Raw genomic sequence first — 57,671 nt, 5'->3', positions numbered from 1 at the left:
AGATCGTGATCGACCTGCTGCACCGCATCGCGCGCCGCCACAACACCATGGTGCTGTGCGTGAGCCACGACCCGCGCCTGATCCGCCACGCCGACCGCGTGCTGTCGATGGAGGACGGCCGCATCCTCGACGACCGCCGCGTGAATGCGCCGCCCTCGCCCCTGCCCTCACGGAATCCCGCACCATGAAAGCGTTCGCCGCCGCGCCCCTGCTGAGCCTGCTGCTGGCCGCATGCGCGCCATCGGACCGCACGCCGGCCCCGGCGCCGGCCGCCACCCCGGCCTACCTGGCGGTGGCGCGCGGCCGCATCGACGTGGAGGGCGGCGTGCTCAAGCTCGGCCTGCCGGTCGCCGCGACCCTGCGTGAGGTACCGGTGCACGAGGGCGACGCGGTGCAGAAAGGCGCCTTGCTGATCGCCGGCGACGACCGCGCCGCCGCGGTCGACCTGGACATCGCCCGCACCCGCGCGCAGGCCGCCGCCACCCACCTGAAACAACTGCAGCAGCGCCTGCAAAGCGCCCAGCAGAAGCAACGGCGGCTGGCCGAGGCCGCACGCCTGGGCGCCGGCGACGGGCAGAGCGCCGACGACGCCAGCGACGCGGTGCAGAGCCTGGTCGACGCGCTGGACACCGCGCGCAGCGATGCAGCCTTGGCCGAGGCGCAGGTGCGCGCGGCCGACCTGCAGCGTGCGCAGTACCGGCTGCAGGCGCCAGTCGCTGGCCGCGTGCTGCAGCTGTCGGCCGCGGTCGGCGCGCGCAGCGAGGCCAACGCGCCGCTGCTGACCCTGCTGCCGGACGCACCGCGCCTTGTCCGCGCCGAATTGAACGAAAGCTATGCCGGCAGCGTGACCCCGGGCATGGCTGCCGAGGTGATCAGCGACGATGGCCGCCAGACCGTGCTCGGCGAAGCGGTGGTGCGCTGGCTGGCGCCCGCCTACGGCCCCACCCAGTTGCACGATGACGCCACGCCGGCCGGCAACGACCGCAGCGTGGCCTGCGTGCTGGCCTTCACCCAGCCCTCGACCCTGCGCCTGGGCCAGCGCGTGCTGGTGCGCTTCCGCAACCCGGCCGCGGCCAAGCATTGACCTTGCACGCCGCCGCGGCGGCGAAAGGCTGCTGAAACGCGCGGCGGCGACCCTGCACGGATTGCCGAGACTGCGCAGCCGCGCCCATTCACATGATCCAATCTGCCGAGTTCCACTTCGAAGGCGGCCGCAACGGCGTGCTGCTGATCCATGGCCTGACCGGCACGCCCAGCGAGATGCGCCTGCTCGGCAAGAGCCTGAACCGTGAAGGCTTCAGCGTCCAAGGCGTGCAGTTGGCCGGCCACTGCGGCGACGAGGACGACCTGCTGGCCACCAGTTGGCGCGACTGGTACGCCAGCGTCGAGGCCGCCGCCGCGCGCATGCGCCCACAGGTGGACCGGCTGTTCGTGGCCGGGCTGTCGATGGGCGCGCTGCTGGCGCTGCGCCTGGCGCAGGAGCGCCCGCAGTGGGTGGACGGGGTGGGCGTGCTCGGCGCCACCTTCCGCTACGACGGCTGGAACATCCCCAAGCGTGCGCGGCTGGCGTTCCTGCTGCCGTGGTTCAAGCGCCTGGGCATCGGCAAGCGCCGCATGTTCCTGGAAGAACCGCCGTACGGCCTGCGCGACGAGCGCATCCGCGCCCAGGTCAGCAGCGCCATGCTCGGCGGCGACAGCAGCGCCGCCGGCCTGCCCGGCAACCCGTGGCATGCCCTGGCCGAGATGTACCTGCTCTCGCGCGAGGTGCGCCGCAACCTGCCCAAGGTGGTCGCGCCGTGCCTGGTCGCACACGCGGCCGAGGACGACATCGCCGACCTGCGCAACGCGCGGCTGGTGATCGCCAATGTCTCCGGGCCGACGGAGCTGCTGCTGCTGCACGACAGCTATCACATGATCACCCTGGACCGCGAACGGCGCGTGCTCGGCGCGCGCCTGGCGCAGTTCTTCGCGGCCCTGACCACGCCACAGCAGGCGGCCGCCTGATGGCGATGAGCGGCTCGGTGGTGGCGATCTGGCTGACGACGGTGGTCCTCGACACCGCCGGCCAGTTGGCCTTCAAGTACGTCGCCAGCCGCCCACAGGGCACTGGCGTGGCGCGCTGGCAGAACATGGCCCGGCAGCCATACCTGTGGTTCGGCGTGGCCTGCTACGTGCTCGAATTCCTCGCCTGGACCGCGTTCCTGTCGCTGGTGCCGCTGGGCCGCGGCGTGCTGTTGGGCTCGATCAACATCGTGGCGATCATGCTGGCCGGGCGCTGGCTGTTCGGCGAACGCCTCGGGCGCATGCAGGTGGCCGGCATCTGCCTGGTCAGCGCCGGTGTGGCTGTGGTGGGGCTGGGCTCATGAGCCGGCCGCAGTTGCATCGCTACGCGGTGGGCTTCGCCCTGCTGCTGAGCTTCGACACCCTGGCGCAGATCGGCTTCAAGCTGGCCGGCACCCACGCCTTCCCCCCGCAGGCCGAACTGGCCTGGGTACTGCGCCTGCTCGGCAGCCCGTGGCTGTACGCCGCGCTGCTCGGCTACATCGGCGCGTTCTTCACCTGGATGAAGCTGCTTGAGCACGCGCCGATCGGCCCGGCCTTCGCCGCCTCGCACCTGGAGGTGGTCAGCGTGATGCTGCTGTCGGCCTGGTGGTTCAACGAACACATCGGCGTCCTGCAGGCGCTGGGCGCGGCGCTGATCGTCGGCGGCATCGTCTGCCTGGCGATGGGCGAACGCGCGGACCCCGCCGATGCGCAGTGAGATTCCGCCGACCGCCGGTCTGCCGCTGCAGTGGCGCGACCTGTGGCCGGGCCGACCACGCATGCGCTTGGCCAGTGCGGTCGGCCTGCCGCAGGCGCTGCTGACCTGCTCCGGCACCGCCGCGCTGATCGTGGCCCTGCGCACCGTGGCCGCGGCCAGCCGGCGCCGGCAAGTGCTGGTGTCGGCCTACACCTGTCCGCTGGTGGCGCTGGCAGTGGCGCACTGCGGCCTGCAACTGGTGCTGTGCGATCTGCTGCCGGGTTCGCTGGAACTGGACCCGGTGCAACTGGCGCAACGCTGCGGCAGCGACACCCTGGCGATCATCGCCACCCATCTCGGCGGGCGTCTGATCGACCTGGCGCCGCTGCGCCGCGCCGCCGAAGGCTGCGGCGCGCTGCTGATCGAGGACGCCGCACAGGCGCTGGGTGGCGTGCACCCCGACGGCCGCCCGGCCGGCCTGGGCGGCGACATCGGCTTCTGCAGCCTGGCCGCCGGCAAGGGCCTGACCCTCTACGAAGGCGGCCTGCTGATGTCGCGGCACGCGCCGCTGCAGCGCAGCCTGGCCGACACCGCAGCGCGCCTGGGCCAGCGCGACTGGCGCTGGGAACTGCGCCGCAGCCTGGAGCTGCTCGGCTACGCCGCGCTGTACCGGCCGCAGCCGCTGCGCTGGGCGTATGGCGCGCCGGTCCGCCGGGCACTGCGCCGCGGCGACCGTATCGGCGCGGCCGGCGACCGCTTTGGCACGGCCATCGCCCAGCACGCGGTCGGTGCCTGGCGCGAAGGCGTCGGCGTGCGCGCCAGCGCGCGCTGGCCGGCATTTCTTGCCCAGATCCGCGAGCAGGGCCGGCGCCGCAGCGCGCGCCTGGCCAGCATCCCCGGCCTGACCGTGATCGCCGATACGCCCGGTGCCCAGGGCAGTTGGCCGATCCTGATGGTGCTGCTGCCCGACGCGGCTGCGCGCGAATCGGTGCTGGCGACGCTGTGGCCGCGCGGACTCGGCGTGGCGGTGCCGTTCGTGCATGCCCTGCCCGGCTACGACTACCTCGACGGCATCGTCGAGCGCACGCCGATGCCCAACGCCAGCGACTTCGCCGCGCGCTGCCTGAGCATCAGCAACAGTCCGTGGCTGGACGAGGCGCGCTTCGAGACCATCGTGGCCACGCTGCAGGCGGCCTGCGCCGCCGCGGTCGGGCCTGCGCCGCTGGACGTCGACCTGATCCCTGCCGTCGCGCCGAGCGCCTGAGCGGGCGACGGGCGGCTTCGCCAGCGTCGCGATGAAGTGCGCCTCCCGTAATGACGGAAGAATCCCGTAGGAGCGGCTTCAGCCGCGAGGGCGTGACCGGTAATGCCTATCGCGGCTGAAACCGCTCCTACAGAAAAAGCGCGCGCTAGCCGACGCTGGCCGCGTCCAACGCCGCCAGCAGCCGCAGGTTCAAGGCGTGCTGCTGCGCCTGCCACGCCGACAGATCCGCCGGCGACGGCTCGGGTTGCGCGTCCAGCGCCGCCAGCTTGCGCTTCCACCATTGCGGGTAATGCGCCAGCGAAACTTCGCCGGTGATGTCGCTGCCGCACACCTGGCCACGCAGCGCGTCGATCGCCTGCAGCAACTGCGGCACGCGCAGTTGGCCCTGGTCCCAGTTGGTGCGCACGTCCTGCGGATCCAGCACGTCCTTGTCCAGCGACAGATAGGTCGGCATCGGCGTGCGCCGCAGGTGCTCGACGAAGGCATCGCCCAACTCGCTCACGCTGTCGAAGCCGCGCACTGCCTGGCCCAGGCCCAGCCGCCGCGCCCAGCCCACGTCCACGCCGCTGCACCAGTAGCGCAGCTTGCCGCGGTACAGCGGCAGCAGATGGTTTTCCCAGGCATGGCCGGGGCCGACGTCGCCGGAGGTGATGCCGGCCACCTCGACCTGCGCCACCTGCGGCAACGCGGCGACGCGTCGCACCCACGAGCCGCAATGCACCCCGAACGGGAAGCGCATGTTGTCCGGGTGGTTGTCGAACACCACCACCCGCAACGGCGCCTGCGCGCGCTGTGCCAGGCGCACGATCAGCGGCAGGCTGAGGTGATGGAAATCGCCGCTGCCCAGCAGCACGGTGCCGTACTGCGCCGGCAGCGCCTGCTCCAGCGCCGCGCCGAAACGGCGCAGCCGCGCCATCGAGCAGGCGAAGCGCAGGCCATCGCACCACTCGCGCAACGGCAGGCGCACGGCGTCGGGCACTGCGCCCAGCGAATCATCGAGATCGAGCAGGACCGGGGTACGCATCTCAGTCCTCCTCGGCGGCATCGGCCGCCGGCCCGACGTCGTCGGATTCGAACAGCGGCCGCAGCCGCCGCAGCACGGCGCGCAGCAGTGGATTGCGCAGGTACACCGCATGCCAGGTGTAGGTGAAGCTGGCGCCGAGCTGGGCCTTCACTTCCGGATCGGTCCAGCCGGCGACGTAGGCGGTCAGGCCGTGGCGGCAGGCGTAATCGAGGTTCTCGATCCAGCTCAGCGCGTACAGGTTGTGCTCGCGCGCATCCGGGTAATGCAAGCCGATGTACTTGTCGAGCAGCCGGCCTTCGTGCACGTAGCACAGGTTCCAGCCGATGATGCGGCCCTGGTGCCGGTACACGAACACCTGCCCGTTCGAGTCGGCGTCGGTCAGCAGCGCATCGAAGAACGGCGCGGTGAGCAGGTCGAAATGGATCTCGCTCTGCGCATACACCTCCTGGTACAGCGCATAGCAGTGCGCGCGCAGCGCCGCATCGGCGAAGGCCGGGCCGGTCGGCAGCACCTCGATCTGCAGATCGGCGCGCGAGCGCAGCTTGCGGCGGATGTTGCGCCGGCGCCCGCGCGAGAGCCGCGCCAGGTAGTCGTCGGTGGAGGCGAAATCGATCGGCACCCAGGCCAGCGCCTGCCCGCGCAACAGGACGTAGCCATTGCGCTCGCAGGCGTCCAGGAACGCCTGCGCCCAGGCGTTGTCGGTGTCATCGAGCAGCGGCGAGCGCTGCGGCACGTCCTTGACGATCATCAGCGCGCGGCGCCGGCCCAGTTGCGCGCGCCACTGCCGCGGCAACTGCGCCGGGTCGGCCGCGCGCGGCAGCCAGGCGTATTCGCTGACGGTACTGCCGACGAAACTGGTGCGCGGCCGCAGCAAGCGCTGCCACAGGCGCTGCAGCGGCAGCCGCGCGACCTTCGCGCGCAGCGCCGGCTCGGCCGTGGTGAGCAGGTCGAAATCGGCCTCGAAGGCCGGCACCCCGTACTCCAGGGGCTGGATCAGGAAACCGGCGGGCGGGTGCTGCAGGAACTGCCGCTGCAAGGCCTGCGGCTCGAGTTGGTTGACGAAAGGCATCTGCAAGATTGATCGTCTAGCGTGGAGAATGGATGCTGCGGCCCAGGCCGCAGCGTGCGATCCACCGGCGGCGGGTGCCGCACGGTGGCCCTTCATTTCGCGGAGCACTGCCATGACCCCGTCCATCGAGTCGCAAATCCACAGCATCGTCGCCAAGCATGGCGAGATCGACCCGGCGCGTCTGACCCCCGATGCCAAGCTGCAGGACCTGGGCGTGGATTCGCTCGAGGCCATCGAAATCCTGTTCGACATCGAAGAGCATTTCGACATCACCTTCCCGCAGCGCGACCCGAACCTGGACGACGGCTCGCTCGGCAAGCTGGTGCAGGCGGTCGAGGACGCGCTGGCGGCCAAAGCGGCGGCCAGCGCGGCGCAACCGGCGCACTGACGCACCATGGGCGCCTCTCCGCACGCGCGGCGCGTCGTCGTCACCGGCATGGGCGCGGTCAGCGCGCTCGGCCTCGGCGCCGAGGCGCTGTGGAGCGCGATGCGCGAGGGCCGCAGCGGCATCGCCGCCCTGCCCTCGCCCGATCCGCTCAGCACCCTGAAGATGCGCGTGGCCGCGACCCTGCAAGGGTTCGCCCCGGACGCCACGCAGACCGGCGGCATCGCCCCCGGCCAGCTCGATCGCATGACCCAGATGGCCCTGGTCGCCGCCCGCGAGGCGATCGCCCAGTCCGGCCTGCCGCACGGCGATGCCGCGCTCGGCGCGCGCTGCGCGGTGGTGGTCGGCACCGGCGTCGGCGCCGAACTCAGCCGCGACGAGCAATCGCGCCGGCTGTACCGCGACCAGGCCGAACGCCTGCACCCGCTGACCATCGTACGCAGCATGGCCAATGCTCCGGCCAGCCAGATCAGCATCGCCTTCGGCCTGCGCGGCCCGGCCTTCGCCGTCTCCAGCGCCTGCGCCTCGGCCAACCACGCGTTCGCGCAAGCCGCGCTGATGGTCCGCCACGGCCTGGCCGACGTGGCCATCGCCGGTGGCAGCGAAGCCTGCCAGAGCCTGGCGCTGATCCGCGCCTGGGAAGCGATGCGGGTGGTCAGCGACGACACCTGCCGGCCGTTCTGTGCGCAGCGCAGTGGTCTGGTGCTGGGCGAAGGCGCCGGGATGTTCGTGTTGGAAAGCGCCGAGTACGCGGCTGCCCGCGGCGCGCGGCCGCTGGCGGAACTGGCGGGATTCGGCATGAGTTCCGATGCCGGCGACATCGTCGCGCCGAGCATCGACGGCGCCGCCACGGCGATGCGCCTGGCACTGCAGGATGCCGGCCTGGCGCCGGAACAGATCGACTACATCAACGCCCACGGCACCGGCACGCAGGCCAACGACCGCTGCGAAACCCAGGCGCTGCGGCAGGTGTTCGGCGCGCACGCCGAGGCGCTGGCGATCAGCTCGACCAAGGCGGTGCACGGGCATGCGCTCGGCGCGGCCGGCGCGCTGGAACTGGTGGCGGCGATCGGTGCGCTGCGCGAGCAGGTGGTCCCGCCCACGGCCAACTTCCTCGATGCCGATCCGGAATGCGATCTGGACTACGTGCCCAATCAGGCGCGCGCCCGCCACGTGCAGGCGGTGCTGAGCAATTCCTTCGCCTTCGGCGGACTCAATGCGGTGATTGCGCTGCGCGCGGCGGGCTGAAGCGCCCGCCGCCGCAAACAACGGCGGGAGGCAACGCGATATGCGCGCGTCGTCTCCCGCCCGGCTCATGCGACCTGCTTGGCGCGGGTCAGCAACTGGTCCAGCAAGGACAGGCCCAGGTCGATCTCTTCGTGGCTGATGTGCAGCGACGGCGCCAGCGTGATCACGTTCTTGTAGTAACCACCCACGTCCAGGATCAGGCCGATGCGCTTGCCGTTGTGACGCAGCTCGCCTTCCAGGCCCATGTCGACCATGGTGTCGAGCAGCTTGCGGTTCGGCGTGAAGCCGTCCGCCTGGCAGATTTCCGCGCGCAGGGCCAGGCCCAGGCCGTCGACGTCGCCGATTTCCGGGTGACGCTTCTGCAGGTCGCGCAGGCCGTCCAGGAAGTGCGCGCCCTTGGCCATCACCATCGACTCGTAGTCGGTCTCGGCCAGCATGCGCATGGTCTCCAGGCCGACCGCGGTGCCCAGCGGGTTGGAGGCGAAGGTGGAGTGAGTCGAACCCGGCGGGAACACGGTCGGGTTGATCAGCTCCTCGCGCGCCCAGATGCCGGCCAGCGGATTGAGGCCGTTGGTCAGCGCCTTGCCGAACACCAGCACGTCCGGGGTCACGCCGAAATGCTCGATCGCCCACAGCTTGCCGGTGCGGAAGAAGCCCATCTGGATTTCGTCGACCACCATCAGGATGCCGTACTTGTCCAGCACCCGCTTCAGGCCGGTGAAGAAGTTCGGCGGCGGGATCACGTAGCCGCCGGTGCCCTGGATCGGCTCGACGTAGAACGCCGCGTACTCGCACTGCCCGGCCTTGGGGTCCCACACGCCGTTGTACTCGGTCTCGAACAGACGCTCGAACTTGGCCACGCACTGCTCGCCGTATTCTTCCTTGGACATGCCCTTGGGGCCGCGGAAGTGATACGGAAATTCGATGAACTGGGCGCGGTCGAAATGACCGAAGCGGCGGCGGTAGCGGTACGACGAGGTGATCGCCGAGGCGCCGAGGGTACGCCCGTGGTAGCCGCCTTCGAAGGCGAACACCAGGCTCTTGCCGGCGCTGGCATTGCGCACGATCTTCAGCGAGTCTTCCACCGACTGCGCGCCACCGACGTTGAAGTGCACGCGGCCCTTGCGGCCCCACTTGCGCTCGGCGTCGACCGCGATGGTCTTGGCCAGCTCGATCTTGGTCGGGTGCAGGTACTGGCTGGCGACCTGCGGCAGCGTCTCGATCTGGCGGGTCAGCGCCTGGTTCAGGCGCGGATTGGCGTAGCCGAAGTTGACCGCCGAGTACCACATCTGCAGGTCCAGGTACGGCACTTCTTCGGTGTCGTACAGGTAGCTGCCGTCGCAGCGGCCGAAGATGCGCGGCGGCTCGCTGTAGTGCACGGTGTCGCCGTAGGAGCAGTACTGGGACTCGTCGGCCAGCATCTGCGCATCGCTCAGCGCGCGCTGGTGGTCGGCGCCGGTGCGCAGCAGCGCCTCCGGATCGGGCGCGGCATCGCCATGCAGCGGTGCGAGCGAGGAAAGCGAAACATTCCGGTTCATCGGGATCAGGCTCGTTGGGTGACGGGAAGCGGGAAGGACACGGGGGCGGTCGCCGGCGTGGCCAGGTCGGGCAGCAGGGCGATGGCGTCGTCGAAACCGGTGATCGCGCAATGGGCGATCCCGTTGGCGCGGCAATGGCGCAGCAGCCCGTCCTTGGCGAACACCAGGTCGGCCTTGCCGGCCAGGCAGAAATCGGAGCGGCCGTCGCCGATCAGCAAGGTGGCGCGCTCGGGCGGCTGTTGCGCCATCACCGCGCACTTGCAGGTGCCGCTGGGGCAGTCCGGCCGCGCATGCGGCGAGGCCATGCGCCACTCGCCCGCGTCGGTGCGCAGCAGGCGGTTGGCGATGATCGGCAGATGGTGCAGGCCGTGGCGGGCCAGAATCCGGGCGATGCCGTAGTCGAGGCCGTCGCTGACGATGCTCAGCGGGATGCCCAGGCGCTCGGCCAGCGCCACGAAGCGCACGAAGGCCGGATCGATCCGCACTGCATCGAGCACCCGGTGCAGCGCATCGACGTCGCCGTCGAGCAGCGCGACCTGCTTGCTCATGCACTCGCGGGCCCCGATCCGACCGGCGACCCAGTCGTCCTCCAGTTCCTGCCAACCGGGGCGCCCGAGGTGCTCGAGCAGACTGTCGGTCACGTCCTGCAGGGACACGGTACCGTCAAAATCGCAAAGGATGTTCCATTGGGCGCGCAAGGTGGCTCTCCGGCTGATGGGGGCAGAGCCTAGGCACGCTGTCTTTCGCACTCCTTTCGGCGAGGTGAAAGAAAGCGGGGCGTTCACATTGGGCGTGGTAGGTGGCCTGCCGCCCTTCCGCTGAAGCCGGGATGGCCACCACGGCGACTTCGCGGGCCGACAGTGCCGCGTTGGTGGTTGGGGATGAAGAGAACGCGGTCAGTGCCTGACAATGCACTGTCGCGCTAGGAACTAGCAGGAGTAGAGCGCTGCTAGGTGCATGCATGCCTGAGCTTTCTTGTCTTGGAGTCGTGACGAAGGGCTCAGTCTGCGGCACTGCTCGGCCAGGCGTCGCCTCCCGGCCGAGCACCACGCGCATGAAGAAGCCAGAGGTGTAGGACACACCGCGCCCGCGGTTAGCCCCCTTCGCCGGCAAGCACACGCGCCACTCATGCGAAAGGTTCGATACCCATATAGCTCACGACTCCCACATCTCTTTCTTTATCACCCTCCACACTCCAGCCTTCTTTCTTAGAAATATATCTGCATTTTTCCCCGTGGGCGGGAACGATATTTCAACAAAAGCCGCATCGTCATCGAAATAAATTTTATCAATGCTAATAAATGGCCGACCCTGACTAAATCCAGGCGTGGTTATATACACAACTCTTACCCCACGCCTCTCATCCGAACAAATTTTTCACTAGAATTAATCTGACTCGCAAGAAACGGCACATCAGGCGATTTTAAATGTGTCGCACCATACTCAGCAATCTCGGAATCGTTTTTTACCGCTAGCAATATCTCGATACTCTGAGGACTGCACTGCGCAACTTTCTCGGCAGTAGCATCGTTTGAACATGCGATGCTTGCAAGTGACAAAACGGACAAAACAGACACATTCAGGCTAGTGCGGAATCGGCGTTCCATAGACGAAATTTTCATACTGCCATCCCTCTTCAGTGGTTGATCTGTTTCTATTCCAAAAATATTCTGAAAAATTAACTAACTCATGCTCTACCGTCGCGTCTATAGTTCTTAGCAGTTCATCACTACGATCCCCGGCTTCGTACCGATCAAAGTAGCTGGAGTGAATCAGGATATCCCCGGTGCCACGCTTATAGGTTCCACTTTCATGCCTTAGAAATTGCGGCGTTATGACGGGACCATTGCACGGATCAAGAAGATGATCCAGATGATCTTTTCCAATTCTTCCAAAGCGAGCGAAACCATCATATTTTCTTGGTGTCATCCGCTCCTTCAGCCCATTGATGTATGACACCGTATTCGGATATTTCTGCTTTACCCCGGGGTGGAATCGCAGCAACCCAAGTGGGTCAAGATAGGAGGCCGGATCTGCCCCAACATGCTATAAGCGCTGATTCCGCCCTCCAACCCAATCGGATCACTCTGCACATATCGACCCGCGCCCGGCTCGTAGTCTCGAAAGTAATTCTGATTGAGACCGCTCAGCGCGTCATAGCGCTGGCCCGGAAAACGCATGTCGAACACGAAGGCGTTGCCATCCTTGTCCGGATCCTGGTCTGGAGCGGTCGTACCAAAGGCTTCGCCCTTCAGGTCCCAGCGCCAGATCGCCAAATCGCGGACCGGGTCGATGACGGCGCGCGGCGTGCCCAGGTGATCCGGCTGCACATAGCGCAGCGCGGTCTTGGCCAGCACGCCCACCGGCAGGTCGTCCAGCCAGATCGCCTGCTGCACGACCGCACCGTTGTTGGCGTAGTCACCCAGCCAGTGGCCGCTCTCGTCGTACAGCGTGTAAGTGTTGGTAGTGCCTACCCGCCGTACCTGCTCGCCGCGGCCGCTATAGGCATAGTTCGCCACCACAGTGCCACTTCGCTTGACCTGCGTCAGCCGCCCATTGGCGCCATACACATACTGCACGGCCGTGCCACCGATCGCAGTGGTGTTGCCGGCCGCGTCATAGCTACGTGCGGTACCGGCCACGCTGCTCAGGCGGTGGCTGGTGGTCGGATAGATGTAGGTCTGTGTGGTGGTGTTGACCTTGGCGCTTAGGCGGTTGCCAGTGACGTCGTAGCTATAGCCGTCAATCACCGTATCGGTCGGGCCGTCCTTGAACGCGGTCAGCCGGCCCAGCGGGTCGTAGTCCAGCTTCACCACCGGCTCGGTGTTGCCCGGTGCGGTCAGCGCGCTGAGGGTACCGCCCACGTTCTGCAGGGTCCGCGCCAGCCGGTTAAGCGGGTCGTAGTCGTTTTGGGTGAAATCACCGAGCGCCTCGGTGACGGTCTTGGTGCCGTTGGCGTAATAGCCTAAGTCGGTCGGGTAACCCTGCACTGTTGCCTGCGTGGCCAGAGTGCATCGACTATTCCTGCCACCGCGCCCGGGCAACTCGTTCATTCAGTTCGCGGAGACAGGCCATTCTACAGGTAGTTGCTCTCCTGGGGCGGATCCTCGATGATTTTCAGAAGCTCGTCTTTGTTTCTGGTGTACTTGATCGTCGCAAAGGTTTCCAAGTACGTCATGGTCCTACCGCCTGGACGCGCAGCAAAGACAAAAAAATTCTCCTTGCTAGCTTTCAACCCTATCTTGCCAATGAAAAAACGAATATTGAGCAACTGAGAAATCGTCGAGCTGGGGCTGGCCAGCACGACGGTCTTGCGCGCGCAGTTCTGGAAGAAGTCATCGAATGCTGCACCCGATTTCGGCTCAACCTCATTGATCCTCATGACCTCGTGTCCATCGTGGACATCGAGCTCCACCACGACCACAGCACGGGCATCACACGAGCTGGAGGCACTCGCTGGGCCAACGATGGAGAAGGTGAGTAATGCTGCTGCAAAGCTCGCGACTAGCTTCATGTCATTCACCCGTATATCTCAGAACGGTCATGTTTGTAGGATCGGGAAAGCTGTCGCTACCGACAGGTCCCACGTACACCTCATGGGCTCCCAGCGTAGACACGCCACCGTTTCCGCTGGGAACCACTATGGCTGTATGTCCAGTCGAGTTTGGCCCAAGGTTCCTATAGGCCGCAATGTCGCCAGGCATTCGCTCTTCATACTGCCCGAGCCTCCTCCAATTTGGAATCGCTCCCTGAGCGAGCTCTGCCGCAGTAGCGCAGCGATCAACGGATGCGCCATTTCTGTCTTTTACCGAGACCGTCGTCGGAGCACCTGCTGCGGACGCAGCGTCGCAAACAAACGAGGAGCACTTCCACGAGCCTTTCGGGTACTGCTCTGACCTCGACTCGTAAAACCCGTAAGCTGTAGATCCGACCTTCTGCATCGCCCAGTCAGAAATCCTCACTCGTGTCTGCAGGTTGCGTGGACTTCCCTCCACAAGGCCGAAGGGATCGATCTTTGCGAGCGGGGCACCTCCTGCATAGGTGAATGTCCCGACACCACCGAGCAGTCCCATCGGATCGCTCTGCCCGTATCGCCCAGTGCCCGGCTCGTAGTCACGGAAGTAGTTCTGATTCAGCCCACTCAGCGCGTCATAGCGCTGCCCCGGGAAACGCATGTCGAACACGAAGGCAGTGCCGTCCTTATCCGGGTCCTGGTCCGGAGCGGTGGTGCCGAAGGCTTCGCCCTTCAGGTCCCAGCGCCAGATTGCCACGTCGCGAACTGCATCGATCACAGCGCGCGGGGTGCCCAGGTGGTCGGGCTGCACGTAACGCAGTGTGCTCTTGGCCAGCACGCCGACCGGCAGGTCGTCCAGCCAGATCGCCTGCTGCACGACCGCACCGTTGTTGTCGTAGTCGCCCAGCCAGTGGCCGCTCTCGTCGTACAGCGTGTAAGTGTTGGTGCTTCCAACGCGCCGCACCTGCTCGCCGCGGCCGTTGTAAGCGTAGTTCGCCACTACTGAGCCGCTGCGCTTGACCTGCGTCAGTCGGCCATTTGCTCCATACACGTACTGCACGGCCGTGCCACCGATCGCCGTGGTGTTGCCGGCCGCATCGTAGCTGCGCGCGGTACCGGCCACACTGCTCAGGCGGTGGCTGGTGGTCGGATAGGTGTAGGTCTGGGTGGTGGTGTTGACCTTGGCGCTCAGGCGGTTGCCAGTGGCGTCGTAGCTATAGCCGTCGATCACCGTATCGGTCGGGCCGTCCTTGAACGCGGTCAGCCGGCCCAGCGGGTCGTAGTCCAGTTTGATGACCGGTGCGGTATTGCCGGGCGCGGTCAGCGCGCTGAGGTTGCCGACCGGATCGAAGGCGAAGCCCACCGCCAGGCCATCGCTACGGGTGTCGTTGACCGCCAGCGGCCGGTAGTCCTGATCCAGCAAGCGCTGCATCGGACGACCGTTGCCGTACGTCCACCCCGCGACCGGGCCGAACGGATAGTAGGTGGCTTGGTTCAGCAGCACCTGTCGCGTGCCGCCGGGCTGGGTCACCCCGACTTCGGTGGTCTGGCCCTGGGCGTTGCGTACGTAGTCCACCACCGCCCCATCCGGGTAGGTCAGGCGGCTCAGTTGCCCGGCCTTGGTGTAGGCATAGCGGATCACGAACACCTTGCCGTTGGTGGTCTGCACCTTGCGCACCAGATCGCCGAAGCGGTCATAGCAGTAGTCGGTGCTGCCGCTGCCGTCCTGCATCCGGGTCAGGCGACCGACGCCATAGGTCTCGCCGCTGGCACAGGTGGTCTGGCTGACGTCGTAGGTGTAGCTGACGTTGAGGCTGGTGGTCGGATAGGTGACCTGGGTCAGGCGGTTCAACGCGTCGTAGCCGTAGCTGGTCTTGATGTTGCGCGCATCGGTCTGGGTGGCGCGGTTGCCGGCGCTGTCGTAGGTGTACGTGGTGCTGCCGGTGTCCGGGCTGGTGAGCTTGGTCAGGTCGCCCAGGCTGTTGTAGGCATAAGTAGTATCCAGGCCCTTGGGGTCGGTGACCTTGGTCAGGTTGTCCAGCGCGTCGTAGCCGAACTTGGTCTCGGCGGCGATGCCGCCCACGTCCTGCAGGGTCCGCGCCAGGCGGTTGAGCGGGTCGTAGTCGTTCTGGGTGACATGACCGAGCGCGTCGGTGACGGTCTTGGTGTTGCCGTTGGCGTCGTAACCGAAGTCGGTCGGATCGCCCTGCGCGGTGGCCTGCGTCGCCAGTTGGCCGAGCTGGTTGTACACCCGCGAGAGCGTGCGCTTGAGCGTGCCCGACGCATCCTTGGTGTCTTCCTTGAGGCGGTTGCCGGCATTGTCCAGGGTGTAGTGGATGGTGTTGCCGGCGTTGTCGGCGATATCGGTCAGCCGGTGCGCGGCGTCGTAGGTGAAGCGGGTGAACGCGCCATCGGGCTGCGTCACCTGCTTGACCAGGCCGGTCGGCCAGTAGTCGATGGCGGTGATGCGATCGTCGCTCTCGCTGCTGTCGTCGGCCTCGCGCACCTTGCTGGCGGTCAGCCAACCGCGCGGGTGGTAGGTGAAGTCAGCGATTACACCGTTGGCGTCCTTTGCGGACAGCACGCGGCCGGCACCGTCGTATGACAGATATTCGGTGACTTGGCCCAGCGCGTTGGTCACCTTCCACAGGTCGCCCTTGCGGTATGGGCAGGCGGCAGAGGTAGTGGCGCAGTTGGGCGCATCCGCCATCCGATAGGTGTAGGTCGTGACGTCCGCCTTGTCCGAGCGCGGCCCATCCTCCTTGATCACCAATCCAAGCAGCGGGCATGTGCCTGCGCTGATGTCATTCTGCTCGCAATAGGTCGTCGTGCTCGTACGGACGGCAGCCGTTTGCGAGGATTGGAATTGCGTCAAAGCCAACGGTTGGCCACGTGCATTGAAGGTCCGCATGTAGCCGGCCACAGGCTTGCCAGCGGCGTCGTACACCAAGCGCCTGGCGATCTGTCCGTAGGTGCTGCGCGTGATCTCGACCCGGCGCTGCTGCGCGGATCCCAGACCTTCAACGATCGATTCTGAGGGATCGGACGAATATGTATACTGCGTGACTGATCCAGTCGTCGCGATGGACTTGATGATCCTCTGGTACTCGTCGTACTGCTTCGATATCTGGCCGGAGGGATCCAACTCGCTGGTTGGACGGTGATAGGCATCGTCGCGCAGCGTATAGCTGCGTGTTGCGCCAGCAGCGGTCACGACCTGCGTATGCGCCGCATCGGGATAGCTCACGCGGACGGTGTTGACCGGGGTGTCCCCACCGCCCTCGGACTTGTAGGTCAACCGATCATTGGCGTCGTAGCCAAAGCTCTTTTGTCGTTGCCCCTGCTCATCGACAACACCCGTCAAGACGTTCTGCCCTGCAACCCCGATCAGATCCTGTTCGCCATACAAGAACTGGCGGACAGCGGTAGGGTCCTTCCATATCTTCGACAGATTGCCCGAGCTATCATATTCAAGAAGAACCTCACGATCCGCACCGGTGACCTTGCTAATCCGGCCATTCACGTACTCAAAATTCAATGTCCGCCCCGCCGGCGACGTCAGCCGAACGACTCGACCATCGTCATCACGTTGCACCACGAATGGGGCCTGGCCCATCAGGCCGAACTCGGCGACCCGGCCATCGTCGTTGAACTTGTACTGAAAATTTCCGGATGTATAGATACTGCCATTGTCATCGTTGGTCACTCGATCCGCTGGGCGTCCCTCCAAGCCAAAGCCCTCGCCGTCGTCTACAAATAACCTTGAATACGTGCCTGGCGCGACCTCAATGTAAGAATCATTTCCGCCTAAAGCCATGCGCTTTTCAAAGCTCAAATCCCACGAGCGGGATTTGGAGTCATACGCAAGCGAAACGGGAAATCCTTCGATGGACAACAGGTCTTCATTCAGGGCATGAGCACCTGTTCCAAGCTGAACGCCCGCCGAGTTACAGCCCTCTTCTCCGCAAGACAGGTCGAGACGCCGGACGATCTTGTAGACATGAGGGTCCATGCAGAGTTCCGAAGGTGGATTGGAACCACCCGCCGAACCCCAGTCGTCATCCTCGTAATCGCGAGCAACCATACCCTGTGGGCACTGGAAAGGATCGACCCGCGTATAATCACCAGAAGTTTCGTATGTCTCTCCAGACTGCCTCACCAAGTGTTGCAGATTCATCTTCCGGCCCGAATAAACCACCGCGCCGTAGTGAGGCGCCGTTAGATCTGATGACTGATCCCCCCCCATGGTCGGCTTTGTGCCTGAACTAACAGCCACCCATGAGCCGGTGCTCGCTTTAGGAGTCACGACTTCGCGACCACTTACCACTTCCGGCAAATTCACCGCCGTCACATTAGACAAATCAGTTTCAGACTTACAATGATACCCCTCGGCATAGGGAATCCTGTAATCACAAGGAGAATATTTAGGCATTCCCTCGGGGTCGAGAGAATACCCTTTATCCAAAAATCTGGCAGGAGGAAGATCTTTTGCCTCATATTCGTAAATAAGCAAATCCTGCGCCCTGTTATCCATTACATCCGCATAATAGGGACCTTGCCTAATCATCCTAAGCTGACGCCCGTTCGCATCGGAGGTCGCTGCGTCGAATGCGGCTTGAAAGCTCGAAAAACACTGATCCGGGCTTCCAGTAACGGACTCCACGTAACAATACTTATTTTCAGCACGAGCGCCGAAGGAAGTGGCAAAAAAGATTGCCAAAGCCCCCACTAGAGTCGAAAATGTTCGGAACCCATTGCTAAACAAGACCTGCATGTCAGACTCCCTGTCGCGATCTGATTTCAGCGCCCGAAGTACATATATTCGGACTTTCCATTAGGAGATAAGTGCCACCGGCGAGGTTGCGCCTCGATTTCAGCGCGAATCAGATTGGGGGTGCCGAGTACTTTTGGAAGGATCGCCCGAATTCTTCAACAGGCAACGCAATAAACCGCCAGGGCGCTGGCCGACATGCCCAAAGCCAGCAATTTTGTTCATATTCAGTCCGTGAACACTTGAACATTGTGGCGGCCACACTACCCCCAAACATATTGCAGGGGCAAGCTTCTATCAGCCCTTCCATCGAAACCCTCGATCCCGGGCCATGAACGCCTCTAGGATGTCCTGGTACGGCCGCAGCACCAGATCTCGATTGACGACGGTGCGCACCGGCAGCCCGGGCCGGGCCGTCAAGTTGGATCGCACATTGAGGTTCCGTCGGGTCAGTTCCTACCCAACCTGATTCACGGAGTCCTGCAGCCCGTCCCGGCCAGCGATGACGATGCGGTTGCCGTCCTGGCGATTCTCCGGCGCGGCCAGTTCGGCTCCCACGCCTAAAGAGCGTGGTGAGCGCCGCGCCGACCAGCAGGCGGTTCCCGTGCCGGTACACACCGCCCTCCAGGCCCGCGTAGCAGGCCGGATCGGTGCCCACGAGGTTATCGAACGTGAGCGAAGACGTGTCAGGCAGGATGATCCGGTGCAAGACCACCTGCAGGCGACTCTGCTCATGGCGTTGTAACGGCCGAAAATGCGCGAGCCCCGCGGGATGATCAGATGCCAGCCCGTGGCCGTGTCATATATCGGTTCGGTCACTGTGCAGATGACGTCGCCCGACAGGCCAGCGCCACTTGACCACAGCACCTAACCGCGGCGCAAGCGAATCAGCCGGCTGCACAAAAACTACACAGTAGCGAAGTCGATCGGCGCCGCCTGAGCGCTGAAACTCTTACGAACCCATGGTGCCCGGAGCCGGAATCGAACCGGCATGGGGTCGCCCCCGGCGGATTTTAAGTCCGATGCGTCTACCAGTTTCGCCATCCGGGCCTGGTGGCGCGTAGCGTGCCTGATCGCGCGGCGCTTGTGAACCGCAGGGCGCTGCCGATCCGCCAAACGCGCCGAACAGAGACACCACATACCGGCATCGGCAGGCCTGAGTACCACCACCGAAAAGTCCCCTGCACCGCCGCCACGGCAGCACCGGGGATGCCAACGGCAAGGGAATCCGCGCGGCGCTCAGATCGCGCGCGAATAGCGCGCCGGCTGGTCGGGCTGGCGCAGATAGCGGTCGAAGCACATGGCGATCAGGCGCAGCAGCGGGCGGCCGCGGGCGGTGGCCTGGACCACGCCGTCGCGGTCGTCGGCCAGGCCGTCCGCGCAGAGCGGCGCCAGGGCGCGCAGTTCCTCGCGGAAATAGCTGGCGAAGTCGATGCCGTGGCGCTGCGCCAGCGCTGCCACGTCCACGCTTCCCTGGCACATCAACTGCTGGATCAGTTCGGCGCGCAGGGCGTCGTCGGCGCTGAGTTGCAGGCCACGCAGCACCGGGCTGTCGCCGGCGTCCACGGCCGCTTCCCAGGCCGGCAGGTCGCGCTGGTTCTGGCTGTAACTGGCGCCGATGCGGCTGATCGCGCTGACGCCCAGGCCCAGCAGATCGGTGTCGGCGTGGGTGGTGTAGCCCATGAAATTGCGATGCAGGCTGCCCTGCCGCTGCGCGCGCGCCAGGTCTTCCTGCGGCAGCGCGAAATGGTCCATGCCGATGTACTGGTAACCGGCCGCCGAGAGCCTGCTGACCGCCAGGCCGAGCAGCGCCAGCTTCTGTTCGGCGTCGGGCAGGTCGGCGTCGGCGATGCGCCGCTGCGCCTTGAACAGCTGCGGCATGTGCGCGTAGCCGTAGACCGCCAGGCGGTCCGGACGCGCGGCGATCACCGTCTCCAGGGTCTGCTCGAACCCGGCCAGGGTCTGCCGCGGCAGGCCGTAGATCAGGTCGACGTTGACCGAGCGCATGCCGTGCACGCGGCAGGCGCGCAGGATGTCCAGGGTTTCGTGCACGCCCTGGCGGCGGTTGATCGCCTGTTGCACCAGCGGGTCGAAATCCTGGATGCCCAGGCTGGCGCGGTTGAAGCCCAGTTCGGCCAGCGCGGCGATGTCCTGCGGGGTCACCGTGCGCGGGTCCAGTTCGATGGACATCTCGCGGTCCGGCGCCTGGCTGAAGCGGAACAGGCTACGCAGGCCCTGCACCAGTTCGCCGAGCAGCTCCGGCGCCAGGAAGTTCGGGGTGCCGCCGCCCAGGTGCAGTTGCACCACCTCGCGCTCGCCCTCGAAACACGCGGCCATCATCGCCGCCTCGCGCAGCAGCCGCTGCACGTAGCCGCGGCCGCGCTCAGGGTCGCGGGTGATGACCCGGTGGCAGCCGCAGTAGAAACAGGGGCTGCGGCAGAACGGCACGTGCACGTACAGCGACAGCGGCCGCCGCGGATCGCTGGCCTGGACCGCGGCGAACAATTGCGCCGGGCCGAAGCCGGTCTGGAAATGCGGCGCGGTCGGGTACGAGGTGTAACGCGGGCCGGGACGGTCGTAGCGGCGCAGCAGGTCGGCGTCGAAGGTCCAGGCGGCGGAGGGATCGGGCGCGGTGAGGATGTCCATGGACCGAGCATGCGCGGCACCGGGCGCGGCCGCCTTGACCTGGATCAATCCACGCACGTGGTCGGCAATAGCGGCGACACCGGCTCGACGGACGCCAGCTCATCTGATGCCGACGCCAGAAGGTCTCGGCGATGCGCTGGGCGATGTCGTCGGCCAACAACCGCATCGGCGCGTTGTGCAGTTCGGCGGTGGTGGCGCGGAACAGGCCCAGCCAGCGCTGGAACAGCAGCTCGCTGAGTTCGCGCATGGCCATGTGCCGCGGCATTGGCGCACCGCGGAAGCGCCGGGTACCCCGCAGCATCGCCGACCAGAAATCGCACAGCTGCCGCTCATGCGCATCCCAGTCCTCGATGTGCGCGGCGAACACCGCCGACAGATCGGCGTCGGCGCGCACGCGGCGGTAGAACGCTCCCACCAGCGCCTGCACCTCCGCTTCGCTGCACAGGTCCGGCCCCGGCAAGGGCATGCCTTCGATCTCGTCCTGCATGGCCCGCTCCACATCCTTCGATGTCGCCAGTCTCCACGCCGCCACGGCGGCGGCCTTGATCAGGATCAATGTCGGGCCGGCCCGCGCTGCCTAGTCTGCTGCTGCGGCATGCGCCGACGCCGGTGTCGACGGGGGATCGGCGGCCAGGCGGCTGGCAGGCGCGGCGACGTGTGGCGCCGCTGCCTTGGCGCATGCCGCATCCTCCTTTCGCGATGGAATCCACCGTCATGACCTCTCCCGACGATCCGCTGCTCGACCCGCTCGATCCCGGCGCGCCGCGCCCGCTGGTGCAGCGGCTGGGAGTGATCCTTTGGCCGAGTTTCCTGGTCGCCGGCGCCATGAGCGTGCTGTTCTTTGCCTTGGTCGATCCGCTGGCGCTGCGCGACATCACCTTCCCCGGCCGCCAGATCAGCCGCGAGCTGGGCTATACGGTGGGTTTCTTCATGTTCTGGCTGGCGACGCTGGCCTCGAGCCTGCTGACCGGCTTCCTGTTGCGTCCGGCGCCGCACGGCGACGCCGCGCCGCTGTCCTGAGCCAGCTGCCGATGCCTCGCCCGATCCACTTGCATGTCGTCACCTCACCCGCAGCCGCGGCAGGACCGGCGCCGCCACATCGGTACACGCAATGCCGACGCGTGGTGCTGTGGCTGCTGTTCGCCGCCTTCTACCTGCTGCCCTGGCTACGCTTGCAGGGCCGGCAGGCGCTGCTGCTGGACCTGCCGGCGCGGCGCTTCGACCTGTTCGGCTGGACCCTGTGGCCGCACGACGTCGGCTGGCTGCTGCTGGCGCTGGCCGCCGCCGCAGCGGCGCTGGCGTTGCTCACCACCTTGGCCGGGCGCCTGTGGTGCGGATTCGCCTGTCCGCAGACGGTGTGGAGCCACGCTTTCGGCTGGATCGAACGGCGCTTCGCCGACCGGCCGGCCGCGGCACGGCACCTGCTGTGGGCGACCGTGGCGCTGTGGACCGGGGTCAGCTTCGTCGGCTACTTCGTGCCGATCGCCGATCTGGTCGCGCGCCTGCATCCGTTCGCCTGGAGCGGCTGGGAGACGTTCTGGGTGCTGTTCTATGCGCTGGCCACCTGGGGCAATGCCGGCTTCCTGCGCAGCCAGGCCTGCCGCTATCTGTGTCCGTACGCGCGCCTGCAGCCGCTGCTGTGCGACCGCGACACGCCGCTGATCGGCTACGACGCGATGCGCGGCGAACCGCGCGGCGCCCGCGCACGCGGCCACGGCAGCGTCGCCCAGCGCGGGCGGCGCCTGCTCGACCCCGTCACCGCCCGCGACTACGCGTTGCGCGCCAGCATCGCCCAGCTCGCCGGCCAGGGCGGCAGCCGCAGCGAGGCCCTGGCCGCCTATGCCGGCACCCTGCCCAAGTTCAGCGCCGAGCAGCTCGGCGACTGCGTGGCCTGCGACGCCTGCGTGCAGGCCTGCCCGGCCGGCATCGATCCGCGCAATGGCGCGCACTACGCCTGCACCGCCTGCGGCGCCTGCGTCGAGGCCTGCGATCGCAGCATGGATCGCCAGGGGTTCGCTCGCGGCCTGCTGCGCCGGGCCGGCGCCAATGCCATCGACCGCCAACCACGGCACTGGTGGCGGCGGCCGCGGTTGCTGAGTGGCGGCGCCATCTTGCTGGCGGCACTGCTGGCGTGGTGGTGGCTGGCGGCCTGAGCCGGATTGGCCAGCGGTCGCGGCGCTTTGGGAGCCGCGCTGCCCCGCAGACGTCCCGACGCGGCGCACGGACATTTTTTGCAACGCAGGGCTAGCGCACCTATCGACAGGCGTGTAGAATGCGCGGCTCCCAAGCGGGAATAGCTCAGTTGGTAGAGCGCAACCTTGCCAAGGTTGAGGTCGCGAGTTCGAGTCTCGTTTCCCGCTCCAAATTGCGTCACTTGCCTCCTGCAAGGCGAGTGAGACCCTAAGAAGGAGCTTCGGCTCCTTTTTTCGTTGTTGCGCTCCGTACCCTCCGCGGCAACGCCGCCGCGCAGGCAGCCGGCCACGGAGCGAACGCGCTACTTCAGCGGATTCTCCGGCTCCTTGCCCTGCAGCGCCTTGTCCTGCCGGCAGGTCTTCAATGGCTGCACCGTGGCCGCCACGATCGCGGTCACTTCCTGGGTATCGTCACGCGCGCGCACCTTCAGGCAGGCGCAGCCATAGCCGGCACTGCCCGTTCCGGTCGCCACCCAGCGCGCCCGGGAAAACGTCGGCCACGTGCCCTCGGCCTGGTGCCCGCCCTGCTGGCCGACCGTCCATTCGCCGTCCTTGTCCACGAGCGTGGCGTTGCCGGGCGAGGGATTGTCGAACCAGCCGCAACGCGTGACGGTCTGCGCAGGCGGCGCGGCCTGCGCGACGACGCACAGGCCGAGCGCCGCGACCAGAGCCGCTCCGCATACGCGGACGCACTGCAGGACAGGTCGCGATGGGGTCATGAGCTCAGCATCGAGTGGCGAGGCCGGCATCATCGCAGATTGGCGTTTGCCGGCGTTCTCGAGAGGCCAGGCACAGCGCCAGCGCAGCCCGTCAGTGCCCTTGCTCCTGATAATCGGTCAGATAGTGCTCCGGGTTGCTCTCCGCCGACAGGCCGGCGTCGTAGCGCACCCAGGTCGGCTTGGGCGCACCTGGCACATACAGCTCGCCCGCGGCCTCGCTGACGATCAGCAGCACGTAGGGACGTCCGTCGAGTTGCACGGTGTAGCGGGTGTCCTTGTCGGTGGTGCGCGTGCTGGCGAGCAGGATCTTGCCGTCGATGGCGCTGTCCGCGTCGATGACCTGGATCAGCGCCTGTTGCCGCTCGCGCGGCCCGTAGCGCAGCGTGGACACCTTGACGCCATCGGCCGAGGCGTAGGCCTTGACCTGCTTGGCCACCTCCGGCCGCGCCGGCTCGGCATGCGCGACGGCGGTGGCGCCGGCGAGCGGCAACGCGCACAGCAGCAGGGCGAAGGTGTGGTGACGCAAACGGGACAACAGGTGCATTGGCCGGGTCCTTGGTGGGAAACTAGCGGGGATGAGCGGACCGATCGCATCGGCCCGTGCTGGAATAGACGAAGCAGACCGCCGCTTCCCCCATGGCAGCGGATCGAGGAGAAGCGAGTGACAGGACGCACCCTGCTTTGCCGCGACGGCGGCTCCCTGGCGCCACCGGCGCCATCCCACCCGAGCAGCGACACGCCGGTCCATCGCCTGCGCTACGCCGGTCGTGTGCAGTGCCATCGCATGGAGCCGCGCCATGAGCAATGAACTGGACCGCTGGTTCGCCCAGCAGATCCTCGTCCACGAGTCGGCGCTGGTCGCCTACCTGATGCGATGCTGGCCGCATCCGCAGGAAATCCACGATCTGCGCCAGGAGGTCTACACCCGCGTCTACGAAGCGGCGCGACGCGCCTTGCCGGACACGCCGCAGGCGTTCCTGTTCGCCACCGCGCGCAACCTGATGGCCGACCGGGTGCGGCGCAGCCGCATCGTTTCCATCGAGGCGGTGGGGAATCCGGACGACTTGAACGTCTTGATAGACGAACGCTCGCCGGAACGCTGGCTCGGCGGCCGCCAGGTGCTGGCGCGGCTGGCCCATGCGCTGGACCGGCTGCCGGACCGCTGCCGCGAGGTGCTCTGGCTGCGCCGGGTGGAGGAACTGTCGCAGAAGGAGGTGGCGGTGCGCCTGGGGATCAGCGAGAAGACCGTCGAAAAACACATGGCCAAGGGCGTGCGCCTGCTCGCCGATCATTTCCATGGCGCGGTGGTGACCGCCGCGCCGATGCCCGTGGTGGTGCAGGAACCGCAAGATGGAAAGCTGGGCGATTGAAGCGCTGGCCGCGCAGTGGCTGACGCGGCGCGAGAGCGGCACCTGGAGCGCGGCGGATCAGGCCGAACTCGATGCATGGCTGGAGGCGTCCACCGCGCACCGGGTCGCATTCCTGCGCCTGGACGTGGCCTGGAACGAAGCCGCGCGCCTGCGCGCGCTGGGGGCCGGCATCCCCGCCGGGCAACCGGCGCCGCGCGGCTTGAGCACCGGCCTGACGGTGACGCCGGGGCCGTCGATCCCGTCGCCGCTGCAGGTGCCGGTGGTCGCACGCGCGGCCACCACGCGGCGGCACGCCACAGTCCGCCGCCGCGGCTGGCTGCTGGCCGCGCTCGGCGCCGCAGCCAGCGTCGCCATCGCCGCCGGGCTGTACCTGGGCCTGGTGCCGGCGACACCGACGGCCCAGGCCTACCGCACCGAGATCGGCGAGCTGCGCACCGTCACCCTCGCCGATGGCTCGCAGGCGACGCTGAGCAGCGACAGCCTGCTCGAGGCCAGCATCGGGCCGCAGGCGCGCCGGGTGGTGTTGCAGCGGGGCGAGGCGTTCTTCTCGGTCCACAAGGATCCGGCGCGGCCGTTCGTGGTGCAGAGCGGCGCGCGACGCGTGGTCGCGGTCGGCACCCGCTTCGACGTGCGCCAGGATCGCGACGCGCTGCGCGTGGTGGTGACCGAGGGCATGGTGCGCATGGAGGATCCCGGCGCCGCCGACCGCACGCAGGCCGTGCTGCTGCCCGCCGGCAGCATCGCCACGGCCGGTCCGCAGGGCGCACGCGTCCACCGTACCAGCGTCGCCGAGGCGGAGCGGCAACTGGACTGGCGCCAGGGCTACCTGAGCTTCGACGATGTGACGCTGCCGCAGGCGGTGGCCGAGATCAACCGCTTCAACCGGCGGCCGCTGGTGCTGGCCGACCCGGCGCTGCATGCGTTGCGGATCAGCGGCAGCATCCGCTGGAACGATCTGGAGGGCTTCGCGCGGCTGCTGGAACGCGAGTATCCGGTGCGCATGGAACCGCATGCGGAAGCGGTGATCCTGCACCGGCGTTAGCCGCCGCGGCCGCGCCGTGCCACGGCGCGCCGCCCTTCCCGTTCCGTCTCGCCACCAGGAGATGCGTATGCCGCAGCGGTCGATCCAGCGCAGACTGACGTGGGGCGCGCTGCTCGCCACGGCAGCCGCTTCGGCGATCGCGCAACCGGCCCGCTTCGACATCCCGGCCGGGCCGTTGGCGCCAGCGCTGAACACGCTGGCGCGGCAGGCGGGCCTGCAACTGCTGTATCGGCCCGACCTGGTCCGCGACCTGTCCACCCCCGGCGTGAGCGACGTCGCCGATCCGCTGCGGGCGCTGGACGCGCTGCTGCAGGGCACCGGCCTGCAGGCCCAGCGCGTGGGCAGCGATATCGTGCTGCAACGACAGGCCGCAGTCGCCACGCCGGCAGTTGTGCTGGCACCCGAGGACGTGCCACGCGCTGCCGCGGCGCCGGCGCAGCTGGCCACGGTGCAGGTCACCGGCTCGCGGATCCCGCGCGCGCAACTGGAAGGGCCGGCGCCGGTGACGGTGATCGATGCCGAACAGATCCGCGCCAACGGCTTCCGCCGCCTGCCGGACGTGCTGCGCGCACTGACCCAGAACGGCGGCGAGACCCAGAGCCAGCAATCGGGCAGCGGCGCCGACTACACCCCGGGCGCCGAGCAGGTGAGCCTGCGCGGGCTGGGCCCGAACCATACCCTGGTGCTGATCAACGGCCGCCGCGTCGCCGACTTTCCGCTGCCGTTCAACGGCCGCAGCAACTTCGTCGACGTCGCCAGCCTGCCGCTGGCGATGGTCGAGCGCATCGAAGTGCTGAGCGGCAGCGCCTCGGCGATCTACGGCTCCGATGCGATCGCCGGGGTGATCAACATCCTGCTCAAGCGCGACGCAGACGGCACCACCGTGAACGCCCGCGTCGGCCAGAGCAGCCGCGGCGATGCACGCACGCTGCAGGCCAGCCTCACCCATGGGTTCTCCGGGCAGGCGCTGTCCGGCCTGGTCGGCCTCGAGGCGAATCTGCAACAGCCGCTGTGGGCCTACCAGCGCGCCCGCCAGGATTCCAGCAGCGACGCCCCCAATGCACGCGCGACCGCACCGCGGCGCACGTTCCTGCGCACCGATGGCGACGACGTCTATCTCGACCCGGGCGCGGCGACCTGCGCGCAGCTGGCGGCGCTCAACGGGCACGACACCGGCTACAGCGCGCGCGACGGCGCCGGTGCCGGCGGCCTGCCCGGCTACTACTGCGGCAGCTCGCGCGCGATCGCCTACGGCACCATGCTGCATCGCCGGCGCAGCCTTGATGCCTATGTCACGCTGCATCGCGCGCTGGGCGGGCGCGCCGAGTGGTTCGCCGATCTGCAACTGGGCCTGCAGGACATCGCACTGATGCGCGGCGTCCAGACCTGGGCCTACATGCGCCCCGATGGCAACGAGGAAGGCTATTTCTACAACCGGCGCACCGCGCAGGTGGAGTACTGGAGCCGGCAGTTCGCGCCGGAGGAAATGGGCGGACTGGCAGTCGGGATGGTCCGCAACCGGCAACAGCGCCTCAGCGTGGCCACCGGCGTGGACGGCGCGTTCGGCAGCGACGGCTGGTCCTACGAGGCCGTGCTCAGCCACTCCCAGGCACGGCTGCGCACACGTTGGCCGCAGATCGTCGCCGCGCGCGCCAATGCCTGGTTCCTCGGCGACCAGGTCGGCGTAGATCCGCGCTCGGGCTATCCGAGTTTCGACGCCGACCCGGCGCGGCTGTACACCGCACTGACGCCGGCCGAGTACGCCGCGATCGCCGCGCGCACCACCTACCGACCGCAATCGCGGATCGACGCGGCGACGCTGACCCTGCGGCAACCGGCGCTGGTCGGCTTGCGCGGCGGCGATGCCGGCCTCGCGCTCACCGCCGAAGTCGGCGAGCAGGCCTACGCCCTGCACCCCGATCCGCTGGCGACGCAGTCCTACTACTACAGCTGGCGCGACGCCGATGGCGCAGGGCAGCGCCGGCGGTGGGCGCTGGCCGCGGAACTACGCGCGCCGCTGCTGGAATCGCTGACCGTGGACAGCGCGGTGCGCTACGACCGCTACGCCTATTCCAGCCGGCAGATCGGCCGCTTCACCTGGAGCGCCGGCCTGGAGTGGCGGCCGAGCGAACGCCTGTTGCTGCGCGCCTCGCAGGGCCTGGCGTTCCGCGCGCCCGACCTGCATTACCTGTATGCCGGTGAGGGCATCGACGAAAGCCAGGGCACGGACTACCTCCGTTGCGCCCGCGAAGACGCCGCCGTGGCCGCCGCCGATTGCCGCTTCGACAACGAGCCGCTGCTGCGCCGGCGCCGCGGCAATCTGGATCTGAAACCGGAGACCAGCCGCGCCTGGACCGCCGGGCTGGTGTGGTCGCCGCTGCAGGGGCTGGACCTGAGCCTGGACTATTTCGCGATCGATCTGCGCGACCAGGTCCAGGATCTGTCCGCCGATCGCGCGTTGCGCGATGAAGCCGACTGCCGCCTGGGCCGCCGCCCGCTCGCCTCGCCCGCCTGCCAGCAGAGCATCGCCCGGGTCGTCCGTACCGCGGACGGACGGCTCTACGCCGTGGCGCTGGGCCCGATGAATCTGGCCCGTACCACCACCAGCGGCCTCGATGCGCTGCTGCATGGGCAACGCGACACCCGCTTCGGCACGTTCGAGGCCTCGCTCGCCTACACCTGGGTCCGCCAGTACCGCACCCAGCTCTATGCCGGCGAGCCGATGCAGGAAGCGTTCGCGGTGAACAGCGGAGTCGACATGCCGCGCACCAAGGCCAGCGCCAGCCTGCGCTGGTCGCGCCAGGCCTGGTCTGCGACCCTGCACGTGCAGCGGCTGGGGCGCCTGCCCAGTTGGGCGTCCTCCACCGGCACCTACGATCCGAACAGCGGCCTGTCGCCCTGGATCGGCGCCAGCTATCGCGTCAACGCCACCGTGGAATACCAACTCGACGCGCGCACCACGCTGTCCCTGGCCGCCACCAATCTGTTCGATGCGATGCCGCCGCGCGATCGCAGCGCCATCGTCTACCCGTTCTACGACATGTCCTGGTTCGATACCGTCGGCCGCCAGCTGTTCGTGCAGTACAGCCGCCGCTTCGGCGCGGCGGCGCCCTAGCGGCGCAACGCCGTGCGATCGGCGGCAGCGCGCATCGCCGCCGATCGGCCCCGGCCGCGGTAGGGAAAGCGGCAGCTGGCTCGTCTATCTACCGCAACGTTCCCGCGGGAGACGCTGCCGCGCGCTGCTGCCGGTTCCCGCACCGCCCTGTTCCGGAGCCTCCGCTGCATGCAGACCCTGATCCAACGCGGCATGGCCGCCCTTCACCAGGACGACGTCGACGGCCTGTACGCACTGTGGTCCGGCACGACCGTGCTCAACCATCTGCAGGAGGCCGACCTCGACCTGCTGATGCAGCGCTGCGACGCCAGGATCCAGGCCGCGCCGGGCGACGCCGGCCCGTGGCTGTTGAAGTGCCTGATCTACCTGGACTGCAGCGCCCACTTCAGCGGCGACCGCGGGCAGGCGCTGCGCACCGTCGCCGACTGGGCCGAGCGCGCGATCGGCCTGGCCCCGGACAACGCGCAGGCGCACCGCCTGCTCGGCAGCGCGCACTACTGGCTGGACGAACCTGCCGCCGCGATCAGCGCCTATCGCAACGCGCATGCGCTGCAGCCGCAGGTGGACCTGCAGGTGCGCCTGTTCGAGATGGAGGCGCTGCCCGCCGGGCAGTCGCCGCAGTTGCTGCAGTTGGACTTCCGCGACGGCAACGCCTGCCACTACTACGGCGCCGGCGTGTCCATCGGCAAATGGAAGCATCCGCAGATGGATCCGGCCGACGCCGGCTACGTCGATGCCGTGCAGTTCGCGCTCTACGAGCACTGCACCACCCTGTTCCGGCAGTCCATGGAACTGGGCGACGCCGCTACCTGCAACACCGACACCCATACCTTCGCGATGTGCTGCAACAACCTCGGCCTCCTGTACATGGACCGAGGCCTGTACGCGCAGGCGCAGGCGATCCTCGAAGAAGGGCTGCGCCACAGCCAGTTCCAGTTCCTGCATCAGAACCTGCGCGAGGCCTACCGCCAGCAGGGCATGCACGCCGAGGCGGCGGACCTGGCGCTGACCCTGATGATGGACTACGAGCTGGACACGCCGCTGTTCCTGGATTGCGCGCAGGGCGCATGCAGCCATCTCAACCGCGTCGGCCGCTATGCCGACGTGCTGGAAATCGCCGACGCGGCGCAGGAGGAGTTCGAGGCGCTGCCCGACGACGCCCAGGCCGATCCGGAAATGCTGCGGCTGTATGCGCTGATGCAGGCGCACCACCGTCTCACCGCGGCGCGCGCGCTGGGCCGGCTGCAACCGGAGCACGTCGATACCGCTCTGTCGCAGGCGGCAGCCGAGGCGAATCCGCACGACCTGGACACCCTGTTCGTGCACGCCAGCGCGCTCGGCGAAGCGCGCGACTACCCGGCCGCGGTCGACGCCTACGCCGCCCTGATCGCCCAGGCCGCGCAGCAGCAGAATGGTCAGGCGCTCAAGCGCGCGCGGCACGGGCGCGGTTACCTGCTGCTGTACTATCTGCCGGACGCCAAGGCCGCGCTGCAGGACTTCCTCGCCGTGCAGCGCGACGGCACGGACGACTTCTACACGCACTACTACCAGGCCAACTGCCATTACGTGCTCAAGGACTACCGCAGCGCATTGCCCGCCTGCGACGCGGCACGCGCCCTGCTCGACGACGCAGTGCTGCAGGCGGACCCCGGCTCGGCGGCGCAGCTGTACATGATGGAAGCCAATTGCCACATGAACCTCGGTGCCTATCCCGCGTCGGTCGCCGCCTTCGAGCGCTCGCTGGCGCTGCACGAGCGTGCGGACGTGCGCGAGAGCTACGACCTGGCCCGGCAACTGGCCGCCAAGCCGAAGAAGCGCCTGTTCGGGCGGCTGTTCTCGTGACCGCCACGGCATGCCACGTTCCGGGCACTGTCGGCCTGACGGCGTCATTCCCGTGCCGCGGCCACGTGCGGCCGTGCGTGTCCTGACGCAGCTGTCGTGTCGCTGCGCTGCGCGCTCCTCGGGCTGAGTCTGCTGCTTGGTGGCTGCGCGGCATCGTCGCCAGCGCCGCTGGAGCAACAGGTCTACATCTGGCAGCGGCAATGGAGCGGCGCGCATGCCGCGGCGCTGGCGCAGACGCGCGCGGATTTCTCGGCGCTGCGCGTGCTGGCGCTGCAGGCGCATCCGCGCGCCGGCTGGGGCCGCGCCGCAGTGGATCTGCGGCAGCTCGCCGCCGATGGCCGCCCGGTGATCGCGGTGGTGCGGCTGGACGGGCAGTTGCCGGCACTGGACGCGACGCGCATCAATGCCGAGATACGGCAGGTGGTGCACACCTGGCGCACTGCCGGCGTGACGCTGCGTGGGGTGGAGATCGACCACGATTGCGCCACCGCGCGTCTGCCCGCCTACGCCGCGCTGCTGCGGCGGCTGCGCAGCGTGCTGCCGGCCGACCTGTCGCTGAGCATCACCGCCCTGCCCGCCTGGCTGGACAGTCCGGCGCTGACCGCGCTGCTGCGCACGGTCGACAGCTCGGTGCTGCAGGTGCACGCCGTGAACGCACCGGCTGCCGGCCTGTTCGATCCGGTGCAGGCGCGGCGCTGGGCCGACCGCTACGCCCGGCGCAGCGCCACGCCGTTCTGGCTGGCCCTGCCGGCCTACGGCGTGGCCCTGGTCGACGGCACCGACGCCGACGCCGCGCCGTTGATCGAAAGCGAAGCGCCACTGGTGGCGAGCGGCACACGCCGCGAACTGCGCGTGTCGCCGCAGCAACTCGCCGGCTTCGTCGATGCGCTGCGCGCCCACCGCCCGCCGCACCTGGCCGGCATCGTCTGGTTCCGCCTGCCGCTGCCGGGCGACCGCCGCGCCTGGCCGCTGGCGACGCTGCAGGCGGTGGTGCACGGGCGTGCCTTGCACGCGGCCGTGCAAGTGCAGGCCAGCGGCACCGGTCCGGTCTATGACCTGACCCTGGCCAACCACGGCAACGCCGCAGCCGCGCCGCCGCGGCGCGTGATCCTGCGCGGCAGCATCTGCGAGGCCGGCGACGCGCTCGGCGATTACCGCCTGCACCTGCCGGCGCCGGCGCCGAGTTTCGTTCGCACCACTACCTCCCCGCCCCTGGCCGCCGGCGAACGCCGCGTGCTCGGCTGGGTCCGCTGCCGCACGCTGCACACAGGTGCCATCGATGTCCTGCCGTGATTCCCGGCCCGTAGTCGCGCTCGCCACCGCGCTGATTCTGCTGCCACTGGGCGGCGCCCGCGCCTGCGGCCCGGAGTTCCCGTACCGCTTGCTCGACGATCGCGCCGGCGCGCTGGCGCAATTGCCCGAGGGCAGCTTCGCCCGCGAGGTGCAGCGCCTGGGCGCACCGATAGAGGGCCTCGGCCGCGCCAGCGCGGCGACCCTGCCACGCTACTGGGACGCCGGCACGCAGTTCCCGCAGCAACGCAACGACGTCGAACGCACGCAACTGGACGCCGCGCAGTTCGCCAGGATCGAGCAACTGCGCGCGCTGCACGATGCGCAGCAGGCGCAACGCGATGGTGCCGATCTGCCGCCGGAACTGCGCCTGTACACCGCCGGCGCAGTGGCGTTCGCGCAGGGCGACTATCCGTCGGCCGCGGACTACTTTCGCCAGGTGCTGGCCCTGCCCGAGGCGCAGCGCCGAGCGCGCAGCACCTGGGCCGCCTACTCGCTGGGGCGCAGCCTGGCGCTGGCCGCCGACGGCGCGCTGGCCGGCGATGCGGCCGCGCAGCGGCAGGCGTACCGGCTGCAGGCGCGACAGGCCTTCCAGCAGAGCCGCGCACTGCGCCTGGCCGGGTTCGACGACCCGCTGGAGCTGGGCATCGCCAGCCTCGGCGAGGAAGCGCGCGTGCTGCTCGCCACTGGCGACTGGAACGGCGCGATCGGCCTGTACGCGGTGCAGGCGGCACAGGGATCGGACACCGGCATGAGCTCGCTCAAGCAGGTGGCCGCCGATCTCGCCCGCCGCGGCGATGCCGAACTGGCGCCGCTGCTGCAGCAGCAGGCGGTGCGGCGGCTGCTGATCGCCAAACTGCTCAGCGACACCACCGCGTTCGATCCCGACACCGGCAGCGCGCTGTCCTCGGCACGCTTCCTGCGCTTGCTCGAAGAGGCGACCCACGACCCGGTGGAAGATGCCGACCGCCTCGCGGCGCTGGCCTATCGCCAGGGCGATTACCGCGGCACCGCGCGCCTGCTCGCGCATGCCGGCGACAGCGGCCTGGCCTGGTGGCTGCGCGCCAAGATGGCGCTGCGCGACGGCGACGCCGCGCGCGCCGCACAGGCCTATGCGCAGGCGGCCCGGCGCTTCCCGCCGAACGAGGACTGGGGCACGCGCCGCGCCGCGAACTGGAGCAACGAGACGCTCAAACCGCAATGCCGTATCGAGGGCGAAGCGGCGATCCTGGCCTTGCAGCGCGGCAGCTACGTGGAGGCGTTCGCGCAGCTGTACCGCAGCGGCGACCTCTACTGGGAAGACGCCGCCGCGGTCGCCGAACGCGTACTCACCGTGCAGGAACTGCAGGACTACGTGGATCGCCACGTCCCCGCCGCGGCGCCGGCCACCACGGACGCGACGCCGGAGTACTGGGAGCGGACACCAGCGCTGAAACTGCGCGAACTGCTGGCGCGCCGGCTGATGCGCGCCGGCCGCTACGACGACGCGCTGCCCTATTTCGCTCAAGCCGAGCTGCGCGAAGCGGCGCGCGGCTATCGCGATGCGCGGGAACAGGCCGCATCGGCATGGACCGGCATCGGCCGCGCCGAGGCCAATTACCGGGCGGCGTTGATCGCGCGCCGCCAAGGCATGGAACTGCTCGGCTACGAACTGGGGCCGGACAACCGGGTCTACGCCGGCAACTATGCCGAAGCGGCCTCGCACGCGCAGGTGCGCCCAGGCGGCCTGATCGCCGCCGCAGAAGCGCAGCGCTGGAACGCCACCGCCGCGCAACCCTACCGCCGCTACCACTACCGCTGGATCGCCGCCGCCCTGGCCGATCGCGCCGCCGACGACCTGCCCGCACGCAGCCAGGCCTACGCCGCGGTGCTGTGCCAGGCCACCGACTGGCTGATCACCCTCGACCCCGCGCAGGCGCGCCGTTCCTACCAGCGCTATGTCGCGCACGGCGCGCTCAACCCGGTACCCGGCAAGGCCTATGTGTTCGGCGTGGGCGCCTGCGAGACGCCGGATTTCGAGGGCGCGCGGCGGCGCCTGTGGATCGAGCGCGGCCAGGCCGTGCGCCAGTTCGTGCACACGCAACGACTTGCGCTGGGCGCGGCCGGCCTGGCCCTGCTGGCCGCAGCGGCATGGCTGGTGCGCCGGCGCATACGGCGCAGGGCGCGCGAAGCGGCAACGCAAACGCCGCAGAACTGAGTCAAGCGCCGGATTGGGCGATCGAGCGCATGACACCGGCTGCCCGGCATCACCGGCGAAACCGTCAGGCCCGCGCTGCGCCGCCCTGACCAATCCCCAATCCCGACTCCCCAATCCCCGCCACCAGGCCAGGTAGGGATCGCCGCCCCTCGCTCGTCTCTTCAACAGGACTTTCCCCTCCTGGGCTGGAATCGCGTCAGCGTGCGCGGCACCGGCCGCTCCGCCGTCCTGGACGACCGTTCTCCCGATGCAACACTGCAGCACACGCGACATGGACGTCACCGCCCGCGGCATGCGCCGCGCAGCGTTCGCGTGCCTGCGTCAGCCGTGCGCACGCGCAGCCTGGAGACTGCGCTCAGTTCCAGCAATACCAGGCCAGGCAAGCCAGCGCCAGCGCACCCAGGCAGCACAGGCGCACGCCGCGGCGGCGGCTAAGCAGCGCGTGCACGCCCTGCAGCAGCACCAGCACAGCCAACACGCACAGGCCGACCAGGCGCCCGTTGCCGCTGTCCTGGAAACTGGCCGAGGACAGCTGCGGATCGGTGCTGTCCACCCATGCGTACGGGCTGCCGGACACGACGTACAGCAACAGCATGCCCAACACATAGCCGGCCCAGGCCAGCATTTGCACCGCGATCGCAACGGCTTTGCGCGCACCTGCCATCGCGCAGCCTCACTCGCACACGAACATCGTGCCGGCGGTCGGATCGGCCCCGCTCGGGCGCAGCGTCTTCGCCTCGCAGCGCGCGACGTCGCCGACACGCTGCGAGATCTGCACTCTACCGTCCGGCCCGTATCCGCACACCAGGTAGATGCCATGCGGATCGGGCGCATCGAAACGCCAGATCGACACGCCGGCATCGCCGGGGCGGCGCGCGTCCTCGTTGCTCGGCACCAGCGCGGCCATCTCGCGCGGCGGCCCGGAATAGACGCCGCTGGAGAACAGCCGCAGCGGCGGCGCGGCGGCGAGATCGACGCGGGCACCGGCCGGCACGTCGGGACTCTGCAGTTGTGCCTCGGCGATGCGCAGGCGCTCGGGGCACTGCAGCGTCTCCCTGGCCGCGGCGGGCGCAGCGGACAGCGCGACCATGAGCAGCGGCAGCACGCAGCGCGCCGTGGCGGACATTCCCTTCGACACCATCACACGCTCCTTGTCGACTGCAGGATCGAGACCGGCAAAGGCCTCGGCCTTTGCCTCGCACGCCTGGCGGCACAGCCAACACCTGCTGCAGGCCACATCGCCGGGCCGCGCATACGGTGCCTCCGACATCGCCAAAGGTCAACGCGACGACACGACGCACAACCGGCGTCATCGCGCGCGTTGCGCCTACCCATCCAATTCCCCACTCCATCCACCCGCAGAAGAGAACCCCGATGCACAGCACGACCCACGACTACAGCCAGTACAGCCCGAAATGGCAATTCCGCTTCACCTTCTACGACACTCACGGCGAACCCAAGTCGGCGAGCTTCAAGGAAGCGATGAAAGCCCTTCCGTTCAAGGAGAAGCTGCGCCTCAACATGAACTGGTTCGCCTTCTTCTTCGGCTTCATCTACCTGTTCGTCATCGGGCTGTGGCGCAAGGCGCTGGTCCTGCTCGCCATCTCGCTGTGCTTCGGCATCGCGTTGGCCTTCCTTCCGGACGCGTTCGGCCGGGCCTTCGGTATCGCCTATTCGATCCTGGTCGGCATGACCGCCAACTACGCCTACTATCTGGACAAGGTGAAGGGCAGCACCAGTTGGAACCCGTTCGAAGGTATCCGCTGGTAACCGCCCCCTCGCACAACGCCTAGCTTGCACAGCGTCCGCCGCCGCAACGGCGGCGGACCCACCCATTCCCTCGCCACCCAGGCACGCGCCCAGGCAGCCCTTCCCTCCGCCGGTGCGCCGCGTTCGTCGCGCACAGGCACCGCATCGAAGGAGTCGCCTGATGTCGCCCACGTTCCACCGCCCGGCGTTCGTACGCCGCACCCGCCACGTCGCACCGCTGGCCGCCACCATTGCCGTCCTCGCCACGGCCGGCCCACACGCCGCCTACGCGCAAACGGACGCCACCATTCTGCCAACGGTGCGCGTCAGCGAGCGCAACGATCCCGGCAAGCGCAGCAGCACCGCCACCAAGACCGACACCAGCCTGCTGGACACGCCGCAATCGCTCTCGGTGATCGACGATGCGCGCATGCAGGCCCAGGGCGCACAGACGCTCAAGGACGCACTGAGCTACACACCCGGCGTGATCCCCACGCGCTATGGCACCGACTCGCGCTACGACTGGATCTCGCTGCGCGGCTTCGACGCCTATGCGCCCGGCTTCTACCTGGACGGCATGCCGCTGCGCAACAACGGCAACTGGGGCATCTGGCCGATCGAGCGCTACGGCGCCGAGCGCATCGAAGTGCTGCGCGGCCCGGCCTCGGTGCTGTACGGACAGAGCGGCCCCGGTGGGCTGGTCAACGCGATCAGCAAGCGGCCGACCGCCGAACCCCTGCACGAACTGCAGGTGCAACTCGGCGATCACCAGCGCCGGCAACTCGCCGGCGACCTGTCCGGGCCGCTGAGCGAGGACGGCACCGTGCTGTACCGCCTGACCGCCCTGGCGCGCGAGGCCGAACTGCCTGCCGGCGATATGCGCGACGACCGCCGCTTCCTGGCCCCGGCGCTGACCTGGACACCCACCGAGGCCACCCGCCTCACCCTGCTTTCGCAACTCGGCCGCACCCGCGCCGGCGTGTACCTGCGCATGCGGCCGGCCGTGGGATCGCTGGTGCCGACCGCGATCGGCACCTATCTCCCCAGCCGCCTGTTCGAGAGCGACCCGAGCTACAACCGCTTCGACCTGGACACGGCGATGCTTGCCGCGCTGTTCGAACATCGCGTCAGCGACGTGCTCAGCCTGCGCCAGAACGCGCGCTACGGCCGCCTGAAGGTGGACTACCGCAGCGTGCAGGGACGCGGCTTCGTCATCGACGACCCCGCCAACCCGCTGGACCCGGCCAACTTCGCCCGGCTGCGCCGCACCGCCTCGGACAGCAAGGAAACGGTGCACGCGCTGAACCTGGACAACCAGCTCGAGCTGCGCCTGCACGCCGGCGCCGTGCAGCACACCCTGCTGTTCGGCCTGGACTACCAACGCACGCGCATCGACCAGGTCAGCCACAGCGGCGGCACCACCACACCGCTGGACGTCCGCCATCCGGTCTACGGTGATCCGGTGAAGATGCCCGCGCCCTGGTACGACGGCATCGCCACGGTGAGCCAGACCGGCCTGTACGTGCAGGACCAGGTGCGCTGGCGCGAGCGCTGGCTGCTCACCGTCGGCGCGCGCTACGACCGGGCCGACAGCCAGCTCGACAGCCGCATGGATGGCAGCCGCAGCGACATCGTCGAACGCAAGGCCAGCAAGCGCGCCGGTCTTACCTACGTGGCCGCGAGCGGCTGGGCGCCGTACCTGAGCTACAGCGAATCCTTCGTGCCGACCGCCACGCGCGACCCGGTGAGCGGCCGCGCGTTCCGTCCGGAGAGCGGGCGCCAGTACGAAGCCGGCCTGCGCTTCCAGCCGGACGGCGGCACGCAGACATACAGCGCCGCCGTGTTCGACCTGCGCCGGCGCAACTACCTGACCTACGATCCGGACTTCATGCCGCGCCAGACCGGCGAGACCCTGGTCCGCGGCCTGGAACTGGAGGCATCGCTGCACCCACTGCCGCGCCTGCAGGTGACCGGCTCCTACAGCTACACACCGACGGTGCAAGTCACCGCCAGCAGCAACCCGCGCGAACTGGGCAAGCCGCTGTCGGCGGTGTCGCGCCACGCCGCCGCGCTGTGGGCCGACTACCGTTTCGACAGCGGCATCCGGCTCGGCCTGGGCGCGCGCTACACCGGTGCCAACCGCGGCGACCTGGACGCCGCACGCGCCGAGGTGCCGGCGTTCGCCCTGTTCGACGCACTGCTCGGCTACGACCGCGACCGCTGGAACTTCGCCTTGAACGTGCGCAATCTCGCCGACAAGACCTACCTCAGCAACTGCGACGCCTACGACAACTGCTACTACGGCGAGCAGCGACGCGTCATGGCCACGGCGACGTATCGATGGTGAGGTGGCGTGTGCGCGATGGCGAGAGGCACCGTCGCGCGCACGCTTCGCGCAGGTCGTTCGCCACGCGCACCGCGCAATGGCGGCACGTCTCTTCGATTGCGGAGAGGTGCTCGCATTGCGCAACGCAAAAGGGCCGCAAAATGCGGCCCGATGCGTTACATCGAAATGGAGGCCTGGGTCGGAATTGAACCGGCGTACGCGGATTTGCAGTCCGCTGCATAACCACTCTGCCACCAGGCCGGTGGACTGACGTCTTGCCGCAACGCCTGTGGCGTCCGACAAAAACAAAGCCCCGCTACCGGGGCCCTTGCGGCGGAAACGGGACGATGCCTTGCGGCTTCCATCCAACGCGTTGATTCAAAAGATTTTTTTGAATCAGCCCGGCGCACAACGGACTGCATTGTGTACCAAGCTCCTCAGCTTGGCAACCCTGCGCTACGCGCATGCAACGTTTGCGGAGACCGCACTGCCGAGACCACGACACCCACGCGGCGTCGCCATCCGACTGGAATGCCGACCACAGCGCCCCGCCGGTGGTGGTAGACAAGCGCCGCATCGCGCGGATCTGCGCACGATCGGCATGCTGCCGCGCTCTAGCATGGCACGACACCCAAACGAGACATCGCCATGAATCGATGGACACGCTGGAGCGGGACCGCGCTGTGCCTGGCCGCGAGCGCCACCGCCGCCGCGCAGACCTGCGCGCTGCAGACGCAGACCGTGGACCTGCCGCTGGCCTCCAAGGCCACGCCCAAATTCGCCTACCAGGTGCGTGTGCAGCTCGGCAGCGATGCCGACGGCCGCAGCCGCGGCAGCCAGGTGCTGGAGGTGGACACCGGCTCCACCGGCGTGGTGGTGCCGTTGAGCGACGCACTGCGCAGCGCGTGGGACGTTTCCACTACGCCTGGCTACATCTTCTATTCGAGCGACAGCAAGTATCACCCCGGCAAGTACGTGGACGTGCCGATGCGACTCGGCGTCTCCGCCGACGGCAAGACCGCCGCGGCGCGCGTGGACCGCATCACCGTGCTGGCCGCGCAGTGCACCTGCGATGTCGCCGGCGTGGCCAAGCAACCCAAGCCGCTGGCGCAGGTGCCGGCCACCTGCGCCGGCTACGACGGCAGCCCGGCGCTGAGCAGCAGCACGCAGGTGCTGCGCAACTGCAGCACCATCTCGCCGACCTTCGGCATGATGGGCGTGGGCTACGACCGCGGCGTCGATGCCGCGCGCAACCCGTTCCTCAACCTGGCGCAGATGCGTGCGCAGCGCATGAGCCCCGGCTACATCGTCAGCGCCAAGGGCATCACCCTGGGCGTCAGCAAGCAGGCGCTGGCCGGTTTTGCCATGGTGCCGCTGCAGCGCGGCGCGGCCACCGCCACCGCCCCGAGCGACTGGCAGGCGCCCAGCGCCTGCGCCAGCTTCCCCGGCAGCGGCAGCGACTACCGCGTCTGCGGCAAGCTGCTGCCCGATACCGGGGTGTCCTACATGATGCTCAACCCCGTGGTGCCACCGGCCACGCCCGACAGCCTGCAACAGACCGTGCAGATGACCGGTCATCCCACGCGCGTGGTGCCGGACGCCACCCAACTGCGGCTCGATGTCGTCGACGCCAGGGGACAGCCAGTGTTCGGCTACGGCTTCGCGGTCGGCGACGGCAAGGCGGCGACCCCGGACAGCGTGCAGTGGCGCGGCCCACTGAAGACGCCGCCGGCGCACATCAACAGCGGCCGCCACCTGCTCGCCGCGGGCAACTACGCCTACGACGCCGCCTGCGGGCATGCTGGTTTCAGGAAGACGCAACCGGGGGATTGAGTGCGCGCCCCCACCTGTCGGCAGGTGCATGCGTATAGCGCACAAAGACAGCAGTGACCGCGACCGACATGCGCCTCAAACGCACACTCGCACACCTGACGGCAACCCCCTGTCTTCAGGCCGTCAGTGCGCCCGTATCGCGGGCGCGGCGCGACCGTCGCCGGCCTGTGGCGCTCTGCAGCGCCTTTCGGCAGACCTCTGCGAGTTCGCTGCTCGGCGTGCACTGCCAACTGCGGCGGCGCCGACCGCCATGCCTCCCGAATCCGCAACCGCACCGCGGCGCGCGTTGTCCGGTCTGCGGGGTACGACAGGGCCATCGGCACCAATGAGGAGCACCGCTCGCGGCGACACGCGGGTAATGCGAAGGAACTGCGCCATCCATCGTCGCCATCTCGCACAGGCCAGGCGTGTTGCCTGGCGCGGAAGAGGCCAGCGCAAATCGCATGCCAATTGCCGCGCGTGGGCGTTGCGCGCAACACGGTGCGCACTCCTGAGCTTGACTGCATCCGCAGCGGCCGACGATGCGCCCACGCGAATGTAGCGGGAGCATGAGCGCCGGCCTCGTCGATCCATGAAAGGCATGGTTTGGCGCGATGCTCCTACGAAACGCCTTAGCGCCCCATTGCAAGATCCGCTACGCCCAGCGTCTTCATCGCCAGGCAGTTCCGCACTCGGGCACCAACGCCGGCGCCGACACCGGCAACGGTTTCCACCATTGCATTGCGGCCTGCGCCACGGAGCGACTTTGGGCCATCGCCCATCGCCGTACATGCCGATGGTTCGCACACTGACTGACGCGGCGGTACCGGACGGTTTGCGGTGCGAGCGCAGTTCGGCCGGCTCCCGTGCCGTGGCCTGCACACAGCGGCAACGCATGCCGATGCCGCTGCGGTCACCAACCGTGCCAACCAGGACGTGCGCCGCCTCCCACCTTCCAGGAGATCACCTTGAGCACTTCGCACAATGATCCGCTGCCCGCGGCCGGCAATACCTACCGCGTCGATTTCGGCGGGGGAAATGCCTTCGAAATCGCCTTCGACAATGCCGCGGCGATGACCTTCACCAAATTGCAGGAGCCCAACCTGGGCATGGTGGAAACCATCCGCTATACCCACAGGAAGCTGCGCGACGGCCTCTATCTGGTTTACTGGCAAGAGCAGGACGGTACCAGCGTCGTGCACGCACAGGACTTCGAGGAGGGCCGTGTGTACACCCACATCACCTCTCCCGATCACCGCTTCTATAGCGGCATGTCGCTCCTCGAAAAGCTCAGGTAAGCGCACCACTGCGTTCGCAGTGCAGCGTGCTCGTCTGACCGATGCCGCGGCTGCACGACGACCTTCTCTCCTCCTCACTCCGCAGGATCGACATGCAGACAGATCAGCCGACCATCCGTCCAGCCACGCTGACCCCCCATCTCTTCAATCCAGGCGAAAAAGCCATCTTCGCTGTCAGTTCGGTACTGGTGCAAGGGCAGAACGAAGCGGTGTTGATCGATGCTCAGTTCAGTGCCACGCAGGCGCGCAAGCTCGTCGCGCTGATCCAGGCCTCGGGCAAGCGCCTGACCACCATCTACATCAGTCACAGCGACCCGGACTTTTACTTCGGGCTGGACATCGTGCACAGCGCGTTTCCGGATGCCAGGATCGTGGCCACCCCCTACGTTTCCGATCGTATCGAAGCGACCAAGGACGACAAGCTGAAAATATGGGGGCCGCAACTGGGCAAAGATGCACCCAAGCGTCTCATCGTGCCGCAACCGCTGTACGACAATACGCTGAGCCTGGAAGACCATGCTCTGCAGATCGTTGGCCTGGAAGGATTCTCGCCATACCGCAGCTTCGTCTGGATCCCCTCGATCAGAACGGTGGCGGGCGGCGTGCTGGTCTTCGCCGGCCAGCACGTATGGATGGCCGACACGCAAACGCCGGAATCGCTCGCGGCCTGGCTGACGATGCTCGGCCAGATCAAGGCGCTGGCGCCGCTGCAGGTACTGCCAGGTCATATCGGACAGGCTTTGCCGCGCGGGCTGGAGGCAGTTGATTTCACTGCCGGCTATATCCGCTCCTTCGAAAACGAAGCCGCCAAGGCACACAATTCGACTGAATTGATCGCGGCGCTCAAGCAGCGGTATCCCGACCTGGGGGGCGAAGGCGCACTCGAAATCAGCGCAATGGTCGCCAAAAAAGAAATAGCGTGGAAATGACCTCGCTGGAAGTACTGTCGAATCGGATGCTCGCTGCGGCTGACGACACCGGCCCGCTACCCATCCACCCTGCTGCGAAGTCATCAACTCGGCACGTACGAACCAACGCATCCAGCATATGCCAATAAAAAGAGGCGCTGCCCGCTCCTTTTGCCTTGCTGATGACACCCTGGAGAAAGCCGTCGCCCTATCGGTGCCGACATGGCGTCATGCCACCGTCATGCAGAGGTAGCACGGGAATTTGCAGACCACCGGTAGTGCGCGTCCGCGAAAAGTGCGCTTGCCCGGCGATGCAGTGGTCGGCAACAATCAGTCGTCACCATGAAAACGACAGCGCGCAATGGCACGTCAGAGCTGTATCGCGACCGGCGTAGGCCGCGGTTCTGCACCGCACCCGCCTTTATCACTGCGTAGCTGGGGAAGATCGTCGCGCGGCAGTAACGGGGGCGGCATGCGCCGGGGCCGCAGCGCACACAACATCGCCGTGAATGCCAGATGGGTCTGCGATGCCGCACGTGGTTGTGCGCCGTTCCCGCGGTGCGGCGTATGAACGCGCTGTTCGGTTTCGAGGCCTTGGCGGACGCGACCGGCATCGCGCTCCCGCCCCTGCTGCGCTCGCTGCTCGGCACGGGCAACGCCACCTACTTCCCGCACTGGTTCGATGCGTGGAAGGACCCCGAGCAACCACGCATCGTGCCGTTCGTCAGTTGGTGGGACTACGAGTGGATCGGCACCGAAAAGAGCGCGCGCAGCATCGCCGACTGGTTGCATCCCGAGGCGCAGGACGGCCGGCGCTTCCTGCCGTTCGCGCAGTCCGGCGCAGGCGATCTCTACTGTCTGGTGCCCGACGACGAGGGCAGCGTGGGCGTCGCCCTGGCGTGGCACGACGACGACCGCTGCCGGATCGAATACCGCACGTTCGACGATTTCGTGTATGCGCAGTATCTGCAGACGCTCGGCAACGCCAGTCATCTGATCGACGACTACGGCGCCCTGACCGCCGATCTCATCGCCGCCGACATCCGCAGCGTGAGTGGCTTCATGGACCCACAGCGCGGGGAGCGGCTGCATCAGGTGTGCCAACGCCCGCTGACGCTGCATGATTTCCGGCCCGGCCCCAAGGCCTGCGTGCAACGCGTACCCGCGTTCCTCTCGCAACAGGAATTGGACCTGTATCTGGCCGAGCTTGCCCAGCCACTGCCGCACTTCGACATCACCATGCGCTATGAGATGCGGGCGTACGACACGCCGCCACCGCCGCCGCCCGATTGGCGCGAACTGGCAAAAGCGCCGGAAACCAAGATGCAGGCGGTCCGCACTTACCAGCAGGAACACGGCTGCACGCTGCTGGAGGCCAAACAGGCGATCGACGGCGTCCTCGCCGCGGCTCAGGGGGCCTGACCACCCGGCGCATCGCTCGATCGGAGAAGCATGAGCTGCACGCGCAGCGCTGCACAGGCCCGGCGCGCAGGCATGAAAAAAGGGCCGAAGCCCTTTTCATCGACGCTCCACACGTAATCGCTGGAGGCCGGTACTGCTGAATCTGGAGCGGGAAACGAGACTCGAACTCGCGACCTCAACCTTGGCAAGGTTGCGCTCTACCAACTGAGCTATTCCCGCTTGAGGCCGCGAATTCTACCGGGACCACGCAGCCTGTCAACCGTTGCCTTCGATTTTTTTCGCGTTCTTTTCCGCCATCGCCGCGCGCTCGTCGTCGCGCAGGCTCGGCCAGGCCGCGTGCAGGTACTGGATGCCCGACAACAGGGTCAGGATCGACGCGATCGCCAGGGTCCAGTCGCCGACGTGGAAGATGAACAAACCCATCCACACGCTCTCCGGCGGCGAGCCGTCGGGCATCACCGAATACAGCAGGCACAGCAACGCCACCATCTGCGCGGTGGTCTTGATCTTGCCGATCATCGCCACCCGCACCTTGGCGCGCTGGCCGATCTCGGCCATCCATTCGCGCAGCGCCGACACCGCAATCTCGCGGCCGACGATCACCGCCGCCCAGAACGCCATCCACGGCGTCGGATGGCCCTGCACGATCAGGAACAGCGCCACCGCCACCATCAGCTTGTCGGCCACCGGATCCAGGAACGCGCCGAACGCGGAGTACTGGTGGTAGCGCCGCGCGACCCAGCCGTCCAGCCAGTCGGTGAACGCGGCCAGGCCGAAGATCGCCGCCGACGCGAAGTTGGTCCAGGTGTACGGCAGATAGAACACCAGCACCAGCACGGGGATCATCACGATCCGCAGCAGCGTGAGCCAGGTGGGGATGGTCAACTTCATTGCGCTGCTCTACTCGCCTGCCGGATCGGGCACCGGCAGTCCGTGCAGGTTAGCGTAGATTCGTGCGGCCAGTGCGTCATTGATGCCCTCCACCCGCGCGATCTCGGCCTCGCCGGCGGCCTTGAGCCCGGCCAGTCCGCCGAAATGCTTGAGCAGGCTGGCACGTCGCCGCGGGCCGATGCCCGGGATGTCCTCCAGCTTGCTGGTCATGCGCGCCTTCTGGCGGCGCCCGCGGTGGCCGGTGATGGCGAAGCGGTGCGCCTCGTCGCGCACCTGCTGGATGAACTGCAGCGCCGGCGACGCGGCGCCCGGGCGCAACTCGCGCCCGTCCGGCATCACCAGGGTCTCGTGGCCGGCGCGGCGCTCGGCGCCCTTGGCCACGCCGATCAGCAGCACCCCGTCCACGCCCAGGTCGGCCAGCGCGCCGGTGGCCTGCGCCAGCTGGCCGGCGCCGCCGTCGATCAGCAGCACGTCCGGCAGCACCACATCGCCCTTGCCCTCGCCTTCGGCGGCGCGACGGAAGCGGCGCTCGATCGCCTGGCGCATCGCCGCGTAGTCGTCGCCCGGCTCGATGCCGCTGATGTTGTAGCGACGGTACTGGCTGCGCACCGGGCCGCTGGCGTCGAACACCACGCACGAGGCCACCGTGGCCTCGCCCATGGTGTGGCTGATGTCGAAGCATTCCACCCGCTTGACCGGCTCGGCCAGGCCGAGCATCTCGCGCAGCGCCTCGCTGCGCGCGTGCTGGGCGTTGCGGCTGGTCAGTTCGGTGACCAGGGTGGCCTGGGCGTTGCGGCTGGCCAGCTCCAGGTAGCCGGCGCGCTCGCCGCGCACGTTCCACTTCAGCTGCACCTTGCGCTCGGCGGCCGAGCTCAGCGCCGCCTCGATCAGCTCGGCCTCGGGAATCTCGCGGTCCAGCAGCACCTCGCGCGGCGGCGCGTGCTCGACGTAGTACTGCGACACGAACGCGCCCAACACTTCGGCGGCACTGTCCTCGCCGTTGGTCTTGGGAAAAAACGCACGAGTGCCGAGGTTGCGGCCATCACGGAACGCCAGCAGCAACACGCAGGCGTTGGCGCCCTGGGTGGCGCAGGCCAGCACGTCCAGGTCGGCGGCGCGGCCGTCCACGTACTGCCGGCTCTGCATGCTGCGCAACGAGCCGAGCAGGTCGCGCAGGCGCGCGGCGCGCTCGAACTCCAGGCGTTCGCTGGCGGCCTGCATGGCCTGCACCAGTTCCTCGCCAAGCTGGTCGCTGCGCCCTTCCAGGAACAGCGTGGAACGGCGCACCGCCTCGGCGTACTCGTCGGCCGCCACCAGCGCCACGCATGGCGCGCTGCAGCGGCCGATCTGGTACTGCAGGCATGGCCGCGAGCGGTTGCGGAACACGCTGTCCTCGCAGCTGCGCAGCTTGAACAGCTTGTGCATCAGGTTCAGCGTCTCGCGCACCGCGGTGACGCCGGGATACGGGCCGAAATAGCGCCCGGGCACCGCGCGCGGGCCGCGGTGCAGGGTGATCCGCGGCCACTCCTCGCGGGTCAGCAACACGTAGGGATAGCTCTTGTCGTCGCGCAGCGACACGTTGTAGCGCGGCGACAGCGACTTGATCAGCTGGTTTTCCAGCAGCAGCGCCTCGCCCTCGCTGCGGGTGACGGTGACGTCCATGCGCGCCACCTGCGCCAGCATGGCCATGGTCCGCGCGTTCTTCGGCGAGCCGCTGAAATAGCTGGACACGCGCTTGCGCAACGCACCGGCCTTGCCGACGTAGAGCAAGGTGTCGTCCGCGGCGTACATGCGGTAGACACCGGGCGCGGTACTGAGGTTGGCGGCAAAGGCCTTGCCGTCGAACGCGGGCAATGCGGGGGTGCTCATTCGCCGATCGCGACGTCGTGCAGTTCGCCGCTGGCGATGTCGTAGCGCAGCACCGCATGCGCGTCGGTCTCGGCGATCCACACCGTGCCGGCGCCGACCGCCAGCCCGGCCGGGCCGTGCAGGCGCCGCGGCAGGGCCGCGGTGGACAATTCGCCGCCGCCCAGGCGCAGGCTGCGCAGGCTGCCGTTGCCGCTGTCGGCGATCCACAGCAGCGGCGCATCCGGGCTCAGCGCGATCGCCTGCGGGAACTGCAGGCGGGCACGGCTGCGCGGTCCGTCCTCGTCGCCGAAATCCCAAGGGCCCTGGCCGCCGAGCAGGGTCTGCACCAAGTCACCGCGCAACTGCATCGAGCGTACCGCCGAGCCGAGCGCATCGCACACATACAGCACCTGCTGCACCGCGGCCAGGCTGCACGGCTGCGCGAACGCGGCCAGGTGACCGCTGCCGTCGCGCAGTTCCAGCGCGCCTGCGCCGGCCCGCCAGCGCAGGCTGCGGCTGCCCAGGTCGTAGCTCCAGATGCGGTTGTCGCCGGCCATCGCCAGGTGCACCTGGTTGTCGGCGACCACCACGTCCTGCGGATGGTTCAGCGGCGCCAGCAGCGGTTGCTCCACCGGTCCTTCCACCGGCTCGCCGGCACGGCCGTTGCCGCACAGCGTATCGACCTGGCCGGTGAGCAGGTTGATCCGGCGCAGCGCGTGGTTGCCGGTATCGGCCACGTACAGCACGCCGCGCTCCAGGGCCAGCCCGCGCGGGCGGTGGAACGCCGCCTCGCCGATCGTGCCGTCGATGAAGTCGGCGGTGCCGATGCCGAACTGGCGCAGTACGCGGCCGCTGGTGCTGCATTCGAGAACGCGGTGATGGCCGCTGTCGGCGACGTACAGGCGGTCCTCGGCCACCGCCAGGCCGGTCGGGAAGCGCAATGGCAGGCGCGGCTCCGGCTGGGTCTCGCGGACATCGCGCAGATCCTCGTCCAGCGGCGGCGGTTGCCCGGCGCACAGCGCATGCAGCGCCTTGTCCAGTTCGGCGCCACCGATCCCGACCAGGCGCTCGCGTTCCACCCCACCGGCATCGATCAGGAGCAGGGTCGGCCAGGCCTGGATGTCGAAGCGCTGCCAGGCGGCCCAGTCGGCATCGAGCAGGATCGGCGCGGACACGCCCTGGCTGCGCAACAGCTTCAGCGCCCGCTGCGGCGCGCGCTCGCTGTCGAAGCGCGGCACCTGCACCACGATCACCTGCAGTCGTCCGGGATTGCGCGCCTGCCACTGGCCGAGTTCGGCCAGGCGCTGCGCGCACCATACCGACGCGGCGTTGACGAAGGCCAGCACCAGCGCCCGGCCCTGCAGATCGCGCAGGCGGATCGGCTCGGCGTTGAGCCAGGCGCCGGACGCGGGAAGTTCCAGGGCGGCGATGGAATTCATCGGACGATTATGCCGGAGCCGACGTCGACGGACAGTCGTGCCACGCTGCCGGCGGCGGCTTCGTCTACCAGTTGCCAGACCTGCTCGAACTGCGCGCTGCCGCCGGTGTACGGATCCGGGATCTCGCTTCGGCCATGCACGCCGGCCCACGGCAGCCACAGCGCCACGCGCTCGTGCGCCGACGCCGGTGCGCGCTGGCGCACGTCGCGCAGATTGGCCGCATCGGCGCACAGGATCCAGTCGAACTCGGCAAAGTCGCGGTCGCGCAGCTGCCGCGCACGCAGGCCGGCGATGTCCACGTCATGCGCGGCGGCGCAGGCCACCGCGCGCCGATCCGGCGGCTCGCCGCGGTGCCAGTCGCCGGTACCGGCCGAGTCGACCTCCACCAGCCCGGCGAGCGGCGAGCGCTGCAGGTGGTGGCGCAACGCGCCCTCGGCCATCGGCGAACGGCAGATGTTGCCCAGGCACACCAACAGCAGCTTCATGCCTGGCCCTGCAGGTAGGCCTCGGCGCGCGCCAGGTCCTCGGGCGTGTCCACGCCGGGCGGGAACGGCGCCGGCGACAGCGCCACCGCGATGCGGAAGCCGGCTTCCAGCACCCGCAACTGCTCCAGCGACTCGATCCGCTCCAGCGTGCCCGGCGGCATCGCCGCGAACCGGCGCAGGAAGCCGGCGCGATAGGCGTAGATGCCGATGTGCCGCAGCCACGGGCCGGGCAGCGGCAGTTGCGCCTGCGAGGCGGCGAAGGCGTCGCGGTGCCAGGGGATCGGCGCGCGGCTGAAGTACAGCGCATCGCCAGCGGCGCTGCGCACCAGCTTGACCACATTGGGATCGAACAGGTGTTCGGCCGTGTCCACCGGCGTGCCCAGGGTCGCCATCTCGGCGCCGCTGTCGGCCAGGGTCCGGGCCACCGCGACGATGCCGGCGACCGGCGCGAACGGCTCGTCGCCCTGCAGATTCACCACCAGGGTCGCATCGTCCCAGCCGGCGATGTCGGCGCACTCGGCCAGGCGGTCGGTGCCGGAGGCGTGATCGCTGGAGGTATTGGCCACGTGCACGCCGTCCAGGTCGGCCACCGCGGCGGCGATGCGCGCATCGTCGGCGGCCACCCACACCTGCGCCGCGCCGGCGGTGAGCGCGCGCCGCGCCACGTGGCGGATCAGCGGCTCGCCGCCGAGCACACGCAAGGGCTTGCCCGGCAGCCGCGAGGCGGCATAGCGGGCCGGAACGGCAACCACGAAGGCCGGTGCGGCGGCGCTCATGCCGCCACCGCGCCAGCGACGGGAGCGTCGAGAGCCACGGCGCCAGGCGCGTGCTGGAACGGGACGAATCCGGCCATGAATTGATCTTTCCCCATGAATTATTGAGAATAGTTCGCATTCGCCGCTTGATCGACCGGACTGCCCAGCGCGTATCCCACTGCGCCAGCCTCCGGCGCGACGACGGCGTTGCCTCCTGCCCATTCTATAGACCCTAACGATGAACCTCCCCGCCCGCCCCATTCGATCCGCTGCACAGGCCCCCTACGCCACCGCGCGCCGCGCGCTGGGTCTGGCCATCGCCGCCCTGCTGCTGCCGACCGCGGCTGGCGCCGCCGAGGCCGGTGCCGGCTCGGCCGACGCCACGGTGGCCGGCGACCGGGAGCCGACCCAACTGCAGAAGCTGGACGTGGTCGCGCAGCGCGAGGACGGCTATACCGTGTCGCCCAGCGCCACCGGCACCGGATTGGTGTTGAGTCCGCTGGAGACGCCGCAATCGGTGAGCAGCATCGGCCGCGAGCAGATGGACGACTTCGGCCTGCGCAACGCCAACGACGTGCTGGCGCTGGCCACTGGCATCAACGTCGAGAAGATCGAGACCGACCGCACCTACTACAGCGCGCGCGGGTTCGACGTGGTCAACTTCCAGGTCGATGGCCTCGGCCTGCCGTTCACCAACGGCGGCGCCGAGGGCGACCTGGACACGGCGATGTACGAGCGGGTGGAGGTGTTGCGCGGCGCCAATGGACTGCTGTCCTCGACCGGCAATCCGTCGGCCACGATCAACTTCGTGCGCAAGCGCCCGACCGAGGATCTGCAGGGCAGCGCCGGGGTGACGGTGGGCAGCTGGGACACGCGGCGGCTGGACGCCGACCTGTCCGGCAAGCTCAATCGCAGCGGCAGCGTGCGCGGCCGCGTGGTCGCCGCCGGCCAGGACGGGGACAGCTACCTGGACCGCTATGCGCTGAAGAAGCACAGCATCTACGGCATCGTCGAGGCCGATCTGGGCGACAGCACCTTGCTCAGCGTCGGCGCCAGCTACCAGAAGAACGAACCCCACGGCGGCATGTGGGGCGCCTTGCCGCTGTACTACAGCGACGGCAGCGCCACCGACTACGCGCGCTCGACCAGCACCTCGACCGAATGGTCGTACTGGAACAGCACCGACAAGCGCGCATTCGTGGAACTGCAGCAGGCGCTGGGCGGCGGCTGGCAGCTCAAGGCCGCACTGAACTACCGCAAGCTGGATTCGGACGGCAACCTGTTCTACGCCTACGGCACGCCGGACCGCGCCACCGGGCTGGGGCTGTACTCCTATCCTTCGCGTTACGTCAGCCACGAGACGCAGAAGTACGCCGACCTCTACGCCAGCGGCCCATTCGTCCTGGGCGGCCGCGAACACGAACTGGTGGCGGGCGTGAAGTGGGCCGGCATCGACGTCTCGCAGGTCTCTACCTATGCCGATTCCAGCGACACCAGCGCCTGGTTCGCGCTGCCCAGCCTGGAGAGCTGGACCGGCGACATCGCGCTGCCGGCGTTCACCACTGCGCCGACCGGCGCCGAGTTCGACATGATCCGTCGCAGCGCCTACGCCACCGCGCGCTGGAACCTGAGCGACGCGCTGAAGCTGATCACCGGCGTCAACCACACCAGGATCGAGAGCCGCGGCCAGAACTACGGCGTGCAGCACGCCTACGACGACAGCAAGACCACGCCATTCGTCGGTGCGGTCTACACCTTCGATCCGAACTACGCGCTGTACGCCAGCTATGCGGAGATCTTCAACCCGCAGACCGAACTGGACCGCAACCTGCAGGTGCTGGCCCCGATCACCGGCAGCAATGCCGAGCTCGGCATCAAGGGCCAGTGGTTGCAGCAGCGGGTCAATGCCTCCTTCGCGCTGTTCCGCGCCAAGCAGGACAACACCGCCGAGGCCGACACCTACGTCGGCACGCTGCAGACCTACAAGCCGGTGGACGCCACCTCTACCGGCTACGAGTTCGACGTCGCCGGCCGCATCGGCACGCAGTGGCAGCTCAACGCCGGCTATACCCAACTGGGCATCAAGGGCGACGACGGGCGCAATGTGCGCACCTACGTGCCAAGGCGCACCTTCAAGCTGGCCACCACCTACACCGTGCCGCAATGGGAGGCGCTGAAGCTGGGCGCGACCCTGACCTGGCAGGACGCCATCGTCCGCGACCAGCAGGCCGTGGACACCGCCGGCAATGCCATCTACACCCGCCAGGGCAGCTATGCGCTGCTGGGACTGATGGCGCAGTACGCGATCACGCCGCGGCTCAACGCGACGCTCAACGTCTACAACGTCACCGACCGCAAGTACATCAACAGCCTGTACTGGGCGCAGGGCTACTATGGCGCGCCACGCAACACCGCGCTGTCGCTGACCTACAGGTTCTAGCGCGGTTCGCTGGCCCAACGCGTCGCGCTGGGGCTGAGCCGCGACGCGTGGTGCAGTGGCTGGCGATCGCGAATCCTGCAACGGACGATGGCAGCAACCCGAACGCGCCATCGCACCGGAGATGCGGCGCGCAGCGCAGCAGGCCAGAGCGCCGTGCTGCCTGCGTGCCTCCAGGCATCTCTCGGAAGCGTCCTGTAGGAGCGGCTTCAGCCGCGATGGGCTGCACCGGGAACGCCCCATCGCGGCTGAAGCCGCTCCTACCGGACACCCTGGATCCGTCACGATTGTGGTGGAAACAGGTGATGCGAGGCGCCGCTAGTCGCTGGATTCGCCCGCGCGGCCACGCAGCTTGTCCAGCCGGTCCAGCAAGCCGATCCAGAACGCCGCCGGCAGTTCGGCGACCAGCGGCACGCTGAAACACCAATCGTTGACGAAGGCGGCACATTTGACCGCATCCTTCTCAGTCATCAGCACTGGCAGTTCGCTGCCGAAAGCAAGATCCGCGGCGCGGTACTGGTGATGGTCGGGAAAGGCATGCGGCACCACACCGATGCCCTGCGCGCGCAGCATGTCGAAGAAGCGCTGCGGGTGGGCGATGCCGGCCACGGCATGCACGCGCTGGCCGGCGAAACTGCGCAGCGGCCGCGCCCGCCCGCCGCGCAGCGGTTGTGCGCTGTCGATGCGCAGGCGCATCGCCCATTCGCCAAAGCCCGCTTCCAATTCGCCGCTGTCGCTGGCCTGGCCGAGGTTGATGACGCGGAAATCGCATTCGTTGCCGCGTGCCACCGGTTCGCGCAGCGGCCCAGCCGGCAGCAACCGGCCGTTGCCGTAGCGGCGCTGGCCGTCCACCACCTCGATCTCGATGTCGCGCTGCAGGCGGTAGTGCTGCAGGCCGTCGTCGCAGACCACGATATCGCAGCCGGCATGCAGCAACGCCCGCGCCGCGGCCACGCGGTCGCGATCCACCCGCACTGGCACGCCGGTCTTGCGCGCGATCAGCACCGGCTCGTCACCACCCTGCTCGGCCGGGGTGCCCGGCTCGATCCAGCGCGGTTCCTGCGGCTGGCTGCGGCCGTAGCCGCGGCTGGCCACGCCCGGGGTCCAGCCGGCGTCGCGCAGGCGCTGCACCAGGGCGATGGTCAGCGGCGTCTTGCCGGTGCCGCCGGCAGTGAGATTGCCCACCACCACCACCGGCGCGGCGATGCTGTGGCGCTTGCGCCAGCCGCGCCTGTACAGCGCGCGGCGCAATGCGATCGCCGCCGCGTACAGCGGGGTCAGCAACCGCGCGTGCAGCGGCGGCGCGCCCGTGCCGTACCAATAGGCGGGTGTGTGTGGCCCGCGCTCGCTCATCCGTACTGCCTTTCGCGGAACTGCATGCTGTGCAGGTGCGCATAGACGCCGCCCAGCGCCAGCAGCTCGTGATGGGTGCCGCGCTCGACGATACGGCCGTGGTCCATCACCAGCACCTGGTCGGCGTGTTCGATGGTCGACAGCCGGTGGGCGATGACCAGCGTGGTGCGGTCGGGCATCAGCCGGTGCAAGGCGTCCTGCACCAGCCGCTCGGATTCGTTGTCCAGCGCGGCGGTGGCTTCGTCGAGGATCAGGATCGGGGCGTCCTTGAGCATCGCCCGGGCGATCGCCAGGCGCTGGCGCTGGCCGCCTGACAGGCGCCCGCCCTTGGCCCCGACCTGCGCCTGCAGGCCCTCCGGCAGGTGGTCGACGAATTCCATGGCATTGGCGTCAGCGACCGCCTGGCGCAACTGCGCCGGGCCTGCCTCGCGCATTTCGCCATAGGCGACGTTCTCGGCGATGCTGCCGTCGAACAGCATCACCTGCTGGCCGACCAGGGCGATCTGCCGGCGCAGATCCTCCAGGCGATAGTCCTGCAGCGGATGGCCGTCGAGCAGGATCTGCCCGGATTGCGGATCGTAGAAACGCGGGATCAGCTTGACCAGGCTCGACTTGCCGCTGCCGGAGCGGCCGACGATGGCGGTGACGGTGCCGGGTTCGGCGACGAAGCTGACCTCGGCCAGCGCCGGCCGCGCCTGCCCCGGATAGGCGGCGGTGACCTCGCGGAACTCGATCCGCCCCTGCGCGCGCTCGATGTGGCGGGTGCCGCTGTCCTGCTCCTCCGGCGCGTCCAGCACCACGAACAGCCGCTGCGCCGAGGCGACGCCCCGCTGCAGCATGTTCTGCACGTTGGTGAGGTTCTTCAGTGCCGGGATGATCGCCATCATCGCGGTCATCAGCGAGACGAACTCGCCGGCGGTCAGGCGCCCGGCCAGCGCTTCGTGGCCGGCGATCAGCAACAGCGCGGCCAAACCGATCGCGCCCAGCAACTGCACCGCGGCCGAGGAGATGCCGCGGGTGGATTCGACCTTCATCGCCAGATGCAGGTTGGTGTCGGCCAGTTGCTGGTAGCGCTCCATCTCGCTGGCGCGCGCGCCGTAGACCTTGACCTCCTGGTTGCCGGACAGGGCCTGCTCGGCGGCCTGCATCAGTTCGGCATTGCTTTCCTGGATGCGGTGGCTGACCCGCCGGTAGCGCTTGGCCACGCGGTCCATCACCCAGGCCAGCGGCGGCGCCACCAGCAGGATGGTCACGGTCACGGTCCAGCTGTACCACAGCATCACCGCCAGCGCGCCGACGATCTGCAGGGTCTGCTGCACCATCACCTTCATCGCGTCGACCGCGGCCTGCGCCACCTGCTCGCTGTCCGAGCCCAGCCGCACCAGCATCGACGCCACCGGCTCGGCGTCGAAGCGGCTGCCCGGCAGGCGCAGGTACTTGTCCAGTACGTTGACCCGGAAATCGCGGGAAATGCTTCGCGCCGCGCGGCCCATCGACATGTCGGTGACGTAGCCGGCGATGCCGCGCAGCACGAACAGGCCGACGATCTGCAACGGCAGCCACATCGCCACCTCGCGGTTGCGGGCGATGAAGGTCTCGTCGGTGATCGGCTTCATCAGCGCCAGGAAGCCGGAGCCGGCCAGCGCCTCCAGCAGCGCGCCGACCGCGGCGATCAGCAGCAGGCCGCGGTAGCCGCCGGCATAGGACAACAGGCGGCGATAGGTCCGCCAGGGGGAATCCTGGACGGGCACGTCGGTGGGTACATTCACTTGGAGCTTCCGTCCCTGTTGACTTCGGGGGCAGTGGCGATGGCGATGCGGCGGAACCCGAGCTGGCCCAGCGCGTCCTGCGCGGTGACCACCGCCTGGTACGGCGTGCGCGCGTCGGCGCGCAGCAGCACCGGCTGCTCGCGGTCGTCGCCGGCGACCTGGGCGATGCTGCGCTTGACCGACTCCACGTCGGTGCGCAGCACTTCCTGGTCGTTGATGAAGTAATGCCCGTCGGCGTTGATCAGCACGCTCAGCGCGCGTGCCGGCGGCGGCGCGTTGCGGTCGCTGGCGTTGGGCAGTTGCAACTGCAGCGTGGAACGCGCATCGAAGGTGGTGGTCACGACGAAGAAGATGATCAGCACCAGGATGACGTCGATCAACGGCACCAGGTCGATCTGCGGCTCGTCCTGGCCACGGTCGTCGCGGATCCGCACCGGCTCAGCCCTTGGCCGCCGCGGCGTTCGGCGCGGCGCCGCGCGCCGGCACGGCCGGTGCCGCGGCTCGGCCGTGGCCGTCCAGCGCATCGGTCAGCGCGGTGGCTTCCTGCTCCATCTCGATCACGTAGCCGGCGATGCGGCTCTTGAAATGGCGATGGAAGATCAGCGCCGGCACCGCGATGATCATGCCGGTGGCGGTGCACACCAGCGCCTTGCCGATGCCGCCGGCAAGCTGGTTCACGTCGCCCAGTCCATGGTCGAGGATGCCGAGGAACATCTGGATCATGCCGACCACGGTGCCGAGCAGGCCCAGCAGCGGCCCGGCCGAAGCGACCGTGCCCAACGCGTTCAGATAACGCTCCATACGGTGCACGACGTGCCGCCCCGTATCCTCGATGCGCTCGCGCACGATCTCGCGCGGGCGGTTGCGCACGTCCAGGCCGGCGGCGAGCAGCGCGCCCAGTGGCGAATTGCGCCGCAGCGATTCGATGTGGGTGGGATCGAGCTTGCCGCGCGTTGCCCAGTTGCGCACTTCCTGGCCCAGTCCCGGCGGCAATACCTCGCTACGGCGCAGGCTCCAGAACCGCTCCAGGACGATCGCCAGCGCGACCACGCCCAACAGCAGCAAGGGCACCATCGGCCAGCCACCGGCCTTGACCAGTTCCCACACGTCGCAACCCTCCGGCACGCTCGGCCGTTCGTTCACTGGCCGATAGGATAGCAGCCGCCCGCGCCCGCTCCGCCGCATCCCACAGCCGCGCCCGCCAGGGCCGCCGCTCGCGCAGTTGCAGGCCGGCGCGTCCCAGCCACACGCGCAGCGCACCGCCCTGCGGCGTGCCGGCGACCTCGGCGCCGGCCGCTTGCCAGCGCGCCACCACGTTCGGATGCGGATGGCCGAAGCGGTTGCCGTAGCCCGCCGAGACCAGCACCAGCCGCGCGCCGGTGGCGGCGACGAAGCCTGGATGCGAGGAGTGCCCGCTGCCATGGTGCGGCGCCACCACCACGTCGGCCCGCAGCGCCTGCGGCGCCTCGCGCAGCAGCTTGCGCTCGACCACATCGCCGATATCGCCGGCCAGCAGCAGCACCCCATGGGCGGTTTCCACGCGCAACACGCAGCTGGACTCGTTGCGCAGATAGGGAAAGTGCGGTGCCGGATGCAGGAACCGGAAACGCACGCCATCCCATTCCCAGGCATCGCCGGCCACGCAGGGCCGGTCCAGCGGCACCGGCGCACCTGCCGGGGCCTGGACCAGGCCGATCGGCAGTGCCGCGCGCACCGCGGCTAGGCCACCGGCGTGATCGTTGTCGCCATGACTGATCACCGCGCGATCCAGCCGGGCCACGCCGAGCGCGTGCAGCGCCGGCACCACCACCCGCTCGCCGGCGTCGTAGCCATCCTCCACCGCCGGCCCGGTGTCGTACAGCAACTGGTGGTGCGCGGTGCGCACCAGCAACGACAGCCCCTGCCCCACGTCGAACATCACCAGATCGGCCTCGCCCGTTCGCGGCCGCTCCAGCGGCGGATGCAACAACGGCAACCACAGCAGCGCCGCCAGCGGCTTGCCCGGCACCCCGCGCGGCAAGAGCAGCCAGAACGCGCCCAGCAGGGCCAGCGGCAGCGCCCAGTCGCGCGCCTCCGGCAGCCAGCGCAGTGCGAAGCGGCTCTCGCCCAGGGCCACGAACAGCGGCCATGTCAGGTCGAAGCAGGCCGCGGCCAGGCGCCACAGCCAGGCCCCAACGCCGGCATGCAGTGCCTCCAGCGCGGTCCCGAGCAGGGCCAGCGGCACCACCACCAGGCTCCACCACGGAATCGCCAGTAAATTCGCCAGTGGCCCGACCTGCGAGGCCTGCCCGAACAGCATCGTGCTCACCGGCAGCAGGCCGACCGTGGCCACGCCCTGCGCAGTCAGGAAACTGCGCAGCGTCTCGCGCCAGCCGCGCCCGGCATCGGGCATGCACCAGGCCAGCCAGGCGACACCGAGGAAGCTCAGCCAGAAGCCGGCCGAGAGCACCGCCAGCGGGTCGCAGAGCAGCATGGCGATCGCCGCCAGCGCCAATGCGTCGACCACCCGCACCGGTCGCCGCCACAACCGTGCCGCCACCACCACCGCGATCATCAGGGCGGTGCGCACGGTCGGCAGGGCCATGCCCGACACCAGGGTATAGCCGCCGGCACCGAGCAGCGCCAACGCGGCCGCGGCCTGGCGGCGCGGCCAATGGCGGCCCAGTTGCGGCCACAGCCGCCACAGGCCGCCACCAAGCAACGCGAAGGCACCGGCGACCAGGCCGACATGGAAGCCGGAAATGGCGATGAGATGGGTCAGCCCGGCAGCGCGCAGGATGCGCCAGTCGCGATCGTCCAGCCGCCGCGTGTCGCCCAGCGCCAGCGCCTGCACGTAGCGCGCCGAGGCCTGCGGTATCGCCGCAGCGATGCGTGCGGACATGCCTGCGCGCCAGGCGTCGATGCCCTGTCCCGGCGCCAGTTGCGCTGCCGCATGCGGCGCCACCACGTAGCCGCTGGCGCTGATCCGCTGCGCCAGCGCATAGGCCTCGGCGTCGAAGCCGCCGGGATTGCTCAAGCCGCGTGGTGCGCGCACGCGCACCTGCAACTGCCAGCGCGCGCCGGCGCGCAGCGCGCTGCGCGGCCCGGCCTGATGCGTGCCGAAGTCGTCGTACCACGCCAGTTGCAGCAGGCGACCGCGCAACGGCGCCGGCTGCGCCGCATCGGCGTCCACGCGAAACAGGAAGCGGGTACGGCGGGTTTCGGCCTGCGGCA

General features: G+C 68.5%; 45 protein-coding genes, 4 tRNA genes and 3 pseudogenes (2 of these 52 only partly in view). 24 read left to right on the top strand and 28 right to left on the bottom strand.

Annotation, left to right across the window (positions count from 1 at the left end; translation table 11 throughout):
- The 6 genes from GGR71_RS08485 to GGR71_RS08460 all read left to right on the top strand — a co-directional run.
- Nucleotides 1-188: the 3' end of an ABC transporter ATP-binding protein gene (locus tag GGR71_RS08485; RefSeq protein ID WP_184451805.1), read on the top strand. The gene continues 580 nt to the left of window position 1, outside the view; 188 of the gene's 768 nt are visible here — the last part of the coding sequence; the start codon falls outside the window, past its left edge; it ends in the stop codon at nt 186-188.
- Nucleotides 185-1,084 (top strand): HlyD family secretion protein, encoded by a 900-nt coding sequence (locus GGR71_RS08480; RefSeq protein ID WP_160958947.1) that lies wholly within the window; start codon nt 185-187, stop codon nt 1,082-1,084. The genes GGR71_RS08485 and GGR71_RS08480 overlap by 4 nt, the downstream gene beginning before the upstream one ends.
- A 92-nt stretch (nt 1,085-1,176) precedes the next feature.
- Nucleotides 1,177-2,004 carry an alpha/beta hydrolase gene (locus GGR71_RS08475; protein ID WP_160958949.1) on the top strand — a complete coding sequence of 276 codons (828 nt, stop codon included), beginning with the start codon at nt 1,177-1,179 and terminating at the stop codon, nt 2,002-2,004.
- Nucleotides 2,004-2,366 carry an EamA family transporter gene (locus GGR71_RS08470; protein ID WP_160958952.1) on the top strand — a complete coding sequence of 121 codons (363 nt, stop codon included), beginning with the start codon at nt 2,004-2,006 and terminating at the stop codon, nt 2,364-2,366. The genes GGR71_RS08475 and GGR71_RS08470 overlap by 1 nt, the downstream gene beginning before the upstream one ends.
- Nucleotides 2,363-2,761, top strand: a complete 399-nt coding sequence (locus tag GGR71_RS08465; protein WP_160958954.1) for a DMT family transporter — start codon at nt 2,363-2,365, stop codon at nt 2,759-2,761. Before GGR71_RS08470 ends, GGR71_RS08465 begins: the two co-directional genes overlap by 4 nt.
- Nucleotides 2,751-4,004 (top strand): DegT/DnrJ/EryC1/StrS family aminotransferase, encoded by a 1,254-nt coding sequence (locus GGR71_RS08460; RefSeq protein ID WP_160958957.1) that lies wholly within the window; start codon nt 2,751-2,753, stop codon nt 4,002-4,004. The genes GGR71_RS08465 and GGR71_RS08460 overlap by 11 nt, the downstream gene beginning before the upstream one ends.
- Nucleotides 4,005-4,149: 145 nt before the next feature.
- Here the strand turns inward: GGR71_RS08460 and GGR71_RS08455 are convergent, their stop codons facing one another.
- Together GGR71_RS08455 and GGR71_RS08450 are read right to left on the bottom strand one after the other, a co-directional pair.
- Complete coding sequence (locus GGR71_RS08455) at nt 4,150-5,028, bottom strand: arginase family protein (protein WP_160958959.1); 879 nt, start codon at nt 5,026-5,028, stop codon at nt 4,150-4,152.
- A 1-nt stretch (nt 5,029) separates the two neighbouring features.
- The gene (locus tag GGR71_RS08450; RefSeq protein ID WP_160958962.1) at nt 5,030-6,097 is read right to left on the bottom strand and encodes a GNAT family N-acetyltransferase; all 1,068 of its coding nucleotides are present in this window, start codon (nt 6,095-6,097) and stop codon (nt 5,030-5,032) included.
- 112 nt (nt 6,098-6,209) lie between these two features.
- Between GGR71_RS08450 and GGR71_RS08445 the strand changes: the two genes are divergently transcribed.
- The gene (locus GGR71_RS08445) at nt 6,210-6,485 is read left to right on the top strand and encodes an acyl carrier protein (protein WP_048488946.1); all 276 of its coding nucleotides are present in this window, start codon (nt 6,210-6,212) and stop codon (nt 6,483-6,485) included.
- 6 nt (nt 6,486-6,491) lie between these two features.
- Complete coding sequence (locus GGR71_RS08440) at nt 6,492-7,730, top strand: beta-ketoacyl-[acyl-carrier-protein] synthase family protein (protein WP_160958964.1); 1,239 nt, start codon at nt 6,492-6,494, stop codon at nt 7,728-7,730.
- A 65-nt stretch (nt 7,731-7,795) separates the two neighbouring features.
- On the opposite strand, the gene GGR71_RS08435 is transcribed toward GGR71_RS08440, so the two are convergent.
- From GGR71_RS08435 to GGR71_RS08390, 10 genes and pseudogenes are all read right to left on the bottom strand, one after another.
- A complete protein-coding gene (locus tag GGR71_RS08435; RefSeq protein WP_184448744.1) occupies nt 7,796-9,151 on the bottom strand; it encodes an aspartate aminotransferase family protein in 1,356 nt (451 codons plus the stop codon).
- Between the two features lie 122 nt (nt 9,152-9,273).
- A complete protein-coding gene (locus GGR71_RS08430; RefSeq protein WP_048488943.1) occupies nt 9,274-9,966 on the bottom strand; it encodes an MtnX-like HAD-IB family phosphatase in 693 nt (230 codons plus the stop codon).
- A gap of 886 nt (nt 9,967-10,852) precedes the next feature.
- Nucleotides 10,853-11,227, bottom strand: coding sequence for a hypothetical protein (locus tag GGR71_RS08425; protein WP_184451874.1), 375 nt, complete (start codon nt 11,225-11,227; stop codon nt 10,853-10,855).
- Between the two features lie 42 nt (nt 11,228-11,269).
- A pseudogene (locus tag GGR71_RS08420) lies at nt 11,270-12,126 on the bottom strand (RHS repeat-associated core domain-containing protein); the annotation flags it as partial.
- Between the two features lie 218 nt (nt 12,127-12,344).
- Nucleotides 12,345-12,782: a hypothetical protein gene (locus GGR71_RS08415; RefSeq protein ID WP_160958966.1), complete on the bottom strand. Its 438-nt coding sequence runs from the start codon at nt 12,780-12,782 to the stop codon at nt 12,345-12,347.
- 1 nt (nt 12,783) lies between these two features.
- A complete protein-coding gene (locus GGR71_RS21030; RefSeq protein WP_237474304.1) occupies nt 12,784-17,556 on the bottom strand; it encodes an RHS repeat-associated core domain-containing protein in 4,773 nt (1,590 codons plus the stop codon).
- A gap of 294 nt (nt 17,557-17,850) precedes the next feature.
- Nucleotides 17,851-18,396, bottom strand: a pseudogene (locus GGR71_RS08405) (TrbI/VirB10 family protein); the annotation flags it as partial.
- A gap of 120 nt (nt 18,397-18,516) precedes the next feature.
- Nucleotides 18,517-18,603: transfer RNA gene (locus tag GGR71_RS08400), tRNA-Leu, on the bottom strand.
- 189 nt (nt 18,604-18,792) lie between these two features.
- The gene (gene hemN / locus GGR71_RS08395; RefSeq protein WP_184451803.1) at nt 18,793-20,199 is read right to left on the bottom strand and encodes an oxygen-independent coproporphyrinogen III oxidase; all 1,407 of its coding nucleotides are present in this window, start codon (nt 20,197-20,199) and stop codon (nt 18,793-18,795) included.
- Between the two features lie 44 nt (nt 20,200-20,243).
- Nucleotides 20,244-20,686, bottom strand: a pseudogene (locus GGR71_RS08390) (group III truncated hemoglobin).
- A 227-nt stretch (nt 20,687-20,913) separates the two neighbouring features.
- On the opposite strand from GGR71_RS08390, the gene GGR71_RS08385 reads away from it, so the two are divergent.
- The 3 genes from GGR71_RS08385 (at nt 20,914) to GGR71_RS08375 (ending at nt 22,562) form a co-directional block, all read left to right on the top strand.
- The gene (locus tag GGR71_RS08385; protein ID WP_184451801.1) at nt 20,914-21,219 is read left to right on the top strand and encodes a hypothetical protein; all 306 of its coding nucleotides are present in this window, start codon (nt 20,914-20,916) and stop codon (nt 21,217-21,219) included.
- Nucleotides 21,220-21,320: 101 nt separating this feature from the next.
- A complete protein-coding gene (locus tag GGR71_RS08380) occupies nt 21,321-22,352 on the top strand; it encodes a 4Fe-4S dicluster domain-containing protein (protein WP_160958968.1) in 1,032 nt (343 codons plus the stop codon).
- A 134-nt stretch (nt 22,353-22,486) separates the two neighbouring features.
- Nucleotides 22,487-22,562: transfer RNA gene (locus tag GGR71_RS08375), tRNA-Gly, on the top strand.
- 131 nt (nt 22,563-22,693) lie between these two features.
- Here GGR71_RS08375 and GGR71_RS08370 read toward each other — a convergent pair.
- Nucleotides 22,694-23,110: a DUF4087 domain-containing protein gene (locus tag GGR71_RS08370; RefSeq protein ID WP_237474306.1), complete on the bottom strand. Its 417-nt coding sequence runs from the start codon at nt 23,108-23,110 to the stop codon at nt 22,694-22,696.
- A 91-nt stretch (nt 23,111-23,201) separates the two neighbouring features.
- On the bottom strand, nt 23,202-23,654 hold the full coding sequence (locus GGR71_RS08365) for a hypothetical protein (RefSeq protein ID WP_237474307.1): 453 nt from the start codon (nt 23,652-23,654) through the stop codon (nt 23,202-23,204).
- 253 nt (nt 23,655-23,907) lie between these two features.
- On the opposite strand from GGR71_RS08365, the gene GGR71_RS08360 reads away from it, so the two are divergent.
- From GGR71_RS08360 to GGR71_RS08335, 6 genes are all read left to right on the top strand, one after another.
- Nucleotides 23,908-24,480 (top strand): RNA polymerase sigma factor, encoded by a 573-nt coding sequence (locus GGR71_RS08360; RefSeq protein WP_160958969.1) that lies wholly within the window; start codon nt 23,908-23,910, stop codon nt 24,478-24,480.
- Entirely contained in the window at nt 24,461-25,522 is a 1,062-nt protein-coding gene (locus GGR71_RS08355) for a FecR family protein (RefSeq protein WP_160958971.1), read from the top strand. The genes GGR71_RS08360 and GGR71_RS08355 overlap by 20 nt, the downstream gene beginning before the upstream one ends.
- Nucleotides 25,523-25,589: 67 nt before the next feature.
- The gene (locus GGR71_RS08350; protein ID WP_160958974.1) at nt 25,590-28,637 is read left to right on the top strand and encodes a TonB-dependent receptor; all 3,048 of its coding nucleotides are present in this window, start codon (nt 25,590-25,592) and stop codon (nt 28,635-28,637) included.
- A 168-nt stretch (nt 28,638-28,805) separates the two neighbouring features.
- Nucleotides 28,806-30,479, top strand: coding sequence for a tetratricopeptide repeat protein (locus GGR71_RS08345; protein WP_160958976.1), 1,674 nt, complete (start codon nt 28,806-28,808; stop codon nt 30,477-30,479).
- 96 nt (nt 30,480-30,575) lie between these two features.
- Complete coding sequence (locus GGR71_RS08340; protein WP_160958979.1) at nt 30,576-31,772, top strand: DUF3142 domain-containing protein; 1,197 nt, start codon at nt 30,576-30,578, stop codon at nt 31,770-31,772.
- Complete coding sequence (locus GGR71_RS08335) at nt 31,759-33,966, top strand: hypothetical protein (RefSeq protein ID WP_160958982.1); 2,208 nt, start codon at nt 31,759-31,761, stop codon at nt 33,964-33,966. The genes GGR71_RS08340 and GGR71_RS08335 overlap by 14 nt, the downstream gene beginning before the upstream one ends.
- A gap of 355 nt (nt 33,967-34,321) precedes the next feature.
- On the opposite strand, the gene GGR71_RS08330 is transcribed toward GGR71_RS08335, so the two are convergent.
- On the bottom strand, nt 34,322-34,591 hold the full coding sequence (locus GGR71_RS08330; RefSeq protein WP_237474308.1) for a hypothetical protein: 270 nt from the start codon (nt 34,589-34,591) through the stop codon (nt 34,322-34,324).
- Nucleotides 34,592-34,639: 48 nt separating this feature from the next.
- The gene (locus tag GGR71_RS08325) at nt 34,640-35,236 is read right to left on the bottom strand and encodes an STY0301 family protein (protein ID WP_343160803.1); all 597 of its coding nucleotides are present in this window, start codon (nt 35,234-35,236) and stop codon (nt 34,640-34,642) included.
- A gap of 104 nt (nt 35,237-35,340) precedes the next feature.
- On the opposite strand from GGR71_RS08325, the gene GGR71_RS08320 reads away from it, so the two are divergent.
- On the top strand, nt 35,341-35,736 hold the full coding sequence (locus GGR71_RS08320; RefSeq protein ID WP_048488929.1) for a DUF2628 domain-containing protein: 396 nt from the start codon (nt 35,341-35,343) through the stop codon (nt 35,734-35,736).
- 160 nt (nt 35,737-35,896) lie between these two features.
- Nucleotides 35,897-38,062, top strand: coding sequence for a TonB-dependent siderophore receptor (locus GGR71_RS08315; protein ID WP_160958988.1), 2,166 nt, complete (start codon nt 35,897-35,899; stop codon nt 38,060-38,062).
- 166 nt (nt 38,063-38,228) lie between these two features.
- On the opposite strand, the gene GGR71_RS08310 is transcribed toward GGR71_RS08315, so the two are convergent.
- A tRNA-Cys gene (locus tag GGR71_RS08310) sits at nt 38,229-38,302 on the bottom strand.
- Between the two features lie 387 nt (nt 38,303-38,689).
- Here GGR71_RS08310 and GGR71_RS08305 point away from each other — a divergent pair.
- The 4 genes from GGR71_RS08305 (at nt 38,690) to GGR71_RS08290 (ending at nt 43,481) form a co-directional block, all read left to right on the top strand.
- Nucleotides 38,690-39,874 (top strand): hypothetical protein, encoded by a 1,185-nt coding sequence (locus tag GGR71_RS08305; protein ID WP_160958990.1) that lies wholly within the window; start codon nt 38,690-38,692, stop codon nt 39,872-39,874.
- A gap of 947 nt (nt 39,875-40,821) precedes the next feature.
- Nucleotides 40,822-41,151, top strand: a complete 330-nt coding sequence (locus GGR71_RS08300; RefSeq protein ID WP_160958993.1) for a MoaF-related domain-containing protein — start codon at nt 40,822-40,824, stop codon at nt 41,149-41,151.
- A 92-nt stretch (nt 41,152-41,243) separates the two neighbouring features.
- Nucleotides 41,244-42,080, top strand: coding sequence for an MBL fold metallo-hydrolase (locus GGR71_RS08295; RefSeq protein ID WP_202404935.1), 837 nt, complete (start codon nt 41,244-41,246; stop codon nt 42,078-42,080).
- Nucleotides 42,081-42,626: 546 nt separating this feature from the next.
- Nucleotides 42,627-43,481: an SMI1/KNR4 family protein gene (locus tag GGR71_RS08290; protein ID WP_160958998.1), complete on the top strand. Its 855-nt coding sequence runs from the start codon at nt 42,627-42,629 to the stop codon at nt 43,479-43,481.
- Nucleotides 43,482-43,624: 143 nt separating this feature from the next.
- Here GGR71_RS08290 and GGR71_RS08285 read toward each other — a convergent pair.
- The 6 genes from GGR71_RS08285 to kdsB form a co-directional block, all read right to left on the bottom strand.
- Nucleotides 43,625-43,700, bottom strand: a tRNA-Gly gene (locus GGR71_RS08285).
- 36 nt (nt 43,701-43,736) lie between these two features.
- Nucleotides 43,737-44,372, bottom strand: coding sequence for a CDP-diacylglycerol--glycerol-3-phosphate 3-phosphatidyltransferase (gene pgsA / locus GGR71_RS08280; protein WP_017912639.1), 636 nt, complete (start codon nt 44,370-44,372; stop codon nt 43,737-43,739).
- 9 nt (nt 44,373-44,381) lie between these two features.
- Nucleotides 44,382-46,241 (bottom strand): excinuclease ABC subunit UvrC, encoded by a 1,860-nt coding sequence (uvrC, locus tag GGR71_RS08275; RefSeq protein WP_160959001.1) that lies wholly within the window; start codon nt 46,239-46,241, stop codon nt 44,382-44,384.
- A complete protein-coding gene (locus GGR71_RS08270) occupies nt 46,238-47,659 on the bottom strand; it encodes a hypothetical protein (protein WP_160959004.1) in 1,422 nt (473 codons plus the stop codon). Before GGR71_RS08270 ends, uvrC begins: the two co-directional genes overlap by 4 nt.
- Nucleotides 47,656-48,144 (bottom strand): low molecular weight protein-tyrosine-phosphatase, encoded by a 489-nt coding sequence (locus GGR71_RS08265; protein ID WP_160959006.1) that lies wholly within the window; start codon nt 48,142-48,144, stop codon nt 47,656-47,658. Before GGR71_RS08265 ends, GGR71_RS08270 begins: the two co-directional genes overlap by 4 nt.
- Nucleotides 48,141-48,920: a 3-deoxy-manno-octulosonate cytidylyltransferase gene (gene kdsB, locus GGR71_RS08260; RefSeq protein WP_160959008.1), complete on the bottom strand. Its 780-nt coding sequence runs from the start codon at nt 48,918-48,920 to the stop codon at nt 48,141-48,143. Before kdsB ends, GGR71_RS08265 begins: the two co-directional genes overlap by 4 nt.
- A 217-nt stretch (nt 48,921-49,137) precedes the next feature.
- Between kdsB and GGR71_RS08255 the strand changes: the two genes are divergently transcribed.
- Nucleotides 49,138-51,339 (top strand): TonB-dependent siderophore receptor, encoded by a 2,202-nt coding sequence (locus GGR71_RS08255; RefSeq protein WP_237474310.1) that lies wholly within the window; start codon nt 49,138-49,140, stop codon nt 51,337-51,339.
- Nucleotides 51,340-51,654: 315 nt separating this feature from the next.
- Here the strand turns inward: GGR71_RS08255 and lpxK are convergent, their stop codons facing one another.
- The 5 genes in view from lpxK to GGR71_RS08230 are tightly spaced (at most 4 nt apart) and all read right to left on the bottom strand, a layout consistent with a single transcriptional unit that may run on beyond the window.
- The gene (lpxK, locus tag GGR71_RS08250) at nt 51,655-52,689 is read right to left on the bottom strand and encodes a tetraacyldisaccharide 4'-kinase (protein WP_160959010.1); all 1,035 of its coding nucleotides are present in this window, start codon (nt 52,687-52,689) and stop codon (nt 51,655-51,657) included.
- A complete protein-coding gene (gene msbA / locus GGR71_RS08245; protein WP_184451799.1) occupies nt 52,686-54,458 on the bottom strand; it encodes a lipid A export permease/ATP-binding protein MsbA in 1,773 nt (590 codons plus the stop codon). Before msbA ends, lpxK begins: the two co-directional genes overlap by 4 nt.
- Nucleotides 54,455-54,892 (bottom strand): ExbD/TolR family protein, encoded by a 438-nt coding sequence (locus tag GGR71_RS08240; protein ID WP_019800228.1) that lies wholly within the window; start codon nt 54,890-54,892, stop codon nt 54,455-54,457. Before GGR71_RS08240 ends, msbA begins: the two co-directional genes overlap by 4 nt.
- 4 nt (nt 54,893-54,896) lie before the next feature.
- On the bottom strand, nt 54,897-55,565 hold the full coding sequence (locus GGR71_RS08235) for a MotA/TolQ/ExbB proton channel family protein (RefSeq protein ID WP_160959013.1): 669 nt from the start codon (nt 55,563-55,565) through the stop codon (nt 54,897-54,899).
- On the bottom strand, nt 55,459-57,671 hold the 3' portion of the coding sequence (locus tag GGR71_RS08230) for a DNA internalization-related competence protein ComEC/Rec2 (protein ID WP_160959016.1). It continues 340 nt past the right edge of the window; 2,213 of the gene's 2,553 nt are visible here — the last part of the coding sequence; its start codon lies off the right edge, out of view; the stop codon is at nt 55,459-55,461. Before GGR71_RS08230 ends, GGR71_RS08235 begins: the two co-directional genes overlap by 107 nt.

It is taken from the genome of Xanthomonas sp. F1 (genome assembly GCF_014199855.1).
Note: the sequence above shows the minus strand (reverse complement) of the source record. Positions and strands in the feature narration are given on the sequence as shown.

Coding starts and splice junctions, on each gene's coding strand:
- GGR71_RS08480 (WP_160958947.1), top strand. CDS start 185: ATGAAAGCGTTCGCCGCCGCGCCCCTGCTGAGCCTGCTGCTGGCCGCA.
- GGR71_RS08475 (WP_160958949.1), top strand. CDS start 1,177: ATGATCCAATCTGCCGAGTTCCACTTCGAAGGCGGCCGCAACGGCGTG.
- GGR71_RS08470 (WP_160958952.1), top strand. CDS start 2,004: ATGGCGATGAGCGGCTCGGTGGTGGCGATCTGGCTGACGACGGTGGTC.
- GGR71_RS08465 (WP_160958954.1), top strand. CDS start 2,363: ATGAGCCGGCCGCAGTTGCATCGCTACGCGGTGGGCTTCGCCCTGCTG.
- GGR71_RS08460 (WP_160958957.1), top strand. CDS start 2,751: ATGCGCAGTGAGATTCCGCCGACCGCCGGTCTGCCGCTGCAGTGGCGC.
- GGR71_RS08455 (WP_160958959.1), bottom strand. CDS start 5,028: ATGCGTACCCCGGTCCTGCTCGATCTCGATGATTCGCTGGGCGCAGTG.
- GGR71_RS08450 (WP_160958962.1), bottom strand. CDS start 6,097: ATGCCTTTCGTCAACCAACTCGAGCCGCAGGCCTTGCAGCGGCAGTTC.
- GGR71_RS08445 (WP_048488946.1), top strand. CDS start 6,210: ATGACCCCGTCCATCGAGTCGCAAATCCACAGCATCGTCGCCAAGCAT.
- GGR71_RS08440 (WP_160958964.1), top strand. CDS start 6,492: ATGGGCGCCTCTCCGCACGCGCGGCGCGTCGTCGTCACCGGCATGGGC.
- GGR71_RS08435 (WP_184448744.1), bottom strand. CDS start 9,151: ATGCTGGCCGACGAGTCCCAGTACTGCTCCTACGGCGACACCGTGCAC.
- GGR71_RS08415 (WP_160958966.1), bottom strand. CDS start 12,782: ATGAAGCTAGTCGCGAGCTTTGCAGCAGCATTACTCACCTTCTCCATC.
- GGR71_RS21030 (WP_237474304.1), bottom strand. CDS start 17,556: ATGCAGGTCTTGTTTAGCAATGGGTTCCGAACATTTTCGACTCTAGTG.
- hemN (WP_184451803.1), bottom strand. CDS start 20,199: ATGGACATCCTCACCGCGCCCGATCCCTCCGCCGCCTGGACCTTCGAC.
- GGR71_RS08385 (WP_184451801.1), top strand. CDS start 20,914: ATGACCTCTCCCGACGATCCGCTGCTCGACCCGCTCGATCCCGGCGCG.
- GGR71_RS08370 (WP_237474306.1), bottom strand. CDS start 23,110: ATGACCCCATCGCGACCTGTCCTGCAGTGCGTCCGCGTATGCGGAGCG.
- GGR71_RS08365 (WP_237474307.1), bottom strand. CDS start 23,654: ATGCACCTGTTGTCCCGTTTGCGTCACCACACCTTCGCCCTGCTGCTG.
- GGR71_RS08360 (WP_160958969.1), top strand. CDS start 23,908: ATGAGCAATGAACTGGACCGCTGGTTCGCCCAGCAGATCCTCGTCCAC.
- GGR71_RS08355 (WP_160958971.1), top strand. CDS start 24,461: ATGGAAAGCTGGGCGATTGAAGCGCTGGCCGCGCAGTGGCTGACGCGG.
- GGR71_RS08350 (WP_160958974.1), top strand. CDS start 25,590: ATGCCGCAGCGGTCGATCCAGCGCAGACTGACGTGGGGCGCGCTGCTC.
- GGR71_RS08345 (WP_160958976.1), top strand. CDS start 28,806: ATGCAGACCCTGATCCAACGCGGCATGGCCGCCCTTCACCAGGACGAC.
- GGR71_RS08335 (WP_160958982.1), top strand. CDS start 31,759: ATGTCCTGCCGTGATTCCCGGCCCGTAGTCGCGCTCGCCACCGCGCTG.
- GGR71_RS08330 (WP_237474308.1), bottom strand. CDS start 34,591: ATGCTGGCCTGGGCCGGCTATGTGTTGGGCATGCTGTTGCTGTACGTC.
- GGR71_RS08325 (WP_343160803.1), bottom strand. CDS start 35,236: ATGTCGGAGGCACCGTATGCGCGGCCCGGCGATGTGGCCTGCAGCAGG.
- GGR71_RS08320 (WP_048488929.1), top strand. CDS start 35,341: ATGCACAGCACGACCCACGACTACAGCCAGTACAGCCCGAAATGGCAA.
- GGR71_RS08315 (WP_160958988.1), top strand. CDS start 35,897: ATGTCGCCCACGTTCCACCGCCCGGCGTTCGTACGCCGCACCCGCCAC.
- GGR71_RS08305 (WP_160958990.1), top strand. CDS start 38,690: ATGAATCGATGGACACGCTGGAGCGGGACCGCGCTGTGCCTGGCCGCG.
- GGR71_RS08295 (WP_202404935.1), top strand. CDS start 41,244: ATGCAGACAGATCAGCCGACCATCCGTCCAGCCACGCTGACCCCCCAT.
- GGR71_RS08290 (WP_160958998.1), top strand. CDS start 42,627: ATGAACGCGCTGTTCGGTTTCGAGGCCTTGGCGGACGCGACCGGCATC.
- pgsA (WP_017912639.1), bottom strand. CDS start 44,372: ATGAAGTTGACCATCCCCACCTGGCTCACGCTGCTGCGGATCGTGATG.
- uvrC (WP_160959001.1), bottom strand. CDS start 46,241: ATGAGCACCCCCGCATTGCCCGCGTTCGACGGCAAGGCCTTTGCCGCC.
- GGR71_RS08270 (WP_160959004.1), bottom strand. CDS start 47,659: ATGAATTCCATCGCCGCCCTGGAACTTCCCGCGTCCGGCGCCTGGCTC.
- GGR71_RS08265 (WP_160959006.1), bottom strand. CDS start 48,144: ATGAAGCTGCTGTTGGTGTGCCTGGGCAACATCTGCCGTTCGCCGATG.
- kdsB (WP_160959008.1), bottom strand. CDS start 48,920: ATGAGCGCCGCCGCACCGGCCTTCGTGGTTGCCGTTCCGGCCCGCTAT.
- GGR71_RS08255 (WP_237474310.1), top strand. CDS start 49,138: ATGAACCTCCCCGCCCGCCCCATTCGATCCGCTGCACAGGCCCCCTAC.
- lpxK (WP_160959010.1), bottom strand. CDS start 52,689: ATGAGCGAGCGCGGGCCACACACACCCGCCTATTGGTACGGCACGGGC.